The organism is Paenibacillus vandeheii, assembly GCF_030433635.1.
GTDB classification, from domain to species: Bacteria; Bacillota; Bacilli; order Paenibacillales; family Paenibacillaceae; genus Paenibacillus; species Paenibacillus vandeheii.
Genome location: NZ_JAROCD010000010.1, coordinates 1 through 57,671 on the forward strand (window position 1 = coordinate 1; position 57,671 = coordinate 57,671).

Genomic DNA, 57,671 nt, shown 5'->3' on the forward strand with positions numbered 1-57,671 from the left:
CCCCTCCAAGTGTCACTTGAACCCTCATGATAACATGAAGGTTTTTTCAAGTGTCTACTTAAAGGGGATAATACCATCGACGTGAAAGATACGGCTTTTTATTTTTCAGGGGTCAATGAGATCAATTAAACGGTCTGTGGGTTGGCCCTCACAAGCGCAGGCGTGGACTCCCGTATGATCGGTTTGGTCACGATATGCGAGACCTGATAAGGTTGTGACGGATTGTCAATCCGGGATAACAGCATCTCCGCAGCCTTGATACCCATCTCGTTGCTGTAAATATGAACAGTCGTTAATGCAGGCTCAATAATTCGGGATTCAGGCGCGTTATCGAATCCGCATATGACAATATCCTGTGGTACGTTAGCATTCCTCATTCTCAACGCCCTGATCAACTCAACTGCGATAAAGTCGTTGGCGCATACGTACGCATCAGGCAACGACTTCAGCTCTGCCACTCGCTCGTTCATCCAACCGGGCTTCGAGAAGAACAGGCGGTCATCATCCACAATGCATTGGGATAGATCGACCTGCAACCCCGCTTCCAGCATGGCCCGGTGATATCCTACCCAACGTTCATTGAAGCTTTTGCAATGATTGTAATCCCCGGCAAATCCAATATCTTTACAGCCGCTATCAATTAATTGTCTGGTTAACTGATATGTACTGTGCTCGTTCTCCATCAACAGTAAGTCTGCGTGGAATTCCGGATAACATACGTTGGAAGCGCAATCGATAAAGATCGTGGGGATTCCAAGATCAGTAATAAGCTGAGTATATTTCAAGTCGAATAACTCAATGCAAATGATGCCGTCCACGTTGGAAATATCAAAATTATTGGGAAGTGTAAGCGAATCCTGATCGATCTCACGTACGATGTGGATGGAAAGATTGTACCCCTCTGCGCTGATTCTTTTTTCCAGACCACTGATCAACAACGAACCAAAGTGGGATGTATTGGGCAGATTTTCTGTTAACAGGGCAATATTTCCAGGGGTCTTGGTTACAACATACTCACTTTCCATATAAGCGAACTGTTTATATTTAAGTTCAATTGCTTTTTTAATTACACGATTACGTGTCTCATCAGGGATATTTCCGCTATCATTCAAGGCTTTGGAAGCCGTATTCCGAGAAATGCCCAAGGCATCCGCGATGTCCTGAATCGTGACTTTTTCTTTTGCCATTTAGTGCTTCACCTCTAATGATCAAATGGTCGTCCGCATTCTTATCTAAGTCAAATGTATAATAGATCGGAACAAATAGCAATCTCAATTTTACATATGCACAATTTAGTTTGCATTTTTTAAGTGGGATGTTGCATGTCTTTTATGTAGTCAGAACTCCCATTACAAATGATGATCAAGACGAAATATCCTACTAACTATAACGATAAACACAAATTAAAGAGGCTTGAATAAACGTTATATATGCAATATAGTACACACTCAGAACTCAATAAATATGCAAAATGTTATCAATTGCACAATTATTTTTTACATAATGTATTGACTAATGCCTAGATTACCTGCTAAATTGTAAATTATTAAATGAGCAATTGTAAATATTGAAAGCCCTTACTGCAAACAATTGTCAACTTAAGGAATGAACGGAGGTCATGTGTTGGATAACACGGTGGATACCCAAAAGGGTAAAGGAAGGGCGTTGAAAGAAAGGACAGCAACCGGCCATAGGATGCAGCAGCTCAAAAAGAATTATTTTTTGTATTTGTTACTCGCGCCAGCTCTGATCCTGACCCTTATCTTCAAATACATCCCGATGTACGGAGCCATTATCGCATTTAAGGATTTTAGTCCGATTAAAGGCATCATGGGCAGTGAATGGGTAGGCTTGAAGCATTTTGAGAAGTTTTTAGCTTCGCCTAATTTTGACGTCATTTTTATGAATACGCTTAAACTCAGCTTTTTTGGATTGATATTCAGCTTTCCGGTGCCCATTTTGCTTGCTCTCATGCTGAATCAGGTACGTAAAGCCGGAGTGAAGAAAAATATTCAATTGTTTCTGTATGCCCCGAACTTCATATCGGTTGTTGTCGTTGTGGGTATGCTGTTCATCTTTCTATCCCCAACAGGGCCGGTTAACCAATTCGCCACTTGGATTACCGGTCAACCGATCATGTTCATGTCCGAGCCTGAATATTTCCGCTGGATATACATTTTGTCGGATATCTGGACCGGAGCCGGTTGGGCTTCCATCATTTATGTCGCGGCTTTGGCCAATGTCGATCCGGAACTTCACAATGCGGCCAATCTGGATGGAGCGAATCTCATTCAGCGTATTCGCCACATCGATCTTCCGACGATTCGCCCGATTATGGCCATCGTATTTATTCTTGCCGCTGGTGGGATCATGTCCATTGGATTTGAGAAAGCCTACCTGATGCAGACTTCCATGAACTTGCCTTCCTCCGAGATCATTGCCACGTATGTCTACAAGGTGGGCTTGCAGTCCGGAGATTACGCATACTCTGCGGCGGTCGGATTGTTCAACTCTGTCATCAATGTGATATTGCTGGTGACGGTGAATCTGATCGTGAAGAAATTAAATGAAGGCGAAGGCCTCTATTAGGAAAGGAGTGTTACCCATGGTAGTCAAACATACGGGACTGGATCGTCTGATCCTCGCACTGAACGCGATCTTTCTTACCTGTGCTGTACTGGTTGTGGTTGTCCCCTTGATTTATATCGTTGTGGCCTCATTCATGGACCCGACCGTGCTGCTAAATCGCGGGCTGTCCTTCAATGTATCGGACTGGAGTCTGGATGGATATCAGATGATTTTGTCCAATCCGGCCATGATTCGAGGGTTTGCGAATGCGGTGCTGTACTCGGTATCCTTTGCACTCGTGACGGTGACCGTCTCGATATTTGCAGGCTATGCACTGTCTGATGAAAGGCTGGCAGGGCGAGGTTTTTTCATGATTATATTTATCATTACGATGTTCTTCGGTGGCGGATTGATCCCTACCTATCTGCTTGTTCGTAATCTCGGCATGCTGGACACGGTGTGGGCCATTATTATTCCAGGTGCAGTCAACGTCTGGAACATCATTCTCTCCAGAACCTTTTTCAAAGGCGTACCGCGAGAACTGAAAGAAGCCGCCAATGTGGATGGCGCCTCCGAGATGAAGATTTTTTTCCAGATCGTTATTCCGTTGTCCAAACCCATTATTTTTGTACTCGCGCTGTACGCGTTTGTAGGGCAGTGGAATTCCTATTTTGACGCCATGATCTATCTGGATAATCCCAACCTCCATCCGTTACAGCTCGTTCTGCGCTCCATTCTGATTCAGAATCAGGCTGCACCAGGCATGATCAGTGATCAGCTTGCGATGGCGGAACTGAAACGGCTCTCAGAAATGATCAAATATTCAGCCATTGTCATTTCGAGTCTGCCGCTCATCATCATGTATCCGTTCTTTCAGAAATATTTCGAAAAAGGTGTCATGGTAGGTTCACTCAAATAGTGAGCAGCCCTGAAATAGCCAAGTTTCGTCCCAACACAATCCACGGAGGTCATTATCATGAAAAAAGTGAATAAGCCCAGAAAAGCCGCTACCACGGTATCTATCTCCATGTTGTCTGCCATGCTCCTGCTCTCGGCGTGTGGTGGGGGTGGAGGCGGTGCAGCGAGTGAAGCCCAGTCACCAGATGGCAAAGTGACATTGAATTTTATAACACAGAGTTCTCCGCTAGCCCCCGCTGATCCGAACGAGAAGCTGATTAACAAGAGACTCGAAGAGAAGACCAATGTGCATATCAACTGGAAGAACTATACGAGTGATGTGTTTGCGGAAAAAAGAAACCTGGCGGTAGCCAGTGGTGATTTGCCGGATGCCATTTTTGACGCAGGTTATGGAGATTATGATCTTCTGAAACTCGCGAAGGATGGAGCCATCATTCCACTGGAGGACATGATTGAGCAATACATGCCGAACCTGCAAAAGGTGCTGGAGGAAGCTCCCGAATACAAGAGCATGATTACGGCTCCAGACGGACATATTTATTCCTTTCCCTGGATTGAAGAGCTCGGAAGTGGCAAGCAGCGTATACAGGCGGTGGATGACTTGCCCTGGATCAACGTGGAATGGCTGAACAAGCTTGGACTGAAGATGCCAACGACAACCGAAGAACTGAAACAAGTGCTGATTGCGTTCAAAACCCAGGACCCCAACGGCAATGGCAAGGCCGACGAAATTCCGTTGTCCTTCATTAACAAGCCGGGCGGAGAAGATCTGACCTTTTTATTTGCGGCATTTGGACTCGGGGAGAACTGGGACCACACCGTGGTAACCAACGATGGAAAAGTGGTCTTTACGGCAGCGGATGAAGGCTACAAGGAAGCGGTCAAATACATTCACGAACTGGTTCAGGAAGGTCTTGTGGATGTGGAAGCGTATCAGCAGGATTGGAATACCTACCTGGCCAAGGGTAAAGACAACAAATATGGCATGTACTTCACTTGGGATAAGGCCAACATTACAGGCATGAATGATACCTATGATATTCTGCCTCCGGTTGCCGGGCCCAATGGAGAGATTAATGTTGCACGTACGAACGGTATAGGTCTCGACCGGGGACGCATGGTTGTTACGAGCAGCAATAAAAATCTGGAATCCACAGCGAAGTGGGTGGATCAATTGTACGATCCGCTCCAATCCGTGCAGAACAACTGGGGAACTTATGGCGATGAGACACAGCAGAATATTTTTGAATTGGATGAAGCCAAAGGCATGCTGAAGCATCTTCCACTGGAAGGCGCTGCACCTGTTGAGCTCAGACAGAAAACGAGCATTGCAGGTCCACTCGCCATTCTCGACAGTTACTATGACAAATACACAACCAAACCAGAAGATGCTGCATGGCGTATGGAACTGCTCGACAAATATATGGTTCCACATATGAAAGCGGAAAACGTGTATCCAAGCGTGTTTTTCTCAATCGATGAACTCGACCGCCTCTCCACCATTGAGACAGATCTGTTCGCCTATGTGCTGCGTATGCGCACGGAATGGTATCAGAATGGAAAGATCGATCAGGAGTGGGATGCTTATCTGAAAGAGCTGGATCGTCTTGGACTGCAAGAATGGCTTCAGATTAAACAAGCGGGATATGACCGCAATACTAAATAAAACAAACTGGATGAGGAGACTCTGCATTCTGCCATACATAGCATCAGATTGCGGAATGAAGCAAAGTCTCCTCTTCAACGGTTTGATCCAAAGGAGTAAACCATAATGTCTACAATCTCAACATCCGATTACCGGGGAGTCTATCACTTCTCACCTAAGGAGAAGTGGATGAATGACCCCAATGGCATGGTGTTTTTCAAAGGCGAGTACCACTTGTTCTACCAGCATCATCCGTTTGGCACAACATGGGGACCTATGCATTGGGGACACGCGGTAACCAGGGACTTGGTTACTTGGGAAGAGCTGCCTATAGCTTTGGCGCCGGATGAACATGGCATGATATTCTCCGGCAGCGCTGTGGTGGATTGGAACAATACGTCCGGATTCTTTGATGATGAGCCAGGACTGGTGGCTATTTTCACCCATCATCAGGAGGTAGCAGACCATCATCCGGTTCAGCGACAAAGCCTCGCTTATAGCAAGGACAGCGGCAGAACATGGATTAAGTACGAGGGCAATCCGGTACTGGAGCATGAGTCGTTCGTGGATTTCCGTGATCCCAAAGTTTTCTGGCATGAGCAGACCAAAGAATGGATTATGATTATTGCCTGTGGTCAAACGGTATGTCTGTACCATTCTCCCGATCTGAAGGACTGGACTGTGGGCAGTGAGTTCGGCACAGGAATCGGTTCGCATGATGGCGTCTGGGAGTGTCCTGATCTGTTCCCGCTGGCTGTGGATGGAGATATGAGTCAGGAGAAATGGGTAATGCTCGTCAGCATTGGTGCAGATCCAGCCTTCAAGGAAGGCTCTAGAACGCAGTACTTCACTGGAGATTTTAACGGCACTACATTTGTTCCTGATGAAGCTTCCCATACCGTTCGCTGGCTTGATTATGGTCGGGATAACTACGCAGGGGTCAGTTGGTCCGACATTCCGGCAGAAGACGGCCGACGCCTGTTTATGGGTTGGATGAGTAACTGGATGTATGCCAACCAGACGCCAACCGAAGACTACCGCGGCGCGATGACTATCGCGAGAGAGCTGACATTGGAGACAAGGAACAGTAAAGTCGTGCTGATTCAGCGACCTGCGCGCGAGTTGGAACAGTTCCGCACGTCAGTATTATCCCTACAGGATGCTTCCATCAGCCAGGTGAGTGAGCTGTTGAGCACTTTGCACCTTATAAATTATGAGATTCATGCGGAATGGGCTTCTGACCAATCTGTTCAATTTGCATTACGAAGTGGCATGGACTACGAAACGCTCGTAGGTGTGGATGCTAACCGGAATGAAGTGTATATCGATCGAAGTCGATCAGGCGTCGGCAGTTTCCATGAACATTTCCTGGGTCGCCATGGAGCTGAATTGAAAGTAGACGACGGCAAACAACATCTGCGTATCTTTGTGGATTACTCATCTGTGGAGGTATTTGCCAATGACGGGCAGGCGGTTATTACCGATCTGATCTATCCGGATGCGGGTTCCAAAGGTATCTCTGTGCAGTCCGGAAACAAGGATTTAGTATTTTCTTCGCTTCATATCTACGAACTATCCCCCATCCGAACTGAAGGTCAATCGGAATGAGCGCGGGGGGACAGTAAGATGCGTATAGGAGCCATAGAAGCGGGTGGAACGAAGTTTGTATGTGGTGTCGGTAACGAGCACGGGGATATTGAAGATCGGTGCAGCTTTCCAACGGAACATCCGGAGATCACACTGGCGAAGGTCATCGACTATTTCAGGGATAAAGGAGTGGCGGCGATTGGGATCGGTTCCTTTGGTCCAATTGATCTGCAACCGGATAGCCCCACCTATGGTTACATTACGACAACGCCCAAGCCAGGGTGGGGAAACTGCAATGTTGTTGGAACATTGAAGCGCGAATTCCCGATCCCCTTTGGATGGGATACGGATGTGAATGCAGCGGCCCTTGGAGAAGTCACTTGGGGTGCTGCACAGGGACTGGACAACTGTGTGTATTATACGATCGGCACAGGTGTTGGAATTGGACTTGTAGCGGGAGGTAAACGTGTGCATGGATTGTTGCACCCAGAGGGTGGACACATCCGGACGAGACGACATCCGGAGGATCATTTTGCCGGATTATGCCCGTATCATGGCGATTGCCTGGAAGGGATGGCTGCGGGGCCAGCCATTCAGGCCCGCTGGCAGAGCCCGGGTAGCGAGCTGCCGGCAGAGCATCTGGCATGGGAGATCGAATCCTTTTACATCGCGGAGTCCATCACGACGGCCATTCTCCTTCATTCTCCGCAAAAGGTCATCCTGGGCGGTGGTGTGATGCAGCAAAATCATCTGTTTCCCATGATCCGAGAGCAGGTCGCACGGAACCTGAACGGGTATGTGAATGCAGCTCCAATAACGCAACATATCGACCAATATATTGTCCAGCCGGGATTGGGCCAGCACGCAGGACTATGCGGTGCTCTCGCATTGGGTTTAGAGGCATTGCAGCAACATACAACGTTGGCTTTATAATTTCTTATACTAATAATGTCCCAGAAGGGAAGGATGCATGTTCACTTGGCTACGTGACCGCACCGTCCTTTGTGGGATTTTTGTCTCATCTACTACAAGAAAAAGTACGCCACGCTTCAAGGCAGATCAGGAAAGCGTACTGCTCAGTCGTTTTGAGTTTCATCCAGAGAACGAGTATCAAAAGTGGGTTTTTAAACAAGAATAATAGAGAAAAAAAGAGATACAGATAACACCAAGCACGCTCACGGTGAACATTTACGAATTGTTTTGGCTAGTTTATACCTATCGTTCGCTTTTATGTGTTATTTTCATGTTAACTATATCTTTTGGGTTGCCTAAAATCGTAGATATATGTATAATCAATCGTGTTAACACGTCGAACGTACGGTAGTAAATGATGTGGGTGAGTTCATGGAACTGCTGGACAGCAATGAGAGCAAGAAGAAGATGTGCCAGTATTATAACGAAATTTCGAAGGAACTGTTCGGCTTTGGGACCACTCTCCTGAGAGTGACCATTGATCAGAACATCGTGACCTTCTACGCGAAGCACCGCCGTTCACCGCGCTCTGACGCCCTGGAAGGGGAGGCCCCCGGCTTGAAGCTGGAAGTGGACTTCCGTATGTCTGTCTTGTATAAGAAGAAATTCAGGGAGAAGTTGGAGCAGCACATGGGTTTGCCAATCGAAGCTGTATTACGGGATTATGATGCGTCCACGCAGTGGGCCATTACGAATGTGATTTTGGAACAAGCATAGGATGGATCGACAGGTTCGATTCATGCGTTGCACACGGTTCTAGTCCATGATTCGGATTCCGAACAATTTCATATGATGGCGTCTGTCTTCGGATTGATTCTGGAGCAGAAACCGATGATGTACCGGCAGCGGGTGTCGCTTTCCTTTGTTTACGAAGAAAAGTGTTCTTGTTTATACAAGAATGCTTTTCTTTTTGTTTTCTTAAGTTGAACTATATAAACCCAACTAACAAAAATTTACACTGGCACTCCGATGACAGAACAACCTTCCGATCGCTGTTATTCCCAGATTTCTTTAATTTCATTTAGAGTAAGGTGAAATCCGGGAATAAAGGCGAAGCGTATGCTTTCGATGCAGCTTTCTTTCAGAAAGCTTTTAGCTCCGCTTCTTCAGGTTTTTTCTGTCCTCTACGTTATTGTGAAAAATTTTAGTTGAGAATATCAAGCTAGTTCAACTTAATGGTTTAGGTTGTTAAATCACACATATCAGGGGGAATCAGGATCATGATGAAGAAGTGGATTAGCGGTTTGGCGGCAGTGGCAATGACATCGGTATTACTTGCAGGATGCGGCAGCAGTACAGAGGACGCTACAGGCGGATCAGGAAGCGGAGGCACGGCGCCAACCAAGCTGGTCATCTCCACTTGGGGGTTCTCGGAAGACTTCTTCAATGAAGAAGTATTTGGTCCTTTTGAAAAAGAACATAATGTAGACATCGTACTTGAAGTAGGTAACAACGCTGAGCGTTTGAACAAAATTCGCCAGGGTACATCCAATGTCGATGTAATCTACTTGTCTGATTATTATGCACAGCAAGGCATTGATGAAGGTTTGTTTGAGAAAATTGACCGCTCCAAAATTCCGAATGTGAACGATATTTATGATATAGCCAAAGCACCGCTTGGCGAAGATTACGGCCCGGCCTACACGGTGGGACAGCTCGGAATCGCTTATAACCCGGACCTCGTTTCCAAAGAAGTCACTTCATGGGCGGATCTGTGGGACCCGGCGTTTGCCAATAACCTGACGATTCCAAACATTACGGCCACAGCAGGCCCAATGGTATTGGATGCTGCTTCCCGTGTAGCCGGAAACGACACGTTTAATGAAGATGCAGCATTTGCGGAACTGAAAAAATTAAGCGGCAACGTGGTTAAATTCTACACGCAAACTTCCGAATTCGTGAACATGTTCTCCCAGGAAGAGATTGCTGGTGGACCGATTATGGAAATGTACTTCAAGGATCTGAAAGCGGCAGTGCCGAATGCGAAGTTTGTTACACCTAGCGAGGGTGCGTATGCAGTCATGAATACGATTAACGTCGTGAAAGGCAGCAAGAACAAAGAACTCGCTGAAGAATTCATCAACTGGCAGCTGAGCCAGGATGTACAAGCCAAATCTGCCAAAGCCAAAGTGGATTCCCCAGTAAACACGATGGTTGAACTGACTGCCGAAGAAGCTGAAGGCGTAACGTATGGTGCAGACGTGGTTGGCAAGCTGAACAAGCTGGATATGGAATTTGTGAATCAACAGGCCAAAGCATGGACAGATCGTTGGAACCGTGAGATTGCACAATAAGCGTAATCAACGTTTGGACGATAAGGTTGATCCGCAGTAATGATATCGATTGAGCTCGACAAATAACATTTGCAGCAAGCAATCATTTAACGGCAGAGGAGTTGGGAATGCATGAGTGAAACAGGAAATCGCATCCTTCTGGATGTGGATACCGGTATAGATGACGCGCTGGCGATCTTGCTGGCCGTCAAGAGTCGGAAGCTGGACATTCTCGGAATTACCACGGTCTGTGGGAACGTATCACTCCAGCAGGCAACGGATAACACATGCAAAATTCTCGAACTGGCCGAAGCGACCTCCATTCCGGTCATTGCCGGAGCGGCTGGCCCACTCACGCGCAAGTCTCACTATGAACACCGGGTACATGGACAAGACGGGTTGGGCGGTGCGCTGCCTGATCCGGCCATATCCAAGCAGGCGGATGAAGGCTTTGCCCCGGACTTTATCATTGAACAGGCGAAGTTATACCCAGGCGAATTGACACTGATTATGACCGCGCCGTTGACGAATTTGGCGTTGGCTCTGATGAAGTGTCCTGAACTGCCTACATTATTGAGGGAAGTCATCTTCATGGGTGGCGTCGTTCGTGGACATGGCAATGTTACACCTACTGCGGAGTACAACACGTACGCTGATCCCGAAGCCGCACGTATTGTACTGCATGCAGGCATCGAGAAGCTTACGCAGGTTGGCTTGGATGTTACCCGTCAAACGCTGCTGAATGAAGAAGCCATCGGACGATTAACTGACCCGGTACTGCGAGATTATGTGGCGCAAAGCACGGAGATTTACATCAAGCGGTATGAAGAAATGAATGGGATACGCGCCTGTGCTTTGCATGACCCACTGGCCGTTGGCGTCGCCCTTGCCCCGGAACTGGTCGGACGCAAATCGTATTACGTCGATGTAGAGACGGCCAGCCGCCTGTGCGATGGTCAGATGGTATGTGACTTCCAAAACCGTTTGGGCGAACAGCCTAACACACTCGTATGCGAAACGGTAGATGCCGAAGCATTCCTTGAACTGTTTATCAACGCGTTAAATGCGTAGCTATGACCGTTAAATTCATTTTTTACACAAGAACGAAGTGACAGAAGAAAGCTGGAGAAGCGAAGCGCTCGCCTTTATCCCCGGATTTTACCCTTTAATTAAAGGATTAAAAAAATCTGGGGATAACAGCGATCGAAAGATTCTTCTGGCACGGAGTGAGATAGTGTAAAGTTGTGATTTTAACGTGTGAATAAAACCATTTTACAAGTCAGGAGTACCGCAATGAAGAAATCAGTATACTGGCTATTGCTGCCAGGATTCATATTTTTGGCGGCATTTATGATCATTCCGATTGTCCTGACGATCGGATCGACGTTTTTTCAGGAAAGCTCCTTCACGTTTGAAGGATATATGCATTTTTTCAGAGACCCTTACTTTTTGAAAATATTGCTTACGACGCTGCAGGTCAGCGTGGTCACCACCCTCGTCTGCGTGGTGCTCGGATTCCCGACAGCTTATTATATTTCACGGAAAGCGCCGCGCCGCAAAGGCATTCTGCTGGCACTGGCCATCTTCCCGCTGCTAACGAGCCCTGTCGTGCGCTCGTTTAGCTGGATGATTATTCTCGGACGTAAAGGGCTGATCAACAATGCCCTCGTTGGACTGGGGATCGTGGACAAGCCGCTGGATATTCTGTATACACCGGCAGCCATGATGATTGGTTTGACCCATCTGTTCTTACCACTCATGATCATTTCTCTGGTCGGTGTGCTTGAGAATATCGATGGTGATCTGCTCAAGGCAGCACAGAGCCTGGGTGCATCACGCTTCACGGCATTCCGCCGGGTGGTCTTCCCGCTGGCTGTGCCAGGGCTCGTGATCGGAGCAGTACTTGTTTTTGTCGGTAGCCTCACAGCTTATACGACGCCTGCGCTTTTGGGAGGCAAACAACGCGTCATTGCGACGTTCCTCTATCAGAACGCGATGACCCTGAACGACTGGTATCTGGCCTCGGTCGTTGCCGCGATTATGATTGTGATTACATTTGTCGTGGTCGGTGTCATGAACAAAATGGCCAAAACTTTAAATCCGAAGGGGTAGACATATGCGGGAGAAACATATCGGGCTGGGCCTGTTCAGTCTGCTGGTCTTTATCTTTCTGCTGGGCCCGCTTCTGATCATCTCGGTGACTTCGTTTGAACCGGGGACGGTACTCAAATTTCCGCCGGAGGGCTTCTCCCTCCGCTGGTACGAGAATATTTTCAACACAGGCGGTTTCCTGCGCACGTTCCAGACGTCCATCATCATTTCCCTGCTGGGGAATTTGCTGGCGCTGTTGCTCGGGGTTCCGGCTGCGTATGCACTTAGTCGTTACGATTTTAAAGGCAAGTCCGTGCTGAACGCATTGTTCCTGTCGCCGGTACTGATTCCGGGAATCGTGCTTGGTTTTACATTGATGAAATATCTGATCGTGATCTATCATTTGCCGATGTACTTGGGTCTTCTGATCGGTCACACCATTATTATGCTGCCATTTATTATTCGCGTTATCGCATCGAGTCTGTCAAGCTTTGACTTTGCAGTGGAAGAAGCGGCCTTGAGTCTCGGCGCGGGACGGGTAAGAACGTTCTTCCAGATTGTGCTTCCCAACATTCGTTCGGGAATTATCGCGGCGGTGCTGATTGCCTTTCTGGAGTCCTTCAACAACGTGGACATTTCCGTGTTTATGACCGGACCGGGGGTAAGTACATTGCCCATTCAGATGCTGACCTATGTGGAAAATTATTTTGACCCAACCATTGCAGCCATTTCCGTGCTCCTGATGGTATTAACCGGACTTTTAATGTTCGTGATCGAACGGATCATGGGCGGATTCTCATATTTTACTAAACGTTAATTGGAGGCGCAGAACGCTATGGCATTGCTGACATTAGACCACGTATCCGTGGCATACGATAAGCAGACAATCCTGAAGGATTTTCAGTTGGAGCTGGAAAAAGGCAAGCTGCTCTCCCTGCTCGGACCGAGCGGTTGCGGCAAAACAACTACGCTGCGCCTCATCGCCGGGTTTCTGGAAGCATCTCAGGGCAAGTTTATGTTCGGCGGCAAGGACTACACGAAGGTTCCGGCGAATAAGCGGAACTTCGGATTTGTATTTCAGAGTTATGCGTTATTCCCGCATCTGTCTGTCTATGACAACGTGGCCTTTGGCCTGCGGATGCGCAAGGTGAAAGACAAGGATATCGCGTCACGCGTGATGCGTATTCTTGAAGTGGTGAACCTGAACGGCTTCGAGAAACGATTCCCGCAGGAACTGTCCGGTGGACAGCGTCAGCGTGTCGCGATTGCCCGCGCATTGGTCATTGAACCAGATTTGCTGTTGTTCGATGAACCGCTCAGCAACCTGGATGCCAACCTGCGGCTGAATATGCGGGTTGAGATTCGCCGGATTCAGCAGGAGCTGGGTATTACAACGCTCTACGTCTCTCATGATCAGGAAGAGTGTTTCTCGATCTCAGACCAGGTTGCGATTATGAACAAAGGCGTGGTTGAGCAGCTCGACCGCCCGGAAACCATTTTCAAATACCCGGCGACGGAGTTTGTAGCCCGATTTATCGGGTTCCATAATTTTATTGAATTCGCAGAGCGCAGTGATGCAGGAGAAGTGATCACGCTGAAAGCGGGAGGTCGTTTGTTCACCGCAACGGCTCATCCCGGAACAGCACGTCCCGGTGCTCGCAAAGGTGCGATTCGCCCGGATGATCTGATCGTTAGTGGAGATACCTCTGGGGACATGGCAAATGCTCTGCCAGGAATTATCAAAGTAAGCACATACCTTGGACGCAGCTATCAATACGTCATTGAGACAGAACTCGGCGACTTCACGGCCAATCAGGAGATGGAGACACCTTATCTCAGCGGACAGCGGGTTAATCTGATTTTCCCGCAGGATAAGCTTGTCCTTGTGGAATAACAGCAGGAAGCAGAAGCAGCAAAAGAGGCATTTTATCCGTTGAATCCAGGTGTCCCGTTACAGTGTATGGAATGGAACTAAGTGATATTGGTACGGCATATCCAAAATGGCTGTCTCCATTCCATATGGCTAATGGTAAACGGCTGCTCTGGAGCTGTAAAATGCTCATGAAGAAGGAGATTATGCCCCATGCGTGCAGATCAACTAATTAAGAATGTACATGTGTATAACAGTTATTATAAACGTTTCGAAACGAACAACGTGGCTGTACTGGACGGCAGATTTATGTATGTTGGGCCAGGCGGACCGGAGATGATTCAAGCCGATGAAGTGATTGATGCACGCGGTCGTTATATGATTCCGGGCCTTATTGATATTCATCTGCACATCGAGAGTACGATGGTGACACCAGCAACCTTTTCCCATGGCCTGATCCGCTGCGGGGTAACGTCCATTGTGGCGGAACCGCATGAGATGGCGAATGTGTTTGGTTTGGAAGGCGTGCAGGAGATGATGTCGGCCAGTCGCGAGACGACTGTGGACATGTTCTATGCCATCCCAAGCTCCGTTCCGGCGACACCAATGGAAACAACGGGCGGTTCAATCGAAATCGAAGACATGGATGTGCTGCTGGCTACTGGGGAGATCATCTGTTTGGGTGAGATCATGAACTATGTGGACGTCATCCGTGACCCGGAATGCAAGACGAACCAGATCCTCCAGCATATTCGCCAGAACTATCCAGATCTTGTGATCGAAGGTCATACACCGAAACTGCTTGGGCTGGATCTGCACCGACTGATCTATGCGGGTGTGGATTCCGATCATACACATCAGAGTATTGAAGGCTTGCAGGCGCGAATTGCGGCAGGCATGTTTATAGAAATTCAGGAAAAATCGATGACGCCAGAAGTTATGGAGTACCTGATTCGGCATGATGTTGCTCAGCATTTCTGCTTCGTAACGGACGATGTTATGCCTGATTCGCTGGTGGAACGGGGACATTTGGATCATATCGTGCGTAAAGCTATTCGGATGGGTATGCGCCCTGAAGATGCAATTTACGCAGCAACCTCGACCCCTGCATCCCGGATGAAAATGACTGATCGCGGTAGCATTGCCCCAGGCAAAGTGGCGGATTATGTACTGCTGTCCAACTTAGATACACTTGCAGTAGAGCAAGTATACAAAAATGGCCGTAAAGCTTATGACGACTACGAACCGTACAAGCAAGACCGGATCAGTGGACAGTTTCCACCTCACTTTTACAAGAGCGTGCAGTTGGATCTACTGGGAACCGAGGATTTCGCAATTCGTTTATCTGATCCGAAGGTGAGTGGGAAAAGTGAAGCCTCAGCCTCTGACGCGCAGTTATCTGAAAATGGTCTAAACAACTGCCGGGTTATGATGGTGAAGGATGGTTCAACCTTTGTGGAAGAGCAAATTGCACAGGTTCAGGCTGCGAATGGTGAACTGCTCTGGGAAGAGAGTGAATATGGACAGATTGCGACCTTTGAACGTTATGGTGTGAACGGTAACCGGGCACATGGTTTGATTGGTGGAGACACGATTAAGCGTGGGGCCATTGCGACAACGTATTCACATGACAACCACAACCTTTTGGTCGTAGGGCGCAATCGTGAAGATATGATCTTGGCAGCTAACACGGTAATTTCGAGCCAGGGTGGATTCTGTGTGGTGGAGGACGGCAAAGTATTGTCCCATCTCGAACTACCTGTGGGTGGCATTTTGACGGAGGAACCGCTGGCGGTGGTGTCCCACCAAGTAAAAGAACTGCGTGCAGCGATGTTGTCTCTTGGTTATGTGCACTATAACCCGATTATGTCGATAAGTACCCATTCCTTGGCGGTAAGTCCAGCTCTGAAAATTACCGATCACGGCCTGATTGATGTGAATGCAGGCAAGGTTGTACCGTTGATAATCTAATTTAAATACACACATTTCGTGATGTACATCCAATTAGATTGTTAATTGTGGGTAGTGTTAGTTATAAAAAATAAGATACCCCGTTACATCACGAATGAGTGGTGCCACGGGGTATTTATGTATAATCAAGGATTCCAAAGTGTTTATCTATGCGCTAACTTCACAAGTGGAATATTAAACTAGATTTTTATCTTTCCTTGTATGGACCATTCCAAATATTTGGACACCGAAGGTGCAACCCAGTTGCGGCTGTCATTTTCATGATTCCACACAAACACGTCATCTCTACATATTCCATCCCCTGTCACTGGAAACGCGAATAAATCGCCAATCCCACTTTCGCCGAAGAAGATCAGGTTATCAAAGGGCATATAATATTCTTGGAAGTGGTCATCCCGATAGTGTCTGTTTTCATTCCTGATTCGGTCTGCTGGCCAGATTAGTCCTAAATCGTAAATGGCTCTTACCCCATTGGTTTCGAGCAATATTTCCTTTAGTTCACGAGGCAAAGTGACATGGAAGAAGCTCTCAACCTTTGTAATGTCGTCTCCAGATGCAGGGGGACTGAACGTATACTCTTTTGAAACTCCCTGAAGATGCTCTCTCCACATGAATAAAGTCCTCCTCGCAATATTTAATTATAATAGGACTTGTATGCAAACGACATTTACTCCAGTAAAAGCAGTCCTTCATAACTACACCGACATAGAGTAGGCAAAGTTATGTAAGGACTACTCTTTTTAACTTCGGTTTACCAAGTAAGCCAACCACTCGTTCGTTTATAATTGTGAAGGAGATCATATTGCTCGCTGTACATCAATCGTTTCATTTTGGTTCTATACAGACGATAGTCTTGCTTACGAGCCGGTTTACTTTCTTTGTTGAAATGAGTGCTCTTGATTCCTTTACGAATTTCCTTGAGCTTCTCTTTTCTTGGATCAATGAACTTCTTGTTGTTTTTCAGTTCTAGCGACTGTTCATTTTCCCAAATTTGAATCTCATTCTGTGCAAACATCTTCATCCCCGTTGTGCCGGGTTAGATTTTGGCTTCGGGAGCCATGGCCTCAGACACAACTAATAGAAGAAGATTTTCGGATTGAACATAAGCATCCCCCCTGAAATAATTCATCCTTATTTTAACATATATAATGGATTTTTATGCTACTCCAAGTAAGGGTTAATCATGTTTAAGGATGAATCCTTGTTTGGACGGGGCAACTCAATCCATATATAGTAAGAAGAGAATGTTCGGAGCCAACACCAGGAGGATAAGTAGCAATTATGGAAAAAACAAATAAAACGAGAGCTATCTTTTTCGATGTAGACGATACCTTGTATGATCACTTGCAGCCGCTGAAAGGAGCACTACAGGAGGTTCTCGGTCTGCCAGATGATTTCCCTTACGCTGAAGCCTATCACCGTTTTCGGTATTATAGCGATTGGCTGTCTGCCCAAGAAGACTTGTCTGCTGTGCCCGAACCGGAAGCGGTGGAACGGATGCGTCATCGCCGATTTGAGCTGACCATGGCGGAATTTGGACTACCCCTACACTCGGGGCAGGCTGAACAACTGCAAGCACAGTATCTGAGCAGACAGTTTCAGATTCAACCTTTTGACGGGGCATATGAACTTATTCGAAGACTTCTTGCAGAAGGGCATACAGTTGGGTTAATCACCAATGGAGAAGGGAAGCATCAGCAGCGGAAGCTAGAAGCGCTGGATGTTTTCAGCCTTATCCCAGAAGAACGGATTTTCATTTCGGGTACTTTAGGTTACGCCAAGCCGGATCGCCAATTGTTTGAGCATGTAAACAGACAGACAGGAACGGATTCCAGCTCCAGCTATTATATCGGCGATTCCTGGCGCAATGATGTTGTTGGTGCCGTCGATGCCGGATGGAAAGTGATCTGGTTCAACCATCGCGGTGCTCTGCCAGAATCAGAGCACCAGGCTCATCACGTAGCGCGCAGTTATGAAGAGGTAAGCCGTATCCTTACATCCGAGTTGGTTCAATAGTAAGCGTGTATTTACTTTAGTGCAGTCCTGTTACCTCGTTGAGGATCAGGGCTATTTTTGTTGTTGATGTGTACCACGTGAGGATTGTCATTGTACATCGGTGAAAATCGAGGTATAGATACTGTGTGCAAACTTGTTAAAAGGATCTTCCCTGCACGAGCTAAAAGATGAAGCGTAGCTTCATGGAATCTTCATTTGAAAGCGTAGGCTAAAGCCTTCACAAAGGATATAAGTAGTGTTATAATTAAAACAAGATTTAGATTAAGTCTAAATTAAAGAAACGAAATTAACTTCAACCAAACGTATGCAGCTTACAAACGAACAACAATTTAAAAATTCAATGTGTAATTCGAGAGGGGATAAATTCCATGAGCACAATCCAAACTAGAAACAACACTTTTGCAAACAACGATACTGCACTTCACGATGTCCTGAATCGCCAGATCGCCGGTTGGTCTGTACTGTACACCAAACTGCACCATTTCCACTGGTATGTCCAAGGTCCTCACTTCTTCACACTGCATGCCAAATTCGAAGAGTTGTATAACTTGGCTACCGCAAATATGGACGAAGCCGCAGAACGTCTATTGGCCATTGGTGGACGCCCGGTCGCAACGATGGGTGAACAACTGCGGTTGTCACCAGTTGAGGAAGCACAGGGACATTTATCGGCTGAACATATGGTAGAGACAGTGATTGCCGATTTGCGATCCATGGTGGATGTTATGGAACAGGGTATTCAAGCAGCAGGCGAAGCCGAGGATCATGCAACCGAAGATATGCTAATTGGATTTACCGCAGCATTGGATAAAGAGGTCTGGATGTTAAACGCATTTCTGGGCAAATAAGCTAAGTTACCCTGCATCCGCTGACAACGATATGTAGAGTCCGTGAACAAAGTGCCCGTTCGCTTACAAATCCGGTGTGGTTGCCGTATAATGATGGCATTCAAGATGTATAGATTGGTGGAATGAATAATGCGGACAGACCTGGAAGAACTGCGGGATGAAGCTGAACGGTTTATATATAAATGTTATGAAGAGCTGGGCCATACGCGTGAAGACGCGCAGGCCCGGCTTGTTGCAGTTGTGAATGAGATCGAGCATACGGGCACATATGTGCATACTGCGGATGAACTGGAGCATGGCTGTAAAATGGCATGGCGGAACAGCAATCGCTGCATTGGACGGTTGTTCTGGGATAAGCTGCGCATCGTTGATGCGCGGCATGCAGATACGGCTGGAACGGCAGCGGATGCTGTGCTGACGCACATCAGAGCGGCCTCCAACGGAGGTAAGATCATTCCAATGATTACGATTCTTCCGCCTGATGGACCGAACGGAGCACCTGTGCGGATTTTGAATCACCAACTGATCCGTTATGCAGGATATGAGACGACGGAAGGCATTATAGGCGACCCTGCATCCGTTGAGCTGACGAAGACGGCAATGTCGCTTGGCTGGCAGGGAGAAGGCACTGCGTATGATGTGCTGCCACTGATTATTCAGGCGCAGGGACAAGCTCCTGAGTGGTATCCTGTGCCTGAGGAAGACATCGTGGAAGTAAGGATTGAACATCCGGAGCGTCCCGAGATTGCTGAACTGGACATGCGCTGGTACGGTGTACCGATGATTGCGGATATGCGGCTGGAGATTGGCGGCATATCCTACCCGGCAGCGCCGTTTAACGGCTGGTATATGGGAACCGAGATCGGCGCACGCAATCTGGCGGATACGTTTCGGTATAACAAACTGCCAGCGGTAGCGGCAGCGCTTGGCCTGAATACATCGAGTGAAACGACGCTATGGAAAGATCGGGCACTGGTAGAGCTGAATGTAGCTGTGCTGCATTCGTTCAAGAAAGCAGGCGTCAGCATTGTGGATCACCACACGGCCGCATCGCAATTTGCCTTGTTTGAGCAGCGGGAGGAGAAGGCCGGGCGCGAGCTGACAGGCGATTGGGTTTGGCTGATTCCGCCCGTGTCTCCGGCAACAACGCATATTTTCCACAGTTCCTACCGCAATGAGATTGTAAAGCCCAACTTTTTCTACGGGGATCATTCATATACGCTGGATACAGAGAAATCGGAAGCTGAACTTCAAAACAGGGAAAAACAACAACCCGTGGGGGATCACCAGCCTAAGGCGGAGAATCCACCAATGAAATGCCCGTTTGCACACTGATGTGTGCGAGCGGGTTATTTTTTTGAAGTGTTTTCATCAAAGCACAGGCTCTAAAATAGGAAATGAAGCTGAATATTCTTTCTCTATATGGAAATTAATTGCACTTCTATAATAGGACCATGACTTTATATAGGAGGGGTTATCCATGGGTTACATTGAATCGCTTCGAGAAATGGTTGGTAATGCACCTGTTATTCTGGTGAGACCGAGTATTTTAATATTGAATCAATCAGATGAAATTTTGTTGGTTCGAAATGCAGATGATACGTGGGGAATACCAGGTGGAATGATGGAGATGGGCGAGTCGGTGGAAGAATCTGCGATGAGAGAGGTAAGGGAAGAGATTGGGCTACAGATCAAGAAACTTAAGCTATACGGCGTCTTTTCCGAGAAAGAGTTATATACGAAATTAAGAAATGGACATGAATATTATAATGTGGTCATTGGTTACATTTGTACGGAGTTTGAAGGCGAGTTGAAGCCCGATGGGGTGGAAGTCCTTGAAGCGAAGTTCTATAAACCGACGGAACTGCCTGAGAAAACAGACCCTTATTTAAAAAGTAAAATTGAAGAAAATGCACTACATATAGCAACTTTATTAGGAATAAATAAATGATGGAGGCTGCCCACTGGTGTGGGCAGTCTTGTGCGTTTACCCCCGTTTGAATCTGTAACGGCTGCGCATCACCGCCTGAACGGCGATAGCGGCAGCGATCAGAAGCAGATTGAACACGAACACAGTGTACAGCGATCCATACTCCACAAGCAGCGCAGCAATCAGAGGGGATACAATCGAACCAATCTCGGCGGCAGAGACGATTTTACCTATGACGGCGCTTCTGCCCTCGTTCGGGATATGATCCCCAATATGAGCAAAGAACGAATCCATGTAACATGCACCGCCAACGCCACCGATCAGCATGCCCACGTAAACCCACACATAAGAAGATGTGCTCAGAAAAACCACCACTTCGATGCCAATCATCAGCATGCCAAACATGCAGAGAAGCAGGCGATCACCCATCCGATCAGACAGGTAACCTGCTACCGGGGCAGCCGCAAGTGTAGAGATTCCGGCTACGGTAAAGGCGAGGCTGGTCGCAAACGGGTCCCAGTGCATGATATGAGCAGCATATAGTGCAAAATAAGTCAGAAACACGGCATAGGCGCTCATCTCCAGAAAATGCACCGTACCGTAACCAATCAGTTGTTGCCGCCGGGTAAGCCCGGTGGACGGTTCCGGAATGGTTGGGCTAGGTGTACCGTTTACTGGAGAAATAGTGTAATCCGTATCCTTAGGTGTTTGCGTTTGTTTTATAGTAGTTGAAGCCTCGCCTGAGGCCTGACCGTTCACCTCACTTTCAGACGAATGCTCTGCTTTTGATGCCGACTTTATCCCCATTGCCGCAACGACAGCCATCAGACAGCACACGGTAACGAGTAAAAAAGGCACGGACAACGGCCAGTGCAACGAGAGCCAGCCGCTGATGACCGGACCCAGCACCATACCCCCGCCTTCACTGCTGCTGATATAACCGTTGAACAGCCCCCGGTTGTCGACATTGCCCTCATCCCCGATGATGGAACGCACGACGACCGTAAGTCCGGTAGAAGCGAGCCCTTGCAGCAGCCGCAGCAGGCCGAATAGTAGCGCGGCAGAAGATATAGCGAACCCGCCCATACAGACAGCGAGCAGCAGCAGCATGGCAATTAGTGCCCGCTTGCCCCCGATTTTCCGATAGAGTGCCGCAGCCGGCACCCCGCCAATCACTTTTCCAACATAAAAGAGTGCAAAAATAACCCCCATCATCCAGCCGGACAGGCCGAATTCCTCAATAAACAAAGGGAACAGGGGCAGGATCATGAAACCGCCCATCTGACTAAGAAAACAAATGATCATCAGCAAAGGCAGGTTACGGCGAATATCCACCAACAAGACTCCTTTCGCACAGAAACTGAAACTCCGAATCTTCCTTAAATCGTCCTACTGGATGCGTAGATATCGACATATACCCGTAATGTATGCTGTATTTGTGAGAATAAGAAGAAATAACACATGGCGTTTACATCAAAAGCATTGCGGATATAGCTGAATCATATATAATAGATGGGATTTGTAATGAAGCATGCATGAAAAGAAGTGTACAGGCTCAAGGTATACCTCAAGTTTAAAGGGGGCGAAGTGAAGCATGTCAGAACAACAACCGATTATCCGGTTCGACCGGGTGACTCAGCAATACGATCAGGATGAAGCCGTATTGAAGGAAGTCAGCTTTGAGATTGAGCGGGGTAAATTTTATACGCTACTCGGCCCGTCAGGCTGCGGGAAAACAACGATATTGCGCTTGATTGCCGGCTTTGCGGAGCCGACACAGGGCAGTATTTATTTTAATGGTGCACTGATTAACCGTGTGCCTGCCCACCAGCGGCAGGTGAATACCGTATTTCAGGATTACGCGTTATTTCCACATTTGAATGTATTTGAGAACGTAGCTTTTGGTTTGCGAATCAAAAAGATGAAAACGGCTGAGATTCGCAGCAAAGTGCTGGAAGCACTCAAGTTCGTCAATCTCTCCGGTTATGAGAACCGTGAAATTGGCGAGATGTCCGGCGGACAACGGCAGCGTGTCGCGATCGCACGGGCGATTGTCAATGAACCCGAGATTTTGCTGCTGGACGAGCCGCTCTCGGCGCTCGATCTGAAGCTGCGGACCGAAATGCAGTATGAACTGCGTGAGCTGCAGCAGCGATTGGGCATTACGTTTATTTTTGTCACGCATGACCAGGAGGAAGCCTTGGCGATGTCGGATGAGATTTTTGTCCTGAATGGCGGCGTCATTCAACAGAGCGGCACACCCAATGATATCTATGATGAGCCAATTAACCGGTTTGTGGCGGACTTTATCGGGGAATCGAACATCGTATCCGGCAAAATGAAGCAGGACTTTGTGGTTGAATTCGCTGGTGCACAGTATGAGTGTGTCGATCAGGGTCTGCAGAAGGACGAGCCTGTGGAGATTGTGATTCGTCCAGAGGATATGGAGATTACAACCGAGGAACAGGGCAAGATGCAGGTCAACGTGGACTCCCAACTGTTCCGTGGGGTGCATTACGAGATATCCACCTACGATGACGCGGGCAACGAGTGGCTGGTACATTCCACGAAGAAAGCCATGGTAGGCGCTCGTATTGGACTGTATTTTGACCCGGAAGCTATCCACGTCATGCGCTTTAACGAGACGGAAGAAGAGTTCGACAAACGTCTGGAAGCCTACCAAGAGGCCGTTCATGCAGACTAAGGCGAGTACACGCAATGCGTATCTGATTCCATATGTGTTATGGATGGTGTTGTTCGTAGTTGCTCCGGTTCTGCTGGTGGTGTATTACTCGTTCTTCGATGTGGAGGGCAACTTCACGCTGGGCAACTATGCCCGCTTCTTTACACCTGTGTACATGCAGATGACCCTGAGTTCGTTCTGGTATGCATTTCTGATCACGGTGTTCTCACTATTGGTCTCGTATCCGACGGCATATTTACTGACTCGTACGAAGCATAAGCAGCTATGGCTGCTGCTTATTATTTTGCCAAGCTGGATCAATCTGTTGTTAAAAGCGTACGCCTTTATCGGCCTGTTCGGCACGTATGGTCTGACCAATTCCCTGCTTGAAGTGGTGGGCATTGGCACGCAGCAGATTTTGTTCACCGATTTCAGCTTTATCTTTGTCTCGGTGTACATCTTCATTCCGTTCATGATCCTGCCGATCTTCAACGCGCTGGAAGAGATGAATCCGTCGCTGATCTATGCGGCACGTGATCTTGGGGCATCGTCATGGCTGACGTTTCGCCGGGTCATCTTTCCGCTGACACTCAGCGGTGTGAAATCCGGCTGTCAGGCCGTATTTATTCCGGCGTTATCCTTGTTCATGATTACCCGCCTTATTGCGGGGAACCGGGTAATTACGCTGGGAACAGCGATTGAGCAGCATTTTCTCGTCACCCAGGACTGGGGGATGGGCTCGACGATTGCCGTCTTTTTGATTATTGCGATGGCGATCATTATGTTCCTGACCGGGTCAGGCAAGAAGGAGGTGCGTAATGGGAAGAAACGGAAAGCTGTCTAACGTCTATCTGGCCGTTGTATTCGCCATACTTTACGCACCGATCGCGTATCTCATCTTCTATTCCTTCAATAGTGGCGGCCATATGCGCGGCTTCGAAGGGTTTACATTGGAATGGTACAGGGAAGTATTTGCCGATACCCGGTTACTGATTATTGTACTGAATACGTTTATTATTGCGCTCCTGTCCTCGGCAATTTCGACGATGCTCGGTGTTGCAGGGGCATTGGCGATCTATCATGTGCGGCGCAAACGGACCAAGAATACGTTGCTGTCACTCAATAACGTGCTGATCGTCAGTCCGGATGTCATTATCGGTGCATCCTTTCTGATTCTGTTTACCATGATTGGCATCAAACTTGGATTCACTTCGGTATTGTTGTCTCATATCGCATTCAGCGTGCCGATTGTTGTCATCATGGTACTGCCGAAGCTTCAGGAGATGAGTCCAACCTTGATGGATGCCGCGCGTGATCTGGGAGCTGGGTCGTGGCAGATTCTGACTCGTGTCGTGCTTCCATACGTCAAACCGGGGATTTTTGCCGGGTTCTTCATGGCCCTGACGTACTCGCTGGATGACTTTGCCGTAACGTTCTTTGTCACAGGGAACGGGTACTCTACACTCTCTGTAGAGATTTATTCAAGAGCAAGGCAGGGCGTGTCATTGTCCATCAATGCGCTGTCTACACTGCTGTTCCTGCTCACAGTGCTGCTGGTGGTTGGATACTACTTCATTAACCGCCGCGCAACTCGGATACCACCCGGAGGAAAGGGGCTGCGTCCATGAAGCAACTGGTACGGACATTTGCGATTGTATTCATCGCTGCCTTTGCCCTGATGATTCTGGCCTCGTATCTGAACAAGAGTCAGGGGTATTCGGGCGGCAACACGCTGACCATCTATAACTGGGGCGATTATATCGACCCTGATCTGCTGAAGGAATTTGAGCAAGAGACTGGCATCAAGGTGATCTATCAGACGTTTGACTCGAATGAAGCGATGCTGACCAAGATTGAGCAGGGAGGAACGACGTTTGATGTAGCGATACCTTCCGAATATGCGATTAGCAAAATGAAAGCAGAGAACCTGCTCGTTCCACTGGATCACAGCAAGCTTCCGAATCTGAGTAACATCGACCCACGGTTTATGGACCTGTCCTTTGATGAGGGCAACAAGTACTCCATCCCTTACTTCTGGGGAACAGTGGGCATTGTGTACAACCCTGAACTGGTCGATGGGTTAACGTTTGAGAGCTGGAATGATCTGTGGGACCCGCGTTTGAAAAATCAAATCCTGCTGCTCGATGGTGCACGTGAAGTGATCGGCATGGGGCTGAACAGCCTCGGTTATTCGCTGAACGATACCAACGAAGACCATCTGCAGGCGGCTTTGAAGAAATTGTCCACCCTGACGCCGAACGTCAGAGCCATTGTCGGAGACGAAATTAAGATGCTGCTGGCGAACGAAGAAGCGGCGGTTGGACTCGTATGGTCCGGGGATGCGTCGGAGATTATGGATGAGAACGACAAGCTGGATTACGTGGTTCCTGAGGAAGGCTCGAACCTTTGGTTCGATAACATGGTCATTCCGAAGACTGCGAGTAATATTGAAGGGGCACATCAGTTTATCAACTTCATGCTGGACCCGGATCATGCCGCCCGTAACGCCGAGTATGTCGGGTACTCCACACCGAACGCCGAGGCATTAAAGCTGCTGCCAGAGGATATTTCGGAGGATGAACGATTCTATCCGGATGAGACGCTGACGGGCAAGCTGGAAGTGTACGATAATCTGGGCAAAAAAATGCTGTCGCATTACAATGATTTGTTCCTCGAATTTAAAATGCATAGCAAGTAAAAGGCATTTAATTGAGATGTATAGCTCTCTCTGATTCGTTAAAACTCAAATGGGAGCAAATGACCGCCAATAGCGTGTGTACAGTTCGTTAGAATAAACAGGGGTGCTGCTCGTCATTTCAATTGAATGACGAGCAGCACCCCTATATTTTTACCCTACCTCAGAGCAAAAGCACATGTCGAATTTTTTTCGTGTACACGATAACGGAGGGGACAGAACAAACGGAGGAAGCGAAGCGTTCGCCTTTATCACCGGATTTTCCCATTCTAGATGGGATTCAAAAAAATCTGGGGATAACAGCGATCCGAAGTTGTTCTGTCACCGCAGTGGTCTAGTGTAAACGACATAAGATTTACATGCGCTTTTTGCGTCCCACAATGATCCATGCCCCGCCCATAATCAGCACAATCGCCACGAACGGCTGGATGAAGGACAGGCTGGTCAGCATCGTGCCAATCGACATGACGGCGAAGAACAGCAGCGAGATAACCGTCAGAATGTTGATCGGAATCAGCAGCCATTTGTTGCGACCACCAAACCAATACAGTTCAAACAGACCTACCGCTACCGCAAGAATGAAGCCAGGCCACATCGTGCTCCAGTTGCCAAAGAGCATGGCGATCTGGCTGACAACACCTGCCGTAAGCAAGATGCCTCCAGGAACCAGCAATCCAATTCCTCTTCCAATCATGGAGAAATACAGCCAGTGGAAGAACAGCCCCAGCGGAATCACAAATAGGGTGGGCCAGAATGTGGCGAAGATCGTACCTGGACCGAGTGAACCTCCCTGGTTCAAAATCAGGTACACGCCCAGCAAAATAAGGACGGGCGCAAGGATGGTGCGTTTAGCCATGATATCTCTCCTTTTCAATACAAGATCAATTCCCGAACGGTCATGGAGTATGTTTTCTCGTTATCCACAGCATACCATGAACCGCAAAAGGGTATCCTCGGTCTTTGGAGTTAAACTGAACCTAGACTAAAGTCTAGGTTCAAAACATGTAACCGAGATCAGTCCAATCAAAGGCTCCACAGAAACGTTCCGTCTGAAATGGCTGGATAAATTGATGGAGATGGGGGTGGAGCAGGGTGGGCGGAAGTAAACACCATGACGGCCAGTCAGTGAATTCCAACCAACAAGTTTAGTGCAGCTATTCAGTAGCCATGCAGTTACCTATGTCACGTAGTTAGCTACGTGAAGAAGCCCACTCCGCGAAGAGTGGGCCTTTTTCTTTTATAAAAGAGGGTAATTCCTCACTTCACCACATCCGAATGCTTCTTGCCCCAGCTGTTCACGCCATCATCTTCAATAATGGAGATGGCCGCATCGGCGATGTCGGGGTCTGTCATTAACTTCTCCTGAATACGGAACTTGATATCATCGGCATCGGCAAGAGATAGCCCTTTGGTCAGCTCAATCAGACCTTCCACGTGGTAGTAACGGCCTTCCTGAATAATACGCATCATCTGGATATCCGCAACATGAGTGTCGGCCAGAATGGTCTGGGATACTTTGTCCTCAACATCCTGTGGAGCCGCTACACCAATCAGTCCGATCATATTGTCATAGCCGACACGGAAAGCGACAGCGATCATCAGGCATCCAATAATGGTCGTCACGATTCCATCGAGCAATGCAAAATTGGTCAGTGCAATGACAACAACAGAAATCAGAGCGAGTGTCGCACCGATTACCGCTACAACATCTTCGTAAAATACAAGGCGTGTTGGCGGTGCAGCGCGTCCTACATTTTTGATTGCAGCAGGGAACAGGGCCAGGCCTGACGCTTTGGGTGCACGTGCTTCCTTGAGAATTTCTTTCATTGCTTTGATCAAAATGGCTCCATCGATCACAATGTTAAGCACCAGCACACCGATGTTAATCCAGAGACCGCCCGAATGACCGGCAGGATGCTGTAAGAGGTGAATCCCTTCATGAATCGTCTCATAGGCCATAATGGTCACAACGATAACGGCAATCATACAGAAAATGTTGATGACCCGTCCGAATCCGGTCGGAAAGCGGCGTGTAGGTTTTTTCTCGGACAACACACTTCCGACAAAGACAAACCCTTGGTTGATGGCATCGGCCAAAGAGTGCATCGCCGAGGCGAACATGGCGCCACTGCCACTGAATAGGAAGGCTCCTCCTTTGCACAGTGCAAGTACCGCGTTACCTGCCATGGCTACGGCCGAGGAGGTGTTTCCCTTTTTGACGAGAGACATCAAGCTCTCAGACTTTGGTTGTTCAGCCACTTCGAATGTTCCTCCCAGAAAGATGTGATAGGTGTAGAAAGAGTAATTGGTCATTACAGCTTGTTCATTTCCACTAAATGTTATTATAGCTTGCTTTAGAACTCCCAGCATTATGAAAAAAAGGTCATATCACTCCAAACACCCGTGCAGTTTCGCACGAGTGTTTGGTTGTTTTTATATATGGAGTTATATAAACCAATCAATCGATGATCAATCAAATTTCCAGCAAGACAGGCTCAGGTTGCCATACTGATAGGCTTTGAACAGGAGTGATGCTTGCTTGTTCTGATCTCCGGAACCCATGGCGAGCAGCAGTGGTACAAAATGCTCTGGCGTAGGCACAGCCGCTTGGGCGGATGGTGCGAGCTTGTCATAGGCAAAGAGGGATTCTGTATCCCAGCTCACCAGCTTGTCATGCAGCCAGTTGTCAAATGCCATGGCCCAAGGTTCAACACCTGCGCTTTCCCAGTTTAACTGACGCAGATTGTGTACCGTTCCACCACTGCCAATGACGAGAACATCCTGCTCACGTAATGTGGCGAGCGCCTGTCCTACCCGATATTGCTGTTCACTGGACAGATAACGGTTTACAGACAACGCCACGACCGGGATATCCGCATCTGGATAGAGCAGACGAAGAACGACCCAAGCACCATGATCCAGACCACGAACGGAGTCGCTCTCTACCGGAATTCCAGCATCCGCGAACAGACGCTGAATCTTCGCAGATGTCTCTTCATGTCCTTGTGCCGAGTATTTGATCTGATACAGCTCGGGCTGGAAGCCACCGAAATCGTAGATTGTCTCGTAATTCGCCACCGAAGAAACCAATTGGGTTTTAGATTCCCAGTGAGCAGAGAACAGTACGATTGCTTTGGGTTTCGGGAGTTCCTGTCCGAGCTTTTGCAGAAATTCAGTGTACGCATTCTCCTCCAGTGCGAGTGATGGTGCACCGTGAGCGATAAACAGGGATGGCATCATTATGAATTCAGTCCTTTCAGGTCTTCGGCGTCCAGCTTGGCATCCGTCCGAAGCCATTGTTGAAATTGTTGATATAAATCGGGGGTGACTTGGTGCCCACCGTGATATGGAACATACGTAACGTTATGGATGAGTTTACGGAAGAAACTGGCGTTATCCTCGCCAAGTTGCAGCGGGAAGAGATGATCCTGATCGCCATGCGAAATGAATACAGATAACTCCGAGTTGGGCTGTAACGTGTATTCGTCTTTCACAAATTGTGGAATGTAACCACTCATGGCTACAATTCCCTTGATTGCATCTCCCATGATCAGCGAGAGCGTCATCGCCATAATGGCTCCTTGACTGAATCCGGCGATATAACGCCGTGCGGGATCAATGGCATATTTGGAGGACAAGTCAACAATAAGCTGCTGCAGTCCCTGAACAGAGGCGTCAAACAACTCGCGGATGGGATTGCCAATGCTTTTAATCTGAAAATAGGCGTAGCCGCTCCCCTGAACGATGGGCCCTCGTATGGCAATGATAATAAAATCAGATTGTAAGGGCTGCATCAGCCGCAGCATATCCTGCTCATCCGAACCCATGCCATGCAGAGCAAAGATAACGGGATAGTGTTGTTCTGTATTGTAATCGGAAGGAAGTCGAACCTCGTAAGACAATGAATAACTCAATCGAATCACCACCTGATAAGAAATGATAATCTAAATAAAGTTTACTAATATAAAAATAATATTCTTATTAATGAACAAAATTTATCATGATTCCATTGTAGGGTCAATATTTTTTTTGTATTATGAAAATATGTTCCGTATAAGAAATCTATAATGATCTATAACGTTGTCTCAGGCAGAGCGCCAAAGTAATCCACATATTACTCCCGAGGAGGTGATAATCATGATCAAAGGAATCGTGCCTATTCTGAGGATATTTGATGAAGACAAGGCGAAAGAGTTTTACCTGGACTACCTGGGTTTTCGATTGGATTGGGAACATCGATTTGAGACAGACTTGCCGCTATATATGCAGATTTCCCTGGATTCCATTCAATTGCATCTATCCGAACATCATGGCGATTGCACGCCAGGAGCGGCATTGCGAATGGAGACGGATGCGCTGGATGCCTTATATGAGACGCTCAATCGAAAAAAGTACAAACATTCCAGACCGGGCATTACCGACACGCCGTGGAATCTAAGGGAAATGACAGTGATTGATCCGTTTGGCAACCGGATTGTTTTTTATGAACCTGACGCAAAATAGATTGAAGAGTTGATATTTCTATAGAAGAGGAGGTTTTGCAACATGGATATTGGCCTAGCCATTCGTACGATCCGCAAACAAAAACAGATCACCATCATGCAAATGTGCGAGGGTACGGGGCTGTCCAAGGGGTTTATCAGCAACGTGGAAAATAACAAAACCTCACCTTCCATTGCCACACTCGAAAGTATCGCGGATTATCTGGAAGTGCCACTGCCTTACTTGCTGCTCTCGCCGGAGCAACGGATGAACGTGGTGCGTAAGGATGAGCGCAAGGAAACAACTGCCGGAAGCGGGCAGATCAAGGTACAGCATCTAACGGCAAAGGGCGCCATGCGCATGTCCATTGTGGAGCTGCAGGCAGGTGCATCAACGGGGGTAAACAAGCATGCCGGCGAGGAGAGCCATCTAGTTTTGCAGGGCCGAATTCGCGCAGAGCAGTGTGAGGATGTAGAGATTCTGGAAGCTGGAGATTCGTTCAGCTGGAATGCCATCGTTCCCCACGAAGTGACCAATATTGGGGAGGAGCCCGCGGTGGTGCTGATCGCCGTGTCCAAGGATCTGGATCTGGACCATTTGTGGAACGCATAAGCAGAGGATAATGGAATGGAGAATGAGAGAAGTAACGCTGCATTAATCATAAGGGTAGAGAATCAGCGCGATGAATTGTATTCGGACACGATGGCGGCTGCTGAATATGTAAAAGGCCGCCCAGAGGTTTCTTGGGCGGCCGGATGGCGACGGATTGCATCATTAGAAATGGTTGCTTCCGTCATTCATTGTTCTTTATAAATGGTCCGACTACTCCTGCTTACTGCGGATTAGTTGTCCAGATGCCTGCGGCTTTAACAAATACACGGTCCGACAGCTTGAGCGTCGCCAAAGCCAGTTCTGCTACGTCCTCAGCTTGCATCATGCGGTCCTCGTCTCCAACTTTCAGTCCGGCATTGGTTGCCAGCTCCGTGTTCACCGTACTTGGCGTTAACGCAGTAACCCGGATATTGGATTTACGTACTTCCTGCATCAGGGATTCGGTCATGCCAAGCAGGGCGAATTTGGATGCGCAGTAGGCTGAACCGGTTGCGAATCCACGCTCACCAGCAGTAGAGGCGATATTAATGATGCTGCCACTGCTTTCCTTGATCATGCTTGGCAGCACAGCACGGGTTACATAGTATGTACCCATGACATTGACATGCAGGATGCGCTCCCACTCTTCCGGGTCCATATCCAGCAAGGTGCCGAAGCTTGCGATACCTGCATTGTTAATAAGGATATCCACCGCGCCAAGCTCCATCTCGATAGCTGCTATTGCTGCCTCAGCTTGAGTACGATCCGAAATATCCGCAATGGCACTGGTTACTTTTACACCATATTCCTGGCTGAGGGATTGCTGCAATGTTTCTAAATCTGAAGCAGTGCGGGCGATCAACCCCAGATGTACACCTTCCTTGGCAAGTGCCTGAGCAATGGCACGGCCTATCCCTTTACCGGCGCCAGTGATGACAGCCGTTTTATTTTTAAGTTCCATGTGGGTAATTCCTCCTTAGAATTGGACTAGCATTTAATTATACTATATTACCCACAGTTCGAATATTTGCTTCATCATAATTTAACATTATTGCTTGATCTTGATGCTGCCTGAGGTGGTGCGAGCTTTGATGACATCACGGCTTACCATAGGGGAATCAGGGATATTCACATCACCGGAAATAGCCTGTGCGTCAAATATACCTTCAAAATCAGACGCTGCCTGTATGGAAATATCTCCAGACTGTCCCGATACATCCATTGAACCTGAGGAAGCTTGCTCGATTTTTACACTGCCGGAAGTGAATTTAACGTTTGCCGCTCCATTCAATTGCATAATTTTGGTATCTCCTGACTGTACAATCCGGGTTACATCGCCATTTATGCCATCCAGCGTGAAGCTTCCGGAAGTTTGTTTTACTTCCATAGTTCCCTCAATTGCCGTGGCTTTGATGTCACCTGAAGCTAGATCCAGTTGAATGGTTGGTACATTTATGTCTTGAAGGTGAATGCTCCCAGACGTATTGTTAAGGTCCAAGGTTTTGGCATGCAGGCCCTTCAGATCCAGATCACTGTAAGTAGAGACGATGTTGACGTCATCCAGCTGATGTCCTTCAGGCAGCGCAACCGTGATCGTTTGCTGCTGAGTATTCCAATAAAGGGTGAAAAATTGCAAACGCGGGCGCTCTTTCTGGTTTAACGTAAAGGTTCCATCCGAGATCGAGGCCTGTTTAAAACCTTCAATTGTGGCCGGGTCCCACTTACCATCCACTTCAATGTAACCATTGGAATCGGGACTTGCTACGAATTCAATGTCTGCGCTAAAGTTAGCATTCATCATAATGTTGTGCAGCTCATCATTTTTGAATTCCCAACGTTTGGAGTAGGCCTCTCTCTGGTCTCCGAACTGAACTCCGTATATGGAGGTTCCGAGCAATCCGATGCCGATACATAGTATGGCTAAAGCGATCCATTTTTTGGTGCTCATGATTAGACATCTCCTTTCATTGTTTTTTGATTCCATCTTATATACTGAAGAGTGATCAGCTTAAAGGCTTTAAAAATCCATTTTGTCAAAAGGGCAAATAGAATGCCTATACCGAATACTCCAATCGCAACGAACATCTCAGAATACTCGAAATGGTCAAGATATAAGAAATCCACCGCTGCAGCGATCGGTGCCAATACCAGCAGCGACAGACTGGCAATTGTGAGCCATACCGACCACAGCGTCAATCCTATTGGAATCGCCAGCATGATGTTCAGGAAAAAAAGTCCGATTGCCGTGAAGAAGCTGCGTGCGGCGCGATTTCCCCTTTGCTGAGGACGCATTTCTTCGAATGTTGGCGCGTAGAACGGATCAGATCCTGGTGTAAGTGCATCATATCGATCACCGAGCGCTTCTTTGGCAATCTCGATCGGATGCCCCAGTTCACGTGCAATCTCTTCTTCCGATCTTCCTTCTCTCAATCCCATCTCAAAATGCTGATCATAATCAGCGAGCAGTTCTGCCCGTTCCAGCGGGTCCATCGGTCTTAGATGAATTTCCATTGCCTGCATGAATTGTTGTCTATTCATTGGGGGTACCTTCCTCTATAAGATTTGCGACATTGCGCACAAAACTATTCCATTCATTCGTGAGAGTCTTCATATAGTCCCGACCGGTATCAGACAGTTTGTAATATTTACGCGGCGGGCCTTCACTGGATTCCTGCAGGTAAGTCGTACAATAGCCGTCATTAACCAATCTTCGCAAAAGGGGATACAGCGCACCTTCTGCCACTTCAATATGCTGGGATACGGCCTGAGCAAGTTCGTAACCGTAACGATCCTGGCGGTTGATCAGCACGAGGACGCATAGTTCCAGCACCCCTTTTTTAAATTGAATATTAACATTCACTTGGGTTCCTCCTTGTTGCTCTATCCAAACACTAGTGTGTATTGTTCAGTAGTCGTAAATTCATCATAGCATCCGGTACTGTTTAATGCAAGGTAGTGATTTTAAAATAGTTCCGTGTCACGGTTTGCCGCAAATGGGACTAACTTCGATTTCTCGCTAATTCACTTATAAATCAGCATACGCAAAACCCGGATCGGTTACTTCCGTCTGAGGACGGATTCCGATCCGGGTCTATGGGATGAAGATATACAGCGATGGGGGTATCAGCTTTAATTTATTCTTGTGCGTCCAATACCGTAAGGTCTTTAACGGCAGGCCCTTCAATGACCTTGCCCGCGTAGTCGAAGCGTGAGCCATGGCATGGACAATCCCAGGAACGTTCGCCAGCATTCCATTCCACTTCACAACCCAAATGGGTGCAGGTGGTGTCCACCAGAAAGAGTTGGCCGCTCGGGTCCTTGTAGGCGCCGGTTCGTTTGCCGTCATGGCGAACAACAGAACCTTCATCGTTACCGAGTTGTCCCGAGTTCTTGTGAATAATGCCAACTTTGCCAGAGATCAGTTCCGTGGCTACATTGACATTCTCTACGAGGAAGTTTTTCACACCAGGGTCTACCTTGAACCTTGCAGGATCGAATACCGCTGCGTAAGAGTTGTCGCGTCCGGTAATCCGGTCCGTAAGGATATGTCCAGCCATCGTTCCTGTGGTCATGCCCCATTTGGCAAAGCCGGTAGCCACATAGACACGTTCATGTCGTCCGGTAATGGGTCCAATATAAGGGACCTTATCGATGGAAATCAGATCCTGAGCTGACCAGCGGAATGGGATGTTGCGAATGCCAAATGTATCGGCTGCATAGCGCTCCAAATTTTCATAATGACCGACGGTACAAATGCCCTGTCCGGTTTTATGATTCTCTCCTCCAAAGAGGATGTGTTCCTTCCCTTCATGAATGACAGTACGCAGTGAACGGTAGGGTTCATCATCAGAGATATACATGCCACCTGTGAAAGGCTTCTGAGGTTCAACCATAACAGCATAGGATCGTTCAGCGTGCAGCCTTGAAAAATAAAATCCAGGGTCGTAGACCGGGAAATGGGAGGCAACGACGACATGTTCGGACGTTACGGATGGACCATTCTCATAGGTCCGCACATGCAGTGAGGCGTCTTCCTCTACATCGGTAACCGTTGTATGTTCGAAGATGCGGACACCTTGCTTGACTGCGGATTCCAGCAGGTAATGCAAATAACGGAGCGGGTCAAAGCGGGCTTGTCCCGGCATCTTAATGCCTGCTCTGGACGGGACAGGGATGGGAAGTGGATCGACCCATTCACCAGGAATATTTAGCTTGCCATAGGCGGTCAGTTCAATCTCCAGCTTTTTGAGGTTTTCCTCGGATTGAATGTAGACATAGGCATCTTCCTCAGCCCACTGGCAATCGATTTTTTTCTCTTTTACCAGATCGCGCATCCACTTGGCGGCTTTAGCATTACCTTCATAATACATGCGGGCCTGTTCCTCGCCAAAATGATGCAGCAATTCATCAAATATCACGCCATGCTGCGCGGATACCTTGGCAGTGGTATGGCCGGTTGTGCCATCCAGTACTTTTCCGGCTTCAAGCACAACCACACGCCTACCCGTCTGAGCCAGCAAATAGGCTGTCGTAATGCCCGCAATGCCTGCACCAATGATGGCTACATCCGCAGTTGTATTTTCTGTCAGTTTCGGATATTCATTGAATGTGTTTGTGGCTCTCCACAGGGATTCCGGAATGGAGGGCAAACCTGTCGGGGTTTGTTGATGATCATTCACTCGATTTCCTCCTTATATTTTGTTCATTAGGGCTTATGCTCAGCTCATAAATACGTCAAAATTTTACTCTTATCCATGATTACCATACTGTGCCAGAATGAAACGATTGACCCCATACTTTCCTGAGGAAAATTCACATTTTCCTCTACAAGACCCCTGTTTTTTTTGCTAAACATGCTATATGATAGGTTTACCGAAATCGTTTTAGTAAATGAAGAGAAGAGTTAACATCGGACTAATAAATGCTTGTTTTATAAGGTTAAATCTTCGATTTATGAGGTCGGATACATTAAAATTACATCATAATTATGTCATGTTAATGTATTCGCTATCATTATAAATAAACCATTGAAAGCCCAAAGGAGAATTCCATATCATGACTAACCAAACGAAATATCCTTTCCAGGATACAACGCTTGAACTCGATACACGTGTAAAGGACCTCGTATCCCGCCTGTCGGAAGATGAGAAAATCGAATCCATGCTGCAATACCAACCAGCAGTAGAACGTCTGGGTATCGCAGCTTACAAACACGGCACAGAAGCAGCTCACGGTCTGGCTTGGCTGGGCGAAGCCACGTCCTTCCCGCAGCCGGTAGGGCTGGCGTGTACGTGGGATGCAGACCTGATGAAAGAGATCGGCTCCGTGATCGGAGACGAGGCACGTGTATTCTACAAACGCAATCCAGCCGTGAACGGTCTGACGCTGTGGGCACCTACGGTTGATATGGAACGTGATCCGCGCTGGGGTCGGAATGAGGAAGCCTACGGGGAAGATCCGGAACTTACTGCCGAGCTGACCACAGCTTTGGTTAAGGGTATTCAGGGTGACCATCCGAAGTATTACAAGGCGGTTGCTACATTGAAGCATTTCCTTGCAAACAATAATGAAGTAGATCGTGGTAGTGGTTCTTCGAGCATTGATCCGCGCAACATGCGTGAATATTACCTGAAAGCGTTCGAGAAACCGTTCAAAGAGGGCGGGGCGCAGTCCATGATGACCGCGTACAACTCCATTAATGGTACTCCTGCATTGTTGCACCCGTTTGTAAACGAGATAGTGAAGGGCGAATGGGGCATGGATGGCTTCATCGTGAGTGATGCAGGAGATGTCATGGGAATCAAGAACGATCATAAATACTATGATTCCCACACCCCAGGTACAGTAGAGTCCGTCAAAGCCGGCATTGACAGCATTACCGATGATGCGGATCTGTCGAAGCAGGCGCTGCGTGAAGGGCTGGAGCAGGGCACACTCACCATGGAAGACATCGATCTGGCGTTGTTCAATACGTTCCGTGTCCGCTTCCGTCTGGGTGAATTCGATCCGGCAGAAGGCAATCCGTATGCCTCGATTGGTGAAGAAGCGATGATGACGGAAAAGGCCAAAGCGTTGTCGTTAAGAGCGGCGAGAGAACAAGTGGTGCTGCTCAAGAACGATAAAGGTACACTGCCACTGAACAAAGCGAAATCCGGCAAAGTGGCTGTTATTGGTCAACTGGGCGGAACAGTCTATCGTGACTGGTATGCAGGCACTATGCCATATAGCGTATCCCCGCTTGAAGCGATCAGTTCCAAAGTAGGCGGCGACAAGGTTACGTTCAAGGATGGCAATGATCGGATTACGCTGACTTCTGTAGCCAGTGGGATGGCTGTTGGACTGGCTGAAGATGAGAAATCATCCATCATTGCTTCAGGAGATGCCGAGACATTTACACTGAGTGACTGGGGCTTTGGCAGTTATACGCTGCAGGCAGCAAGCAATGGCAAATACCTGACGACGGATGAAGAGAGCGTTACGGCGTCTGCGGATGAAGTGTATGGCTGGTTTGTGAAGGAAGTATTCCATCTGTTGCCACAACAGGACGGAAGTGTGGGATTGACCACTTGGAACGGCAAAACCGTCACGGCACCTAATGGCGGGAACGACGCGTTTGCGGTATCCGAAGAGTTGAAGTCGTTCGGTGCTGCGGAAACATTCAAGAAGGATATTGTGGTGAATGGATTAGAGGAAGCGGTAGCAACTGCGAAGGAAGCGGAGACGGCGATTGTATTTGTCGGCAACAATCCGCTTGTGAATGGTAAAGAAGAGATTGACCGTCCAAGCCTGGATCTGGCAGAATCCCAGCAGCGTCTGGTCGAAGCGGTCTATGCAGCGAATCCGAATACGGTTGTAGTTATCGTGGGAAGTTACCCGTTCACGTCCAACTGGGTACAGGAGAACATCCCAGCGGTATTGTATACCTCCCATGCAGGACAAGAGCTGGGCAATGCTGTGGCTGACGTATTGTATGGCGATTATGCGCCAGCAGGCCGCCTGAATATGACGTGGGTGCAATCGGCAGATCAGCTGACCGATATCAGAGACTACGATATCATTCAATCCGGACGTACGTATCAATATTTTGAAGGTGATGTACTGTATCCGTTCGGACATGGATTGACGTATGCATCGTTCAAATACAGCAACCTGGAGTTGAACCCGTCCCAAACGGGAGCAGAAGGCACAATTACGGTAACTGTGGACGTGACGAATACAGGAACGATCGCAAGTGATGAGGTTGTGCAATTGTACGTGCGTGCCGGACAGTCCCGGGTGAAGCGTCCGCTCAAAACGTTAAAAGGCTTCCGTCGTCTTCATATTAAAGCCGGAGCTACGGCAAAGATCAGCTTCACGTTGCCGGTTCAGGAGCTGGCAATCTGGGATGTAACCCGTGATCGCTATGTGGTTGAAAGTGGCACGTACTCCATTATGGTGGGCAAATCTTCCGCCGATATTCAGCTAGTTGCTGACCTGACGGTAGATGGAGAGATCATTCCTTCACGTAACCTTGGTGTGGCTACTCGCGCCGAGAATTACGATGCATACTTCGGTGTGGATCTGGATGAAAGCAAGGAAGGCGGAACATCTGTCCGTGTGATTGGAGAGCAGGGATGGATTGCCTTCAAAGATGCGGATCTGGGCAGTGCAGCAGCGCTCGAAGCTCGTGTATCGGCTGAACTTGCTGGTGCGGTATTGGAAGTTCGACTGGGCGCACCTGACGGTGCGTTGGCAGGACGCGTGGAACTTGCACAGGGCGAGGCCCAGCAGTGGTCCACGGTTAAGGCAGACCTCCAAGGTGCATCAGGTCAGCAGGATGTTTATCTGGTATTGTCCGCAGGAGTGCGTATCAGCTATTTCGAGATTCGTTAAACCTGCAGCCTATGGAAGTTGCAGCTCTAATAGCAAGTGCTCAGTTCGTTAAATAAAAACGCTAAAAAGGGATGTCCCCTTGTCATCTTCATGACTAGGGGACATCCCTTTTGTTAATAAAACAGCTTTTTCCAAAAGCGTAAGTGGCGAAATATCGAATTTAGATTGAGGAATCAGCCGTTACCCGTTCTCTTGCTGTACGAGCAGCGTCTACCATAATGCTTAACGCATCCACGACTTCGGCCTTACCACGTGTTTTCAGTCCGCAGTCAGGATTCACCCAGAACAGATCGGCTGGCAGCACGTGAAGTGCGCGCTCAATCATATTCAACATCTCGTCCTTGCCTGGAACACGCGGACTATGGATATCGTATACACCGAGACCGATGCCTTTATCATACGTATTTTGCTCAAAGCTGCCGACCAGTTCCCCATGGCTGCGGGATGTCTCGATCGAGATCACATCGGCATCCAGATCGCTGATGGCTTCAATAATATCATCGAACTCACAGTAGCACATGTGGGTATGCACCTGCGTGGTTGGTTTAACGGTTGCAGTAGCCAAACGGAAGGATTCCACCGCCCATTGCAGGTACTCATCCCATTTGCGTCGTTTGAGCGGAAGTCCTTCACGAAGAGCTGGCTCATCGACCTGAATCATCTCAATGCCTGCTTGCTCCAGCGCTTCAACCTCGTCCCGAATGGCACGGGCAATCTGGTAGGATACTTCGCTGCGCGGAATATCCGAGCGGACAAAGGACCAGTTCAGAATCGTTACCGGGCCTGTGAGCATGCCTTTTACCGGTTTGCTGGTCAGTGTCTGAGCATACGCCGTTTCTTTCACCGTCATCGGTTCATTGAACAGCACATCTCCGTAAATGACAGGTGGTTTCACACAGCGTGAGCCGTAGGACTGTACCCAGCCATTTTTGGTAAAAGCGAACCCAGTCAGCTTCTCACCGAAAAACTCGACCATATCGGTACGTTCGAACTCACCGTGTACCAGCACATCCAGACCGATTTCCTCCTGAATGGTAATCCATTCCTGGATCTGTTCACGCACATAGGCATCATATTGCTCCGCATTCCATTCGCCTTTGCGGAACAGGGCGCGTGCCTTGCGCACGTCCGCCGTCTGTGGGAAGCTGCCAATCGTTGTCGTTGGCAGCAGCGGGAGCGACCATTTTTGCTGCTGCAGTTCGCGCCGCTCCTGGAATGACGCGCTGCGAAGCAGCTGCTCGTCAGCATGCACCCCTGCGGGAGCGCCACTCAGGCGTGTCCGTGACTCGGACTCGCTCAGCAGGCGTACCGCTTCGGTGCTCGCCTCAACGCGGCGGCTGGCTTCAGCCACAGCCGCTACCTGGTCCGCCTGCTTCGCACCGCCGGACAACAACGTGCCGAGCGTCGCAATTTCTTCCAGCTTCTCGTCGGCAAAGGCCAGGGCATTGCGCAGTACCGGATCAAGCGCGCTCTCCTGAGCGGCAGTCACCGGTACATGCAACAGGCTGCAGGAAGGCTGAATGATCAGCTTGCCTTCGGCAGCGAATTCAGCCACCTGCTCCAGCAGCTTCGCCGTCTCTGCGAGATCGGCGCGCCAGATGTTGCGCCCGTCAATGACACCGGCGCCCAGCCATTTATCCTGCGGGAAGCCATGCTCCCGCAGGCTGGCCAGGTTGCCTTCATAGCCGTGGACTAGGTCCAGGCCGATTCCGGCTACAGGCAGTGCTGTCACGATCGGATAGGCTTCCACCGATTCGAAGTACGTCTGAAGCAGCAGCTTCAGTTCGGGTGCGGCTTGTGCCAATGCAGCATACACCTGTTGCAGCAAGGCTTCATCTTCGGAAGAGACAGCCAGCGTCAGAGCGGGCTCGTCGATCTGTACCCACTGCACGCCTGCGGCCTGAAGTTCGGCCAGAAGCTGGGCGTACACCGGAACGAGGCGTGTGACAATCTCCGCGAAGCGTTCCGCGTCATAGCCTTTGGCGAACCGTACATATGAGTACGGACCGACAACGACAGGTTTACCTTCCAGCCCAAGCTCCTGCTTCGCTTCGCGATAGGCGGCAAGAGGTTTATTTTCAAGCAAAGCAAATGCAGTATCATTATGAATCTCAGGTACGATGTAGTGATAGTTGGTGTTCAGCCACTTGGTCATCTCACAGGCTGTTGCCTGGTCATTACCCCGGGCCATGGCGTAATAGGTAGATACGGACACCGGTCCGCCAGTATGGTTGAATCGCTCAGGAACGACGCCAAACATTGCGGATACGTCGAGAATATGATCATAGTAGGAGAAGTCGCCCACAGGAATCAGATCGAGCTGCTGTGCCTGCTGTTTCTTCAGATCCTGCAACCGAAGCGTGGTCAGTTCCTGATGAAGCGTGGATTCATCGATTCGGCCAGCCCAGAAGGACTCCAGTGCTTTTTTCCATTCACGTCCCGCACCGATGCGAGGGTAACCGAGGTTGCCTGTCAGAACTTGTGCCTGTTGTTGCTGTGATTGCGACATGTAAAATTCCTCCTCATTTATAATGATGAACTCAGCAGGTTGAAGCTGCTTGCTGTGTTGTGTTTCATTTGAAAGCATCAAAAAAAGGCATTCTTTCCGATTCCATACCCCGAGAAACAGGCATCATAAATGACGACTGTGCACAAAGACAGAATGGGAAAGAACACCTGCTATAAGTCATTTTAGCGGTTGCTCTAACACCTCCCTATCTTCCGTAGGTCATGCGATGCTGTCGAAACAGGCAGGTCTCCTGGCTTGCGGATCATGGTCATGTGCATTCCTTCCCGGCAGTTACACCAGTGGATTGTTATGCATGGACTCCCCGTATACAGTGGCGGGACCGCGACGGATTTACACCGTGCTTCCCTTTTAAGCCTGACCACACATGTAGCTGTAGTCGGCACCTGTTTCCGTGTGCAGAAATGTGCGTACACATCTCCGGCTATGAGATTGGTAACCAAGTATAGATGATAGATTTTATAATAATGCAGTCGTTGTATACTTGCTCTTATGCTACCCATCATAGACGATTACCTATGGGCTTGCAACATATATCATTAATCCGATCGGAAATAAAATAGAGCCGTATGAAACCTTGGTTTACTTGCAGATTGGACTCCATAAAATGACTCTTCAAAATAAACTAAATATCCAGCACATGTTGTGCTGGATTCAACCCAACCCAAAAAATCGTTACCATGCATCCATCTGCATAGTAACGATTGTCTGGCTAGCCATCGTTGCCCCTACATCAATGATTCGCTGATTGCGACTGCCGCGATAAGCAAGAGATACATCACGCTCAGCTGCAATATAAGGTCCATCAATAATAACGTCGCATAGGCGGAATAGTTCTGCTCGCGCAGGGTCGGCAACAAGTTCCTCATATACAAATCCCGTATAGGCCCATACCGTCAGATCAGGCCGTACCGCTTGAAGCTGTCGAACCCAGGATGCACACTCTGCGGCAGAGAAAAAAGGATCACCTCCGCATAACGTAACCCCTTCCAGCAAGGGATGCGCGGTCACTTCATACAAGATCTGCTGCTGCCGTTCCTCTGTAAAGGGTTCACCTGCGCGGAAGCTCCATGAGTCCGGGCTGAAGCAGCCCGGACAGGCATGTCGGCATCCGCTAATGAACAACACGGCTCGCAGACCCGTTCCCTCATTCACCGATTCGGGGATATACCCGTACAGATTCACCGATGTTTCACCCGATCCCGTACTTCAGCCTGCTTTGCCGTATTGAAGCGCACTTTGTAATCTCCGGTCAGATAGCCCGTTACCCGGCGCAGTCGCTGGAAATGCACGTGATTTTCATGAGCTTCACATCCGGGACATACATCTCCGATTACGCCCTCATAGCCACAGGATGGACAGCGGTCGATTGGATGATTAATGGAGAAATACCCGATATCCTGGGCCAGCGCATATTGCACGATCCGCTGGAAAGCCGCGGTGTTGGCCCTAACATTCCCGTCGAGTTCGACATAAGAGATGGCCCCGGCATTGCATAGCTTGTGGAAAGGGGCTTCCAATTCAATTTTGCGATAGGCCGGAAGGGGATGATAGACCGGAATGTGAAATGAATTGGTATAGTATTCCCGGTCATTGACCCCCGCGATGCTGCCGTATCGCTCACGATCAAGCTTAGTGAATTTGCCGGATAGACCCTCGGCGGGCGTAGCGAATAAGGTGATATTCAAATTATGCAACTCACTCATCCGGTCGCAGAACTCTCTCATCGTACGAATGATATTCAAGGCTTCTCGATGTACATGAAGGTCTTGTCCATGGTGGCGGCCATATAGAGCGGTCATACATTCAGCAAGCCCGATAAAACCGATGGATAACGTACCGTGTTTCAGCAGGTCAGCCACTGGTTCATTCGGAGCCAATTGTTCACCGCCTTCCCACACCCCTTCCCGCATCATGAAGTCCGATGCTTTGGCAGGCTGGTTTGTCTGGATACGATACCGGTGCAGCAGTCCATCCGTAGCATTGTGCATGACGGATTCCAAAGCCATATAGAAGCCGGCCCGGTCAGCGATGGCTCTTGTTCCCTGGCAGATCCCATATCGTATGCCGAGCTTGACCAGATTGATGGTGTTAAAGGACAAGTTCCCTTTGCCGCTCTGACGATTGCGTCCGAAGCGATCAGCCAGTGTGCGTGTACGGCATCCCATCGTGGCAATGATCGTGTCGGGATCTTCCGGCCGATAATAGGGAAGGTTGAAGGAAGCATCCACATTGACAAAATTCGGATACATACGCCGTGAGGAGCAGGTCACAGCGAGCTTGAATAAATCATGATTCGGATCTCCCTCAGATTGGTTAATTCCTTGCTTGCACTGGAAAATATGCTGTGGAAACACGGGCGTTTCCCCGTTGCCGAGTCCACGAATGGTCGCTTCCAGCAACGATCGGGATACGAGCCGACCTTCGGCTGAAGTGCACAGTCCGTAGTTCAGCGAAGTAAACGGGATCTGTCCGCCAGCACGACTGCTCATGGTGTTCAGATTATGGATTAGCGATTCCGCAGCCTGTTCGGTCTCCATTTCCGTTTCTTCACAGGCAAAGGCAAAGGCTCGTGGACATTTCTCCTTCGCTTCATCACTATTCAGATGTAGCTGCTCATCCTCAATCCGGTCATTTTCCCCAAACAGCCGTTGTGCTTTTCGGTAATGCTTACGGAACGATCGCTTCACATAAGGTGCTAGATCCCAGTCGATTTTGTTGGCCGATACGCCGCCATACTGGCTGTTCTGCTGGGATTGAAAAATTATGGCGACCAGCGCCATGGCAGACATGATCGTCTGTGGTGTACGAACCGAACCGTTGCCTGTGTTAAAGCCGGAGGCCAGCAGTCGGTCAAACGGGATGAATATACAGTTGGTCGTTCCAAGGGCATACTGATCCAGATCGTGTACATACAGATCACCATTCTCCACAGCTAGAGCAAGGTCCTCTGGCAGCACATGACGCAGAGCATGCCACTTGGCCGTCTCCGAACCGAGCCTGCTCATCTTGCCGCTGAACGAGTCTCCGTTCAGATTGGCATTCTCCCTCAGCGTATCAGCGTCTTCTGCTCCGATAATTCGTCTTCCCAGATCAGATAGCAGATCAGGCGCCGGTGGAGAGGCATACTCAAGCATGTTCATATCAGATTCCTCCTAAAAAATGAGATTGTATAGGGATAATGTCAATTCATTGAACACTATATGTAGAGTTTCTTTATCCATTTATAAACTATATCTTGTTATTTGGGTGTGATAATCGTCACATAAGAGGGGTGCGTTGAACGTGGCGATTTCCTAGTCTGGCATGATAAAGGTTTCCAAAGCCGGAGGGTAAGCGTATAATTTCTTATTACCGTGTAAGTATAGTTGACGAAGCTAGAAATAAGGACAGAAAACCTGCCAGGGAAGCGGTTGCTTAACTTTCCTGTCATCGAATCATACCGTCCATAGCAGATTCCCGTCCGTGGAATAAATTGGATTCGGGTATGTTTCCCTTTGATTCCTACAGTGTTAATCATATATGAATAGGTTGTGACAGCTGTTTCGGAACATATGAACCCTCGTTAATCGATTGAATCATCATGTGCAATACGGATTTGAAATGCAGCTAAAACAAGAGGGGTGAGTCATGGGAACGGTAAGCATTACAAGGGGCTTCTATGAAAATATCCAGGAAGCCGCGTCCCATATTGTAGACGTAGTAAGCGGTATATTAAAGGTGAACACCATCTTCATTGCCACGAATGATGGCGTAACCAATGTGATTATGGAGGCTTTTAACCGCGAGGAAGAGTTGATTGCCAAAGGCAGTGCCCTTCCATTTGAAGCGTCATATTGCAGTCTAGTATTGAGAGATAAGGGCAGCAGTCTGGTTATCACGGATACATGCGAACATCCGCTTACGGAGTCGATGGACGTAACGGGCGAACTGGGCAATCGTTTCTTTGTGGGCATTCCAATTTTGCGGAGGTCGGGGGAAGCGTTCGGGACCATATGTCTGATGGATAATCCTGATTATGTAATCAGTGAAACGGATATGAAGACGCTGAAAGCTATGGCTGTTTTCCTCGGATATGTCGTGGATCTGGAAGATACGCTGCAAGTTCAGGAGCAGAAGCTGAGTGATTCGGAGCAGCTACAGGAGCAATTGCAGGCAGAGAAGGAACGCGCGGAATCCGAGGCAATGACCAAGACACAGATGCTGTCGCTGATGAGCCACGAGATTCGTAATCCACTGAACGGCATTTTGGGATTGACGGACCTGATGCGTACACCGGATATGTCGGACGAGCAGACAGAGTATGTGAATATGATTGAGACCAGCGGTAACATCCTGCTCTCACTGCTAAATAACATGATGAGTTTTAACGTCAACGATGCAGGCAAAACAGTTGTACACGATGATCCATTTGATCTGGTAGCCACGATCGAGAATACCGTTTATCTCTATGCGGGACTTGCGCTGAGCAAGAACATTGAGCTGGGATTGAACCTTGATCTGAATGTATCTCAGGTCTACGTCGGGGATGAAATCAAGATCGGACAACTATTGGCCCATGTCATACAGTATGCCATAGATTCAACACGGACAGGTTCAGTGTTGGTTACAGCAACTGTGGATGGTGGAGATACAGAGGAAGCGGGGACGCTTCGACTTCATGTGAAGTATACCGGTCGCATGCTCTCTTCGGACAAAAAGCTTAGATCATTTAACAATTTGGACGGAAATATAAGTACACAGAAGCTGGTGGGAACCAATCTCGGTTTGGCAGTCAGCCAGAACCTTGCCATCCTTATGAACGGCCGTATTCAGGTGCGCGGTCTGGGAGACAAGGAAACAGAATTCGAGATCTGCCTGCCGCTTCGCAAACATTGGGAACTGCCTCAGCTTGCCAATATTCAGCACCGACTGAGGGGCAAAAAGGTGCTGCTTGCGAAGGATCCTGACATTTTGCAAGGGGCCTCCTCCCTGATGCGAAGATGGAAGATGGATGTGCATATGACCTCGGTTACAACCGAGGCGTACAACTGGATTGAGGAGGGCTTTAAGCCTGATGTGGCCGTTGTGGATATGGGACTGCTGGAGGGTGGCGCTGTGGATTTTGTGCACAAGCTGAAGCACCTGGTTACCGATTCACCGGTCATTGTGCTGATTCCGTATGGTATGCATATCGATCCGCATGAAGCGGAAGTCTTTGATGCGGTCCTGACCAAGCCGGTGAAGCAGGCTGAATTGTTGAATGCGTTAAGCATCATTGTGCATTAAGAAAATAGAAAATGATATTCAATTAGGCGCACCTGTTACGGGTGCGCTTTACTTGTTATTTGGAAGGAAGAGGACCCTCGAACAAGCAGCTCCGAGTCGACTTTAAATACGCGTTTGTCCTGAAATTCATTCGTATTCATCGTGTCAATCATCTTCTCCATCAGAATGGCGCCCATCGTATACTTGGGCTGGTTCACCGAACTTAGCGTAGGGTGGATGTATTTGCTGATTCGATTGTTGTCCACACCTACGATAGCCAATTGCTCGGGAATGCGTATTCCGTATTCCGAACATGCCTGGTATACGCCGAGGGCCATTTCATCGTTGGCCGCATATACAGCGGAGAAGGACAGGCCTTTGTTAAACAGTCGTTTGATGGCCTCATATCCGCCTTCTTTGTTGAAATTCCCATTCTCGATCAGTTCGGGACGGAATGGAATTTGATGATTGCGCAAGGCTTTCAAATAGCCTTCAAGCCGCTCATAGCTATCGATTGCTTCGGGATAACCGTTCAAGAAAACGATATTCCGATGTCCGGCCTCAACCAGATGCTGAACAACTTCCTGGGAAAATTTCACGTTGTCAGTATAGATACAAGGAATCTGATCATGTTCGATATATTTGCCAACAATGCCAATACGATACCCCTTATCCGCGAGCTGGAATAATTCCTCATCCGCCAGCATGGGAGTGATAATGATGACACCGTCAATGGTCCGATCCAGCAGCAAATTAAGATAATCGACTTCTCGCTCTTTCTGGTTATGGGCATCACATATGATGACTTTGTAATGACGGGCGTAGGCGATGTTCTCAATGCCTTTAATTATTTCCGCATAATAGGAATTGTTGATATCCGGAACGATGACGCCAATCGTCATGGTTCTCTGTGAACGAAGATTTTTGGCTGCTGCGTTGGGGTGATATCCCAATTGCTCGATGGCGCGCATCACCTTATCTTTCGTTTTGGTGCTAACCTTGCTGTGCTGATTAATAACTCGTGATACGGTTGCCGGGGATACACCTGCAATGGCAGCGACATCAATAATTTTGACATCCATAGGGTTCACAACTCCAAATAAGTGATTGACAATTCATTCAAATTCATTATAATTCCAATTGAAAACGATTACAACAAGGCCTGGTCCAGTCTGAAGGCCAATGCCAACGGTACGTTTGTCAGCGCAGAGAACGGTCGGGCGGATTCGCTGGTTGCCAATCGGGATACTGCCGGACACTGGGAACGGTTCAAAATCATCCAAAACTCGGATGGAACGGTATCCTTGCTGTCGATGAGCAACATTAAATATGTGCAAGCCGATCTGAATAACGGCGGGCGTTTGATCGCCTCGGCCACGTATCCATCCACATGGGAGAAGTTTACCCGTGAAGATCTGGGCGGGGGACTGGTTGCTTTCAAATCCGTTGCGAACGGTAAATATGTCAGTGCGGATCTGAATAACGGGGGCGTGCTGTACGCCAATCGTAATGCTGTCGGCGGAGCATGGGAACAATTTATCGTCACAGCTAACTGAGACAAACTAGGATCTCTCATAAATAATGAAGAAACGTAATGTAGTTACCTGCATGATGGCTCCGCTTTTGCAGCGGAGCTTTTTAATATTCATCCATAAATCCATAACTATTTCCCAAATTCTGCTCCAAAGCCCTTTTAATCCGAGCCGAATACGATACAATAGAAAGGGAACTTCATCATTAATCAGTTTAGAGGAGGATGTGCATTCAATGGAATACCGTAGATTGGGTGGAAGCGGACTGAAGGTAAGCGAGATCAGCCTGGGTAGCTGGCTGACATACGGAGGATATGTGGAACGTGAAAACGCGGTGAAATCAATTGAAGCCGCATTCGATGAAGGCATTAACTTTTTTGACACAGCCAATGTGTACGAGCGGGGTGCAGCAGAAGAGCTGCTGGGGCAGACGTTGAAAGCGTATTCCCGTGATTCGTATGTACTTGCAACCAAGGTTTTTGGCAAAATGGGTGACGGTCCAAATGACCAAGGGTTATCCCGTAAACATATTAAGGAACAATGCGAAGCCAGCTTGCAACGGCTGGGTGTTGATTATGTAGACATATATTATTGCCATCGCTATCATACCGAAACACCGATTGAAGAGACACTGCGAGCACTGGACGATCTGGTGCGTCAGGGCAAGGTGCTTTACGTAGGTGTTAGCCAATGGACGGCGGCGCAGATGGAAGCTGCGCTGGGTACCGCTGATCGCCTGTTGCTGGATCATATCGTGGTGAACCAGCCGGTGTACAACATGTTTGACCGTTATATCGAAAGTGAAATCATCCCGTTGGGCGAGCGCAAAGGGATTGGACAAGTCGTTTATTCCCCGCTGGCACAAGGATTGTTGACGGGTAAATACACCTCGGTGTCCGATATTCCCGAGAACAGCCGGGCAGCGAAGCTGGGCTGGGATGAAGGGAAAATTAACGCTGACCGGATCGCAAAGGTTCGCCAGTTAATTGAAGTGGCGGACAAGCTGGACCTGAAGGTCGGTCAATTGGCTCTGGCATGGATTCTGCGGCAAAATAACGTGTCCAGTGCGCTTGTAGGGGCAAGTCGCCCTGAACAGGTGAAAGAGAATGCGGCCGCTTCCGGTGTGAAGCTGGATGCTGCCATCGTTGAAGAGATCGAACAAATCTTAGCTTAAGCAAACTCAACCTCACAGGTTGTTCTTGCACCCGTAAGCGAGTTGAATCAAATGATGCAAAAGGTGAGAAATGAAAGGGATGTCCTGGCTAGCCTGATAGGCTGCGGGGACATCCCTTTTGGGTTTGAGATTAGAATGGGTTTTGGCCGGAGATGGCGAGGGAACCAAGTGGAATGGCACAGACACGATTCCTGCCCGTATTCTTGGCCTCATATAATGCACGATCTGCTTGTTCAAAGAAATCGTTATCATCCCGGTCGTCACAGTGATCCGGAAACACAGCAACACCGATCGAGATGGTCAGCCGGATCGTATTGCCATCCGGCAGGGCGAAGAGGTACTTCTCCACCGCTTGCCTGATCGACTCAGCGATCGCCATAGCCTGGTGATGACCACAATCGAGCAACAGAATAGCAAATTCCTCGCCTCCGTTTCGAGAGACGATATCGGCCGAGCGGGCATGCTTGATGAGCAATTGCCCGAGCTGTTTCAAGACCGCATCGCCTGAAGAATGGCCGAAGGTGTCATTTACTTTTTTGAACCGGTCAATATCAATGACCAACAGGGATAGTTTTTGCTTGTTCTCACGTGCCCGTTCTAGTTCCAACTCGAGTGATTTCTCAAATTGTCTGCGATTACTTAGATTGGTTAGATGGTCGGTAGAAGCTTTTCGCTCCAGTAGGAACAACATTTCATTGGATTTATTAATGAATTCTGCGATGAAATAAATAAAGATTCCACCGACAAAGGAAATGGTTATCTGTAATGGATACACTTTCATTAGAGAATTCATGCTGGAAGTATTGAGCATCAGAATGACAAAGATCAGCGTCATACCCAGCAGGTTCATGGTAATAATCTTGGTTAATCTCGACCAAGGAGCATAGGCAAAATATACACCGGACAGTCCGATGATTGTCATGACGAAGGCTGCATCGATAGCAGCGGATGACATTCCAAACATGAGAATACGCAGGATGGAGATGACAAGTCCTGAGATGACTGAAGCGAGTCCTCCTAAATATACGGCTGCTGTGACGATAGCCAAATGACGCAAATCCACAATGGTAGTTTCATTCAAAGGAAAGGAATAATTCATCAGTACCGTTCCATAGATCCCGAACAGCAGACCACCGATCATCTGAACACGCATTGAGGGAAAGGGCACACGGATACGATAGAATTTGGCGATGATTCCGGACACATACATGAACGTGATCATGACACAGACATTAACGAAAAATGTGCTTAGCAACCAGCATCCCCCCTTTAGCGCACATTACTATATTTTAGCTGAAAAGCAGTGTGGTAGCGAACCATAATATCCCAAATGGGAGAGGGGGAGCTGTGAAGAGGCTTGGCTATGGCAATTCATGAATAAATTAGTCGGATATTGACTTCATTATACAATGAGATTTATACTTAATCTAAATCAAAATTGATTTTGATGTTTCTGGGAATCATAGCAGTCTGTAGATTGCTATGTCATCTTATATACTATTGAATGAGTAAATAAAGGAGAATTGCTGGTGAGAACTTTAAATCTGACGATACAGCGTCAAGCCGTTTATGATGTCGTCCGTCATTCCGAAGACCATCCAACCGCAGCAGACGTGATGAATCGTCTGGTGGAGCAAGGTTATAATTTGGCTTATGGTACGGTATATAATTCGCTCCGATATTTGACAGATAAAGAATTGATTCGAGAGCTCAAGTTGGGCGAGACGGCGAGTCGTTATGATGCCCGCATGGACGATCATCAACATATTATGTGCGAAGTATGCGGCAAGGTGGATGAAGTTATGACGGAAGTTCCTCCGCAATGGATGAAGCAAGTTGCGGAGGAAACCGGGTATGCGATTGATCACGCTCATGTGGTCTTTGGAGGTGTCTGCGCAGAATGCAGAAACAAACGGGTCAAGTGAAAATCAACCTGTCCGGTCGTCGTTTGCCGCTCCGGGTCAAGCCTGCACTTGCTGATCCAGCTCCCCTTGTAGATAATTGTCCGACCACGAGACGGGTCATTCTGATCAGTCCGATGCCGGGTCAGGTACATGAACTGGTCAAGGCACTAACGGATAGCTGCTTCGATGTGCTGGTATTCCATCGCTGGGAACCTGATTTGCATGAACGGCTTGTATTCGATCTGTTAATCTATGACCTGTCTGTTGCTGGAACCATTGATGCATTTGCCGGCATCAGCAGCCGACTGAACCGTGAAGCTGAATATGCAACACCCTGTCTGTATCTGGTGGGGGAGAAGATGATTGGCAGTGCCAGTGGCCCGATGCTTCAGGAGGAATTACTGGTTTGGCCGGCACGTCCGCAGGAGGCGTTATATCGTGTGCAGCGCATGATCGGCAATAGTCCTGCTGCACCGAAACGCGGATTTCTCCCTCAGGAAGGACAACGTATCGGATTCAAGGATCTATGGCTCGATCGTGAGCGGATGAGCGTGCACCGGAATAATGACCGCATTCATTTGACCAAGACCGAGTATGATCTGCTGCTGAAGCTGATTGACGCCAAAGGTGCAGTCATTTCTCGTGAGGAGATGCTCAGCGATATTTGGGAGACGGATTTTACGGGTGGAAGCAATGTGGTGGATGTTCATATCAAAAGCTTGCGCAAAAAACTTGGCGATAACGCGGCTTCGCCTCAATATATAGTAACGGTAAGAGGAGTGGGCTACCGCCTGGCGGATTAGTCCGCTTTTTTTTTGTGGGCAGATTATGCTGTTCATGTCACACGTAACCCGGGTCTATCCACTAGATAGCGTAAATCAGACCCATCCAATCGAAATGGATCAATGCTCATCTTTTTCAAAGTTGATGTTCATATTTCATTCATGAAACGAACAAGAAACTCATCTGAATCTCATGTGAACCTCATGCAAGAGGCGAGTGGGACATGTTAGAATCATTTTAACAGTTAGATCAAGTCTAAATGTATATTTAAAGCGATGTCGAATATGATTTTAATAGAGTATATACAGCAGGCATGAGACCAACATGAGGAGGATAACGATATGACAGAACGCATGACAACCAATCAGGGCGCACCCGTAGGTGACAACCAAAACTCCCGTACCGCAGGAAGAAGAGGCCCGACATTACTTGAGGATTATCATCTGCTTGAAAAGATCGCCCATTTTGACCGTGAGCGTATACCGGAACGGGTCGTTCATGCGAGAGGTGCCGGTGCACATGGCGTGTTTACACTGGAGCAGAGCATGAAGGCTTACACAACTGCCGATTTCCTGCAAGACCCTGGCACAGAGACGGACGTATTGGTGCGATTCTCCACGGTAATTCACGGCACAGGTTCCCCGGAGACAGCGCGTGACCCACGTGGTTTTGCCGTGAAGTTCTATACCCGTGAAGGAAACTATGATATCGTGGGGAACCATTTACCTGTCTTCTTCATCCGTGATGCCATGAAGTTCCCGGATATGGTTCATTCCCTGAAACCTGCACCGGATACGAATATCCAGGATCCTGCACGCTACTGGGATTTCATGACACTATCACCGGAGTCGACGCATATGATGACCTGGTTGTTCTCCGATCTGGGTACGCCAGCAAGCTACCGCGAAATGGATGGATTCGGCGTACACGCCTTCAAATGGATCAATGCGCAAGGGCAAGTTCATTATGTGAAATACAAGTGGGAGTCAGCTCAGGGCGTACGAGGTTTCTCTCGTCAAGAAGCGGCTGAAGTACAAGGGCAGGATTTCAACCATGCCACCCGGGATTTGCACGATCATATCAAAAATGGTCAATACCCGCAGTGGAAGCTGCAGGTACAATTGCTGAAGCCGGAGCAGATGGATGATTTCGCTTTTGATCCACTCGACCCAACGAAGACTTGGCCCGAGGATGTGTTACCATTCCAGACCATCGGAACGATGACGTTGAACCGTAATCCACAGAATTTCTTCGCAGAAGTGGAGCAAGCAGCCTTCTCTCCAAGCGCTCTGGTTCCTGGAATCGAGCCTTCCGAAGATAAATTGCTGCAGGGTCGCCTGTTCTCCTATCCGGATACACAGCGCCACCGGCTCGGACCGAACTATTTGCAGATTCCGGTGAACTGCCCTTATGCTCCGGTTCGCAATCATCAGCGTGATGGACTCATGAATGTGAGTCAGGACCCATCTCCGGTAAACTATGAACCGAACAGCTCGGGCAACAGCCCGGTGGAAGCACCGGAATACCGTGACAGTCAGGCTCCGTTACAGGGGCATGTTACGCGCGAGAAAATTGAGAAGACCGATAACTATACACAGTCAGGGGAATTGTTCCGTTCCTTCACGGCCGTAGAGCAGCAACACTTGCTCGATAATCTGATCAATGACCTGAAGGCAGTTCCGGAACAGACTCAGTTGCGTGCCTTGTGTCACTTCTTCCAGGCAGATGGACAGCTCGGTGGTCGTCTGGCTCATGGACTTGGTGTAGATATCTCCGCATTTATGCCATCACAGGATCGTAAATAAAGCACTTAAATTTCATCTTTTTCAGAAATGAATAATTGATTTTATAATAGACCGGGTAGGACTGCAGAATAGCAGGCTTGCCCGGTCTTTAGGCTTTTTTCACCTCTAAACCGACCTTGTGCAATGAGATGATATTCTGAAATGGAAAACATATTTACAAATTATTTACAATAAATAGCTGACATAGAGGTTGACTTCTCGTTTGTTGGCACTACAATGGGTAGTGTGAGGGGTGTCTGAACATATGAGAATACACAATTTTAAAGTGGGTGAGCGTGGGCTGAATCGATTTTTCGGTCCGCTGGAGGCGAAGATCATGGACATTTTATGGACGCGTCCAGGCAGCAGCATTCGCGAAGTGCAAACCGCACTTGAACAAGATAAAGACGTTAATTTCAATACAGTCATGACGGTGATGAATCGCCTCGTGGACAAGGGATTGCTCCGCAAGTCGCAGAAGGGCCGAACGTCACTGTACCATCCGTTGCAGAGCAGGGAGGAGTTTATGAACGACCAATCCAAGGAGTTATCACATGAATTGGTGGATGAATTCGGGGCACTTGCTCTGAATCATATGCTGGATGCGCTGGATGAAGCAGACGCAGGGTTGATAGAGCGTCTGGAGCAGAAGATTAAGCAATGGAAAAAGGATAGCGATTGACATGTGGAAGGCCCGCTCGAAGCTCTTGTTTACCGTCGGGTTTGGCATTCCGTTACTCGTGTTCATGCAGATGTTCATGTACGCGATGTACAAAATATTCGGTTGGGATATTCCGTTTAACCTGCTCTGGCTGTGCAATCACTGGATGAGCAGACTGGGCTGGTTATCCGTAGGCCATTTTCTTATGGCGCTGGTGATTCTGACGTTTGCGGGTACAGGCTGGTTGCTGCTGGATCGGATGATTAAGACATGTGCAGCGGTACGGAAGCTTCGGTCGATGGAGCATGGGACTATGTCTCGGGAACTGGAAGCGCGGTACCGTCATCTGAAACAAACTCGATTCATTGTGGTGGACAAGCTGTCACCGGTTGCATTTACGATCGGTCTCTGGAAACCCGTTATTGTACTTTCCACGGGGCTACTAACTATGCTTGATGCTGAAGAAGAAAGAGCGGTTGTGTATCATGAGGTCCATCATCTGTGGCATCGTGATCCACTCAAGACGACATTGCTTTCGGTTTTTGCCTTCATGATGCCGTATATCCCGGTGTTGAAGCATACTTCAAAACATTACAATATCATTAGAGAAATTCTGGCTGACAATGAGGCAATTGAACGTACAGGGAATGCTGCGGGGATTGGCAGTGCACTGCTTAAACTGATCCGGGCTTGCCCTGAACCTTGGAGGATTAAAGAGACAGCTATTCAATCGTCTTTTGCTGATACTTCGGTGAATGTACGTATTTCCCGTCTGTTAGACCCGGAACAGGATGTTGCGCTGACACTTCCCCGCTATGCGGTATTCATTTCTGCCACAGTGATCCTGCTGCTGTCTGTCTTGTTTGTTTGGTCCATTGGTTGAATTTCACGTTGAACTTAAACTCCAAGGAGGAAGATGAATATGAATAGAAGTGTGGAGATTGGCTTGTTTTTCTCAAGGATCATGATTGGTCTCATCTTTGTATTACACGGTTGGAGCAAATTCGAGGGTGGAATTAGTGGTACAGTCGGTTTCTTTGAAAGTATCGGTATTCCTGGTTTTCTGGCATCGGTTGTAGCCATCATTGAGCTGGTGGGTGGTGCAGGCATGATTCTGGGATTGGGAACCCGTGTATTTGCTGCATTGTTCATCGTCGTTATGGGAGGAGTTCTGCTTACTGCCAAAGTGGGACAGCCGTTCATAAGTGGTACCGAGCTTGATTACCTGCTGTTGGCAGGTTCATTGACAATGCTCTTCACAGGCAGCCGTTTTCTGGCGGTGGATCATTTCTTCTCCAGACAAGGCAACACTCGCCAGAATGTGAGTGCATAACGGGTCTAACATCCAATAGGGATGGAACAAGTTCAGTTATAAGCAGGTATATCTCATATCTCCTGTATAAAGCCTTTTCTCGCTAAACCGGATTACGTGTAATTGTATGCGTGAACCGTTCTAGCCGGGAAAAGGCTTTTTATTTTGGACGACAAGCCCATCTATTTGGTACAATGAGAATAAGTATGCTACTAAGAAAAAATAAGAGAACCTGTAGGAGGGTGCGCTTTATGATAAACGTCATTCCATCCGATTCCCGCTCCAGCTTCGACCGGGGCTGGCTGCGCGGCAATCACAGCTTTTCCTTTGGTGAATACCAGGACCCGGAGAATACCGCGTTTGGACCCATGCGAGTAGCCAATGACGATGTAATTGCTCCTGGCCGTGGTTTTGGGGCACATCCGCATAGTGATATGGAGATTGTATCCATCGTGCTGAGCGGCAAGCTGCGTCATGAAGATAACCTGGGCAATGTGGCAGTTACATCATTTGGTGGAATTCAGCGCATGTCAGCAGGTACTGGCATGATTCATACCGAGCACAATGCTTCGGATACCGAAGAAGTACGTATATTACAGCTCTGGTTCATGCCATATACAAGAGGGCTGGAGCCGTCTTACGAGACGACCTCGTTTGATCCAGACGCACTTTCGGGAGCACTTGTACCCGTGGTATCGCCTGAAGGTGGGGCGCGTATCGCATCCATTCAACAGGATATGACCATCTATCTTGGCCGATTGGCTAAAGGCCAGACGTTAACCTATGAACAGGCAGAAGATCGCCGTATGTACATTTTTGCCATTGAAGGAGTGCTTGGCTTGAACGGAGAGCATCAGTTAACTGAAGGGGACACGGCTCGTGTGGAACAGACGACATCCATGAACCTGGATGCAAGCGAGGACGCCTTCTATATGTTAATTGATTTGCCCTAATTTACCGAAATGGAATGAAACTCCAAGATCCAAAGGAGGATGTACTTTATGACGCAGCAGGAATGGTTTATGGTTAAGCATGCAGTGACTGGGCGGGGGCTGGTGAACAGTAAAACCGATTCGTTGTCCTATCGTTATCAAAGAGAGGGCACGGGATTTGTTTTTACCGTTACGGGTCTGGAGCAACAGGTGGTGGACAGCATTATGGAGCTCAGACAGGAGCTCAACGTGTTTCGCTTTGTACAGCGCAAGGATCAGCCCCTGGTGAAGCACTGGTATTACGTTCAGGGAGACCGGGTGCATTATGATGGAGAACGCCATACATTGACCATATATGCGGAATCTGAGATCCGCTATGTTCCTGAAGATTATTTTGCCGACTAAATGAATCATTAATGGGACCTTCCAATTGGAAGGTCTTTTTCCTTATATACAATTAAATTTAAATTATATGTGTTTCAGGTTGTTTTATGAAATTAAGGAAAAGGGAAGCAGAGAATGGTTGACATGACGAAATGAATATCGATATAATTATTTTAATTGATAATGAGTATCAATATCAAGTCGAACTAAGTAGAGCAGCTACAAGTGTTTTACGGCTATTGGTGAGGGGATTAGTAGAGAGATGAAGTTAGGCTATATGTTGATCGGACTGGCTTTTTTGTCTATCGTATACCTGTTTATTGGCAATTCAGACATTTCGCCTATGGATATTTTTCATTTGACCCCAGTCCAGCTTCAGGTGTTACAAGTCAGTCGTTTTCCCCGCTTAATCAGCATCC

At 48.2% G+C, this 57,671-nt stretch carries 54 protein-coding genes and 1 riboswitch (1 of these 55 running past the window's edge); of the genes, 36 read left to right on the top strand and 18 right to left on the bottom strand.

Annotation, left to right across the window (positions count from 1 at the left end; genetic code table 11):
* Positions 1 to 125 precede the first annotated feature (125 nt).
* A complete protein-coding gene (locus tag P5G61_RS19975) occupies positions 126 to 1,187 on the bottom strand; it encodes a LacI family DNA-binding transcriptional regulator (protein ID WP_301248150.1) in 1,062 nt (353 codons plus the stop codon).
* Between the two features lie 508 nt (positions 1,188 to 1,695).
* Between P5G61_RS19975 and P5G61_RS19980 the strand changes: the two genes are divergently transcribed.
* The 12 genes from P5G61_RS19980 to P5G61_RS20035 all read left to right on the top strand — a co-directional run bounded on the left by P5G61_RS19980 (position 1,696) and on the right by P5G61_RS20035 (position 15,895).
* Positions 1,696 to 2,589 (top strand): ABC transporter permease, encoded by an 894-nt coding sequence (locus P5G61_RS19980; protein ID WP_301248414.1) that lies wholly within the window; start codon positions 1,696 to 1,698, stop codon positions 2,587 to 2,589.
* Positions 2,590 to 2,605: 16 nt separating this feature from the next.
* Positions 2,606 to 3,487 (top strand): carbohydrate ABC transporter permease, encoded by an 882-nt coding sequence (locus P5G61_RS19985; protein ID WP_024632860.1) that lies wholly within the window; start codon positions 2,606 to 2,608, stop codon positions 3,485 to 3,487.
* A gap of 57 nt (positions 3,488 to 3,544) precedes the next feature.
* Positions 3,545 to 5,152 carry an ABC transporter substrate-binding protein gene (locus tag P5G61_RS19990; protein WP_301248152.1) on the top strand — a complete coding sequence of 536 codons (1,608 nt, stop codon included), beginning with the start codon at positions 3,545 to 3,547 and terminating at the stop codon, positions 5,150 to 5,152.
* A 105-nt stretch (positions 5,153 to 5,257) separates the two neighbouring features.
* A complete protein-coding gene (locus P5G61_RS19995) occupies positions 5,258 to 6,739 on the top strand; it encodes a glycoside hydrolase family 32 protein (protein ID WP_301248154.1) in 1,482 nt (493 codons plus the stop codon).
* A gap of 18 nt (positions 6,740 to 6,757) precedes the next feature.
* Positions 6,758 to 7,651 carry an ROK family protein gene (locus P5G61_RS20000; protein WP_301248156.1) on the top strand — a complete coding sequence of 298 codons (894 nt, stop codon included), beginning with the start codon at positions 6,758 to 6,760 and terminating at the stop codon, positions 7,649 to 7,651.
* Positions 7,652 to 8,062: 411 nt separating this feature from the next.
* Positions 8,063 to 8,407, top strand: a complete 345-nt coding sequence (locus P5G61_RS20005; RefSeq protein WP_024632855.1) for a Na-translocating system protein MpsC family protein — start codon at positions 8,063 to 8,065, stop codon at positions 8,405 to 8,407.
* A gap of 506 nt (positions 8,408 to 8,913) precedes the next feature.
* A complete protein-coding gene (locus P5G61_RS20010) occupies positions 8,914 to 9,984 on the top strand; it encodes an ABC transporter substrate-binding protein (RefSeq protein ID WP_301248415.1) in 1,071 nt (356 codons plus the stop codon).
* Positions 9,985 to 10,095: 111 nt separating this feature from the next.
* Complete coding sequence (locus P5G61_RS20015; protein ID WP_301248157.1) at positions 10,096 to 11,034, top strand: nucleoside hydrolase; 939 nt, start codon at positions 10,096 to 10,098, stop codon at positions 11,032 to 11,034.
* A gap of 222 nt (positions 11,035 to 11,256) precedes the next feature.
* Positions 11,257 to 12,075 (top strand): ABC transporter permease, encoded by an 819-nt coding sequence (locus P5G61_RS20020; RefSeq protein WP_301248159.1) that lies wholly within the window; start codon positions 11,257 to 11,259, stop codon positions 12,073 to 12,075.
* Positions 12,076 to 12,079: 4 nt separating this feature from the next.
* Positions 12,080 to 12,871, top strand: coding sequence for an ABC transporter permease (locus P5G61_RS20025; RefSeq protein WP_192271485.1), 792 nt, complete (start codon positions 12,080 to 12,082; stop codon positions 12,869 to 12,871).
* A gap of 18 nt (positions 12,872 to 12,889) precedes the next feature.
* On the top strand, positions 12,890 to 13,948 hold the full coding sequence (locus P5G61_RS20030; RefSeq protein WP_301248161.1) for an ABC transporter ATP-binding protein: 1,059 nt from the start codon (positions 12,890 to 12,892) through the stop codon (positions 13,946 to 13,948).
* A gap of 189 nt (positions 13,949 to 14,137) precedes the next feature.
* Entirely contained in the window at positions 14,138 to 15,895 is a 1,758-nt protein-coding gene (locus tag P5G61_RS20035) for an adenine deaminase (RefSeq protein WP_301248163.1), read from the top strand.
* Between the two features lie 179 nt (positions 15,896 to 16,074).
* On the opposite strand, the gene P5G61_RS20040 is transcribed toward P5G61_RS20035, so the two are convergent.
* Both P5G61_RS20040 and P5G61_RS20045 read right to left on the bottom strand, forming a co-directional pair.
* On the bottom strand, positions 16,075 to 16,506 hold the full coding sequence (locus P5G61_RS20040) for an SMI1/KNR4 family protein (RefSeq protein ID WP_301248164.1): 432 nt from the start codon (positions 16,504 to 16,506) through the stop codon (positions 16,075 to 16,077).
* 140 nt (positions 16,507 to 16,646) lie between these two features.
* Complete coding sequence (locus tag P5G61_RS20045; protein WP_301248166.1) at positions 16,647 to 16,910, bottom strand: hypothetical protein; 264 nt, start codon at positions 16,908 to 16,910, stop codon at positions 16,647 to 16,649.
* A gap of 266 nt (positions 16,911 to 17,176) precedes the next feature.
* On the opposite strand from P5G61_RS20045, the gene P5G61_RS20050 reads away from it, so the two are divergent.
* From P5G61_RS20050 to P5G61_RS20065, 4 genes are all read left to right on the top strand, one after another.
* Positions 17,177 to 17,911: an HAD family hydrolase gene (locus P5G61_RS20050; RefSeq protein WP_301248167.1), complete on the top strand. Its 735-nt coding sequence runs from the start codon at positions 17,177 to 17,179 to the stop codon at positions 17,909 to 17,911.
* 368 nt (positions 17,912 to 18,279) lie between these two features.
* Positions 18,280 to 18,759, top strand: a complete 480-nt coding sequence (locus tag P5G61_RS20055; RefSeq protein ID WP_301248168.1) for a Dps family protein — start codon at positions 18,280 to 18,282, stop codon at positions 18,757 to 18,759.
* Between the two features lie 129 nt (positions 18,760 to 18,888).
* Positions 18,889 to 20,094, top strand: coding sequence for a nitric oxide synthase oxygenase (locus tag P5G61_RS20060; RefSeq protein ID WP_301248169.1), 1,206 nt, complete (start codon positions 18,889 to 18,891; stop codon positions 20,092 to 20,094).
* A 145-nt stretch (positions 20,095 to 20,239) separates the two neighbouring features.
* Entirely contained in the window at positions 20,240 to 20,710 is a 471-nt protein-coding gene (locus P5G61_RS20065) for an NUDIX hydrolase (RefSeq protein WP_301248171.1), read from the top strand.
* A gap of 36 nt (positions 20,711 to 20,746) precedes the next feature.
* On the opposite strand, the gene P5G61_RS20070 is transcribed toward P5G61_RS20065, so the two are convergent.
* A complete protein-coding gene (locus P5G61_RS20070; RefSeq protein WP_301248173.1) occupies positions 20,747 to 22,024 on the bottom strand; it encodes an MFS transporter in 1,278 nt (425 codons plus the stop codon).
* Positions 22,025 to 22,283: 259 nt separating this feature from the next.
* Here P5G61_RS20070 and P5G61_RS20075 point away from each other — a divergent pair, with 259 nt between their 5' ends.
* The 4 genes from P5G61_RS20075 to P5G61_RS20090 are packed head-to-tail and all read left to right on the top strand — an operon-like array spanning position 22,284 to position 26,070.
* On the top strand, positions 22,284 to 23,393 hold the full coding sequence (locus P5G61_RS20075; RefSeq protein WP_301248175.1) for an ABC transporter ATP-binding protein: 1,110 nt from the start codon (positions 22,284 to 22,286) through the stop codon (positions 23,391 to 23,393).
* Entirely contained in the window at positions 23,383 to 24,216 is an 834-nt protein-coding gene (locus tag P5G61_RS20080) for an ABC transporter permease (RefSeq protein ID WP_024632841.1), read from the top strand. Before P5G61_RS20075 ends, P5G61_RS20080 begins: the two co-directional genes overlap by 11 nt.
* Complete coding sequence (locus P5G61_RS20085; protein WP_024632840.1) at positions 24,191 to 25,000, top strand: ABC transporter permease; 810 nt, start codon at positions 24,191 to 24,193, stop codon at positions 24,998 to 25,000. The genes P5G61_RS20080 and P5G61_RS20085 overlap by 26 nt, the downstream gene beginning before the upstream one ends.
* Positions 24,997 to 26,070, top strand: a complete 1,074-nt coding sequence (locus P5G61_RS20090) for an ABC transporter substrate-binding protein (RefSeq protein WP_301248178.1) — start codon at positions 24,997 to 24,999, stop codon at positions 26,068 to 26,070. The genes P5G61_RS20085 and P5G61_RS20090 overlap by 4 nt, the downstream gene beginning before the upstream one ends.
* Positions 26,071 to 26,422: 352 nt before the next feature.
* On the opposite strand, the gene P5G61_RS20095 is transcribed toward P5G61_RS20090, so the two are convergent.
* From P5G61_RS20095 to P5G61_RS20110, 4 genes are all read right to left on the bottom strand, one after another.
* The gene (locus P5G61_RS20095) at positions 26,423 to 26,923 is read right to left on the bottom strand and encodes a hypothetical protein (protein WP_301248179.1); all 501 of its coding nucleotides are present in this window, start codon (positions 26,921 to 26,923) and stop codon (positions 26,423 to 26,425) included.
* A 401-nt stretch (positions 26,924 to 27,324) separates the two neighbouring features.
* Positions 27,325 to 28,326, bottom strand: coding sequence for a cation diffusion facilitator family transporter (locus P5G61_RS20100; protein WP_094937602.1), 1,002 nt, complete (start codon positions 28,324 to 28,326; stop codon positions 27,325 to 27,327).
* 210 nt (positions 28,327 to 28,536) lie between these two features.
* Positions 28,537 to 29,307, bottom strand: coding sequence for a DODA-type extradiol aromatic ring-opening family dioxygenase (locus tag P5G61_RS20105; RefSeq protein ID WP_301248182.1), 771 nt, complete (start codon positions 29,305 to 29,307; stop codon positions 28,537 to 28,539).
* Positions 29,307 to 29,981: an alpha/beta hydrolase gene (locus tag P5G61_RS20110; RefSeq protein ID WP_301248184.1), complete on the bottom strand. Its 675-nt coding sequence runs from the start codon at positions 29,979 to 29,981 to the stop codon at positions 29,307 to 29,309. The genes P5G61_RS20105 and P5G61_RS20110 overlap by 1 nt, the downstream gene beginning before the upstream one ends.
* 223 nt (positions 29,982 to 30,204) lie before the next feature.
* Here P5G61_RS20110 and P5G61_RS20115 point away from each other — a divergent pair, with 223 nt between their 5' ends.
* Genes P5G61_RS20115 through P5G61_RS20125 form a run of 3 tightly spaced genes read left to right on the top strand, consistent with a single transcriptional unit; the run spans position 30,205 to position 31,362 of the window.
* Positions 30,205 to 30,570 (top strand): glyoxalase superfamily protein, encoded by a 366-nt coding sequence (locus tag P5G61_RS20115; protein ID WP_301248185.1) that lies wholly within the window; start codon positions 30,205 to 30,207, stop codon positions 30,568 to 30,570.
* Between the two features lie 42 nt (positions 30,571 to 30,612).
* Entirely contained in the window at positions 30,613 to 31,161 is a 549-nt protein-coding gene (locus P5G61_RS20120) for a helix-turn-helix domain-containing protein (protein WP_301248186.1), read from the top strand.
* 15 nt (positions 31,162 to 31,176) lie between these two features.
* Positions 31,177 to 31,362: a hypothetical protein gene (locus tag P5G61_RS20125; RefSeq protein ID WP_301248188.1), complete on the top strand. Its 186-nt coding sequence runs from the start codon at positions 31,177 to 31,179 to the stop codon at positions 31,360 to 31,362.
* Positions 31,363 to 31,381: 19 nt separating this feature from the next.
* Here the strand turns inward: P5G61_RS20125 and P5G61_RS20130 are convergent, their stop codons facing one another.
* From P5G61_RS20130 to P5G61_RS20150, 5 genes are all read right to left on the bottom strand, one after another.
* A complete protein-coding gene (locus tag P5G61_RS20130) occupies positions 31,382 to 32,101 on the bottom strand; it encodes a 3-ketoacyl-ACP reductase (RefSeq protein ID WP_301248189.1) in 720 nt (239 codons plus the stop codon).
* Positions 32,102 to 32,188: 87 nt separating this feature from the next.
* Positions 32,189 to 33,088, bottom strand: a complete 900-nt coding sequence (locus P5G61_RS20135; protein ID WP_301248190.1) for a DUF4097 family beta strand repeat-containing protein — start codon at positions 33,086 to 33,088, stop codon at positions 32,189 to 32,191.
* A 2-nt stretch (positions 33,089 to 33,090) separates the two neighbouring features.
* Positions 33,091 to 33,678: an HAAS signaling domain-containing protein gene (locus P5G61_RS20140; RefSeq protein WP_301248191.1), complete on the bottom strand. Its 588-nt coding sequence runs from the start codon at positions 33,676 to 33,678 to the stop codon at positions 33,091 to 33,093.
* Complete coding sequence (locus P5G61_RS20145) at positions 33,671 to 34,000, bottom strand: PadR family transcriptional regulator (RefSeq protein WP_076287486.1); 330 nt, start codon at positions 33,998 to 34,000, stop codon at positions 33,671 to 33,673. The genes P5G61_RS20140 and P5G61_RS20145 overlap by 8 nt, the downstream gene beginning before the upstream one ends.
* 274 nt (positions 34,001 to 34,274) lie before the next feature.
* Positions 34,275 to 35,819 carry an FAD-dependent oxidoreductase gene (locus tag P5G61_RS20150; RefSeq protein WP_301248193.1) on the bottom strand — a complete coding sequence of 515 codons (1,545 nt, stop codon included), beginning with the start codon at positions 35,817 to 35,819 and terminating at the stop codon, positions 34,275 to 34,277.
* Positions 35,820 to 36,195: 376 nt separating this feature from the next.
* On the opposite strand from P5G61_RS20150, the gene P5G61_RS20155 reads away from it, so the two are divergent.
* Positions 36,196 to 39,012: a glycoside hydrolase family 3 C-terminal domain-containing protein gene (locus P5G61_RS20155; protein ID WP_301248194.1), complete on the top strand. Its 2,817-nt coding sequence runs from the start codon at positions 36,196 to 36,198 to the stop codon at positions 39,010 to 39,012.
* 160 nt (positions 39,013 to 39,172) lie between these two features.
* On the opposite strand, the gene metE is transcribed toward P5G61_RS20155, so the two are convergent.
* The 3 genes from metE to P5G61_RS20170 all read right to left on the bottom strand — a co-directional run bounded on the left by metE (position 39,173) and on the right by P5G61_RS20170 (position 44,682).
* Positions 39,173 to 41,521 carry a 5-methyltetrahydropteroyltriglutamate--homocysteine S-methyltransferase gene (gene metE / locus P5G61_RS20160; RefSeq protein ID WP_301248196.1) on the bottom strand — a complete coding sequence of 783 codons (2,349 nt, stop codon included), beginning with the start codon at positions 41,519 to 41,521 and terminating at the stop codon, positions 39,173 to 39,175.
* 223 nt (positions 41,522 to 41,744) lie between these two features.
* Positions 41,745 to 41,944, bottom strand: a riboswitch (cobalamin riboswitch).
* 270 nt (positions 41,945 to 42,214) lie between these two features.
* Positions 42,215 to 42,724, bottom strand: coding sequence for an anaerobic ribonucleoside-triphosphate reductase activating protein (nrdG, locus tag P5G61_RS20165; protein ID WP_301248197.1), 510 nt, complete (start codon positions 42,722 to 42,724; stop codon positions 42,215 to 42,217).
* Entirely contained in the window at positions 42,721 to 44,682 is a 1,962-nt protein-coding gene (locus tag P5G61_RS20170) for an anaerobic ribonucleoside triphosphate reductase (protein ID WP_301248198.1), read from the bottom strand. Before P5G61_RS20170 ends, nrdG begins: the two co-directional genes overlap by 4 nt.
* 487 nt (positions 44,683 to 45,169) lie before the next feature.
* On the opposite strand from P5G61_RS20170, the gene P5G61_RS20175 reads away from it, so the two are divergent.
* Entirely contained in the window at positions 45,170 to 46,807 is a 1,638-nt protein-coding gene (locus tag P5G61_RS20175; RefSeq protein WP_301248199.1) for a hybrid sensor histidine kinase/response regulator, read from the top strand.
* Between the two features lie 35 nt (positions 46,808 to 46,842).
* On the opposite strand, the gene P5G61_RS20180 is transcribed toward P5G61_RS20175, so the two are convergent.
* On the bottom strand, positions 46,843 to 47,868 hold the full coding sequence (locus tag P5G61_RS20180; RefSeq protein WP_301248200.1) for a LacI family DNA-binding transcriptional regulator: 1,026 nt from the start codon (positions 47,866 to 47,868) through the stop codon (positions 46,843 to 46,845).
* A 21-nt stretch (positions 47,869 to 47,889) separates the two neighbouring features.
* On the opposite strand from P5G61_RS20180, the gene P5G61_RS20185 reads away from it, so the two are divergent.
* Positions 47,890 to 48,342 carry a fascin domain-containing protein gene (locus P5G61_RS20185; protein ID WP_301248201.1) on the top strand — a complete coding sequence of 151 codons (453 nt, stop codon included), beginning with the start codon at positions 47,890 to 47,892 and terminating at the stop codon, positions 48,340 to 48,342.
* Positions 48,343 to 48,553: 211 nt separating this feature from the next.
* Complete coding sequence (locus P5G61_RS20190; protein WP_301248202.1) at positions 48,554 to 49,492, top strand: aldo/keto reductase family protein; 939 nt, start codon at positions 48,554 to 48,556, stop codon at positions 49,490 to 49,492.
* Positions 49,493 to 49,622: 130 nt separating this feature from the next.
* Here the strand turns inward: P5G61_RS20190 and P5G61_RS20195 are convergent, their stop codons facing one another.
* Positions 49,623 to 50,747 (bottom strand): GGDEF domain-containing protein, encoded by a 1,125-nt coding sequence (locus P5G61_RS20195; RefSeq protein ID WP_301248203.1) that lies wholly within the window; start codon positions 50,745 to 50,747, stop codon positions 49,623 to 49,625.
* A gap of 274 nt (positions 50,748 to 51,021) precedes the next feature.
* Between P5G61_RS20195 and P5G61_RS20200 the strand changes: the two genes are divergently transcribed.
* From P5G61_RS20200 to P5G61_RS20240, 9 genes are all read left to right on the top strand, one after another.
* On the top strand, positions 51,022 to 51,417 hold the full coding sequence (locus tag P5G61_RS20200; RefSeq protein ID WP_024632818.1) for a Fur family transcriptional regulator: 396 nt from the start codon (positions 51,022 to 51,024) through the stop codon (positions 51,415 to 51,417).
* Positions 51,393 to 52,199, top strand: a complete 807-nt coding sequence (locus P5G61_RS20205) for a winged helix-turn-helix transcriptional regulator (RefSeq protein ID WP_301248204.1) — start codon at positions 51,393 to 51,395, stop codon at positions 52,197 to 52,199. The genes P5G61_RS20200 and P5G61_RS20205 overlap by 25 nt, the downstream gene beginning before the upstream one ends.
* A gap of 321 nt (positions 52,200 to 52,520) precedes the next feature.
* Entirely contained in the window at positions 52,521 to 53,984 is a 1,464-nt protein-coding gene (locus tag P5G61_RS20210; RefSeq protein WP_024632816.1) for a catalase, read from the top strand.
* A gap of 244 nt (positions 53,985 to 54,228) precedes the next feature.
* Positions 54,229 to 54,645, top strand: a complete 417-nt coding sequence (locus P5G61_RS20215) for a BlaI/MecI/CopY family transcriptional regulator (RefSeq protein WP_301248205.1) — start codon at positions 54,229 to 54,231, stop codon at positions 54,643 to 54,645.
* A 1-nt stretch (position 54,646) separates the two neighbouring features.
* Complete coding sequence (locus P5G61_RS20220) at positions 54,647 to 55,507, top strand: M56 family metallopeptidase (RefSeq protein ID WP_301248206.1); 861 nt, start codon at positions 54,647 to 54,649, stop codon at positions 55,505 to 55,507.
* A gap of 39 nt (positions 55,508 to 55,546) precedes the next feature.
* Positions 55,547 to 55,957, top strand: a complete 411-nt coding sequence (locus P5G61_RS20225; protein WP_285075875.1) for a DoxX family protein — start codon at positions 55,547 to 55,549, stop codon at positions 55,955 to 55,957.
* A 230-nt stretch (positions 55,958 to 56,187) separates the two neighbouring features.
* Positions 56,188 to 56,889, top strand: coding sequence for a pirin family protein (locus tag P5G61_RS20230; protein ID WP_301248207.1), 702 nt, complete (start codon positions 56,188 to 56,190; stop codon positions 56,887 to 56,889).
* Between the two features lie 48 nt (positions 56,890 to 56,937).
* On the top strand, positions 56,938 to 57,273 hold the full coding sequence (locus P5G61_RS20235) for a hypothetical protein (RefSeq protein WP_024632811.1): 336 nt from the start codon (positions 56,938 to 56,940) through the stop codon (positions 57,271 to 57,273).
* Between the two features lie 241 nt (positions 57,274 to 57,514).
* Positions 57,515 to 57,671 carry the start of an ABC transporter permease gene (locus P5G61_RS20240; protein WP_079347790.1) on the top strand. The gene runs 797 nt beyond the window's last position, so 157 of the gene's 954 nt are visible here — the first part of the coding sequence; its start codon is at positions 57,515 to 57,517; its stop codon lies beyond the right edge, outside the window.

What these genes read in the sequence shown, in the direction of transcription:
- P5G61_RS19975 (WP_301248150.1), bottom strand. Translation starts at nt 1,187, where the DNA reads ATGGCAAAAGAAAAAGTCACGATTCAGGACATCGCGGATGCCTTGGGC.
- P5G61_RS19980 (WP_301248414.1), top strand. Translation starts at nt 1,696, where the DNA reads ATGCAGCAGCTCAAAAAGAATTATTTTTTGTATTTGTTACTCGCGCCA.
- P5G61_RS19985 (WP_024632860.1), top strand. Translation starts at nt 2,606, where the DNA reads ATGGTAGTCAAACATACGGGACTGGATCGTCTGATCCTCGCACTGAAC.
- P5G61_RS19990 (WP_301248152.1), top strand. Translation starts at nt 3,545, where the DNA reads ATGAAAAAAGTGAATAAGCCCAGAAAAGCCGCTACCACGGTATCTATC.
- P5G61_RS19995 (WP_301248154.1), top strand. Translation starts at nt 5,258, where the DNA reads ATGTCTACAATCTCAACATCCGATTACCGGGGAGTCTATCACTTCTCA.
- P5G61_RS20000 (WP_301248156.1), top strand. Translation starts at nt 6,758, where the DNA reads ATGCGTATAGGAGCCATAGAAGCGGGTGGAACGAAGTTTGTATGTGGT.
- P5G61_RS20005 (WP_024632855.1), top strand. Translation starts at nt 8,063, where the DNA reads ATGGAACTGCTGGACAGCAATGAGAGCAAGAAGAAGATGTGCCAGTAT.
- P5G61_RS20010 (WP_301248415.1), top strand. Translation starts at nt 8,914, where the DNA reads ATGAAGAAGTGGATTAGCGGTTTGGCGGCAGTGGCAATGACATCGGTA.
- P5G61_RS20015 (WP_301248157.1), top strand. Translation starts at nt 10,096, where the DNA reads ATGAGTGAAACAGGAAATCGCATCCTTCTGGATGTGGATACCGGTATA.
- P5G61_RS20020 (WP_301248159.1), top strand. Translation starts at nt 11,257, where the DNA reads ATGAAGAAATCAGTATACTGGCTATTGCTGCCAGGATTCATATTTTTG.
- P5G61_RS20025 (WP_192271485.1), top strand. Translation starts at nt 12,080, where the DNA reads ATGCGGGAGAAACATATCGGGCTGGGCCTGTTCAGTCTGCTGGTCTTT.
- P5G61_RS20030 (WP_301248161.1), top strand. Translation starts at nt 12,890, where the DNA reads ATGGCATTGCTGACATTAGACCACGTATCCGTGGCATACGATAAGCAG.
- P5G61_RS20035 (WP_301248163.1), top strand. Translation starts at nt 14,138, where the DNA reads ATGCGTGCAGATCAACTAATTAAGAATGTACATGTGTATAACAGTTAT.
- P5G61_RS20040 (WP_301248164.1), bottom strand. Translation starts at nt 16,506, where the DNA reads ATGTGGAGAGAGCATCTTCAGGGAGTTTCAAAAGAGTATACGTTCAGT.
- P5G61_RS20045 (WP_301248166.1), bottom strand. Translation starts at nt 16,910, where the DNA reads ATGTTTGCACAGAATGAGATTCAAATTTGGGAAAATGAACAGTCGCTA.
- P5G61_RS20050 (WP_301248167.1), top strand. Translation starts at nt 17,177, where the DNA reads ATGGAAAAAACAAATAAAACGAGAGCTATCTTTTTCGATGTAGACGAT.
- P5G61_RS20055 (WP_301248168.1), top strand. Translation starts at nt 18,280, where the DNA reads ATGAGCACAATCCAAACTAGAAACAACACTTTTGCAAACAACGATACT.
- P5G61_RS20060 (WP_301248169.1), top strand. Translation starts at nt 18,889, where the DNA reads ATGCGGACAGACCTGGAAGAACTGCGGGATGAAGCTGAACGGTTTATA.
- P5G61_RS20065 (WP_301248171.1), top strand. Translation starts at nt 20,240, where the DNA reads ATGGGTTACATTGAATCGCTTCGAGAAATGGTTGGTAATGCACCTGTT.
- P5G61_RS20075 (WP_301248175.1), top strand. Translation starts at nt 22,284, where the DNA reads ATGTCAGAACAACAACCGATTATCCGGTTCGACCGGGTGACTCAGCAA.
- P5G61_RS20080 (WP_024632841.1), top strand. Translation starts at nt 23,383, where the DNA reads ATGCAGACTAAGGCGAGTACACGCAATGCGTATCTGATTCCATATGTG.
- P5G61_RS20085 (WP_024632840.1), top strand. Translation starts at nt 24,191, where the DNA reads ATGGGAAGAAACGGAAAGCTGTCTAACGTCTATCTGGCCGTTGTATTC.
- P5G61_RS20090 (WP_301248178.1), top strand. Translation starts at nt 24,997, where the DNA reads ATGAAGCAACTGGTACGGACATTTGCGATTGTATTCATCGCTGCCTTT.
- P5G61_RS20095 (WP_301248179.1), bottom strand. Translation starts at nt 26,923, where the DNA reads ATGGCTAAACGCACCATCCTTGCGCCCGTCCTTATTTTGCTGGGCGTG.
- P5G61_RS20105 (WP_301248182.1), bottom strand. Translation starts at nt 29,307, where the DNA reads ATGATGCCATCCCTGTTTATCGCTCACGGTGCACCATCACTCGCACTG.
- P5G61_RS20115 (WP_301248185.1), top strand. Translation starts at nt 30,205, where the DNA reads ATGATCAAAGGAATCGTGCCTATTCTGAGGATATTTGATGAAGACAAG.
- P5G61_RS20120 (WP_301248186.1), top strand. Translation starts at nt 30,613, where the DNA reads ATGGATATTGGCCTAGCCATTCGTACGATCCGCAAACAAAAACAGATC.
- P5G61_RS20125 (WP_301248188.1), top strand. Translation starts at nt 31,177, where the DNA reads ATGGAGAATGAGAGAAGTAACGCTGCATTAATCATAAGGGTAGAGAAT.
- P5G61_RS20130 (WP_301248189.1), bottom strand. Translation starts at nt 32,101, where the DNA reads ATGGAACTTAAAAATAAAACGGCTGTCATCACTGGCGCCGGTAAAGGG.
- P5G61_RS20135 (WP_301248190.1), bottom strand. Translation starts at nt 33,088, where the DNA reads ATGAGCACCAAAAAATGGATCGCTTTAGCCATACTATGTATCGGCATC.
- P5G61_RS20140 (WP_301248191.1), bottom strand. Translation starts at nt 33,678, where the DNA reads ATGAATAGACAACAATTCATGCAGGCAATGGAAATTCATCTAAGACCG.
- P5G61_RS20155 (WP_301248194.1), top strand. Translation starts at nt 36,196, where the DNA reads ATGACTAACCAAACGAAATATCCTTTCCAGGATACAACGCTTGAACTC.
- metE (WP_301248196.1), bottom strand. Translation starts at nt 41,521, where the DNA reads ATGTCGCAATCACAGCAACAACAGGCACAAGTTCTGACAGGCAACCTC.
- P5G61_RS20170 (WP_301248198.1), bottom strand. Translation starts at nt 44,682, where the DNA reads ATGAACATGCTTGAGTATGCCTCTCCACCGGCGCCTGATCTGCTATCT.
- P5G61_RS20175 (WP_301248199.1), top strand. Translation starts at nt 45,170, where the DNA reads ATGGGAACGGTAAGCATTACAAGGGGCTTCTATGAAAATATCCAGGAA.
- P5G61_RS20180 (WP_301248200.1), bottom strand. Translation starts at nt 47,868, where the DNA reads ATGGATGTCAAAATTATTGATGTCGCTGCCATTGCAGGTGTATCCCCG.
- P5G61_RS20190 (WP_301248202.1), top strand. Translation starts at nt 48,554, where the DNA reads ATGGAATACCGTAGATTGGGTGGAAGCGGACTGAAGGTAAGCGAGATC.
- P5G61_RS20205 (WP_301248204.1), top strand. Translation starts at nt 51,393, where the DNA reads ATGCAGAAACAAACGGGTCAAGTGAAAATCAACCTGTCCGGTCGTCGT.
- P5G61_RS20210 (WP_024632816.1), top strand. Translation starts at nt 52,521, where the DNA reads ATGACAGAACGCATGACAACCAATCAGGGCGCACCCGTAGGTGACAAC.
- P5G61_RS20215 (WP_301248205.1), top strand. Translation starts at nt 54,229, where the DNA reads ATGAGAATACACAATTTTAAAGTGGGTGAGCGTGGGCTGAATCGATTT.
- P5G61_RS20220 (WP_301248206.1), top strand. Translation starts at nt 54,647, where the DNA reads ATGTGGAAGGCCCGCTCGAAGCTCTTGTTTACCGTCGGGTTTGGCATT.
- P5G61_RS20225 (WP_285075875.1), top strand. Translation starts at nt 55,547, where the DNA reads ATGAATAGAAGTGTGGAGATTGGCTTGTTTTTCTCAAGGATCATGATT.
- P5G61_RS20230 (WP_301248207.1), top strand. Translation starts at nt 56,188, where the DNA reads ATGATAAACGTCATTCCATCCGATTCCCGCTCCAGCTTCGACCGGGGC.
- P5G61_RS20235 (WP_024632811.1), top strand. Translation starts at nt 56,938, where the DNA reads ATGACGCAGCAGGAATGGTTTATGGTTAAGCATGCAGTGACTGGGCGG.